This is a genomic window from Vibrio satsumensis (genome assembly GCF_050337435.1).
In the GTDB taxonomy this organism is placed as follows: domain Bacteria; phylum Pseudomonadota; class Gammaproteobacteria; order Enterobacterales; family Vibrionaceae; genus Vibrio; species Vibrio satsumensis.
The window spans coordinates 1-57671 of sequence record NZ_JAKJSX010000006.1; the positions used below are offsets into that span (position 1 = coordinate 1).

Sequence of the window (57671 nt, forward strand, 5' to 3'; positions counted from 1 at the left end):
CATCGACAGTATCAAAAAAAGGTAGCGGAGAGTGGGTTAACACAAAGCATGTCGAGAAAAGGTAACTGCTTGGATAATGCGGTTGCTGAAAACTTTTTTGCTTTACTCAAAACAGAGATGTATCACAACCAAAGCTTTGAAGATGCAGATGCTCTGATAGAGCAAATTAAAGAATACATCGAGTACTACAATACCAAACGTATAAAAGTGAAACTAAAAGGCCTGACTCCGATAGAATATCGAACTCAGGCCTTGAAAGCCGCTTAACAGAAATGTCCAACTTTACGGGGTCACTTCATTGAGCACGGGCTTTTTTGTCGTTCAGCGCTGATTAATGGAATTCAAACGAACAACCAGTATCACCTCATATTCGTCTGTCTAGCTTTGAAAATTACACTTCAAACTGAGAAACAAGGTTATCAAGCGCTTCACACTGTTCTGCCAACGCCATACATGCGTTCTCAGCACTGCTCGCCATCTCTACCATTTGCACGGTGCTTTCTGCGATACGTTGGACGTTTTGATTCACTTCTTCCGACACTTGAGATTGCTGGGAAGCCGCTGTGGCAATCTGCGTGTTCATCTCATTCATCTTGCCAATTGAGTTACGAATCTCCCTCAAGGAAGACGCCGCCGTTCCGGCTTGAATAATGGTTTTCTCACCACTCACTTTGCTTTCAGTCATCACGCCAACCGCGTGTTTCGCACCCACTTCTAAGCGTTCAATCATTGATTGGATTTCACCGGTGCTGTCTTGAGTTTTGCTCGCAAGCGCACGAACTTCATCGGCCACAACCGCAAAACCACGACCTTGTTCACCCGCACGTGCCGCTTCAATCGCCGCATTCAATGCCAACAAATTGGTTTGCTCTGCAATGCCTTTGATAACTCCCAAAATAGAAGCGATGTTCTTCACATCGGTATCCAACTCTTGAACCACACCACCCGCATTTTCAATATCTTGCGCTAAACGCTCAATTGAAGTGACAGTTAAACCTAATGTAGTATCCGCAGATTCCACTTCATGGTTTGCTACATTGCTTGCTGTGGCCGCATCCAGTGCGTTACCGCTGACCACTTCACTGGTCGCTTGCATTTCATGTACTGCCGCAGCCACTACTTCACTTTCTTGTTGTTGATTAGCAGAGAAAAGAGCAACACTTTGAGTCAATGATTTGATGTTTTCCATCTCTGAACGAACCGCATTTGACGCTAAGATAACTTGCTCAACTGTCACGTGAATCTTACCGACAAATTGATTAAACGCAGAGCTCAAACGTGCAATTTCGTCATTGCCCTCAACATGCATACGCTGTGATAAATCGCCGTCGCCAGAAGCAATCTCGCTCATCGCTTTTTCGACATTTTGAATTGGACGAATAATAAAACGATTCGACAGCCACATCGCAAACAACGCCGCTAAGATAGCAACCGCCATACCCACTTCAATGATCAACTTACTTGATTCAATCGAATCGTCGGCTTGTTGGCGAAGCTCTTTCTGCTTCAGTTCAATCAGAGTTCGGATATCACGCAGTTGCTTACGAATAGTTGCAAACTCAGCATCTAATGCAGGTGAGTAATCAATATTGTATTGGTCTGCGTTTGCTGGATCAGCGAACATTGGCTCGTGCAGTGCCACCCACTTGCTCATCGCATTAACAAGCTTTGATAACTCATCACGTGAAGATGGATCCAACACGCCCGCTTTATATAAGGTTTCAACACTTTGAAAACGAGGAACCGCTTTGTAAGCGTTGTCTTTAAATTCAAACTTTTGGTACTCGATCGCCGCTTGGTCTTTAGCAAGCAACAGACCTTGTGCCGAAGCGATAATCTGGTAGATATCTCGGTAGCCATCTTCTAGGTTATCTAGGACTGGCTGAACCACATTATTGAGCTCGTTATTAATCGCAGCTTGAGCATTTGATCTGATAACGTTGAGCACAGTAACAGTAGAAAAAACAATCACAATCACAAACAGCGGGATCGCGATTTTACTCTTAATCGAAAGATTATTGATATTCATTGGGATTAATAACCACACTTCAAATAGGGATGCGCGCGCAATATACAGCACACATATGAAGTCTCGCTAAAGATTTGTGAGCCTCATCTCATAGCAAACGATATCGTCAAATTTCGTGGTGATTATTCGACTATAGCTCAACTCCCAAACGTTAAGGCATGCTCTGATTTAGACTTATTTTCCGCTGATACACGCAAATACTGGAGAAGTGTGAGAAATAACACCATAATGTAGGGCTCTAAAATAAGTAGGTAAGAACATGAAAATTTGTGGTGTTGAAATCAAAGGTAACGATGCAGTCATCTGTCTTCTTTCTCTATCAGATGGTGTATTTAACATTCCTGATTGCCGAGTTTCTAAAGTTTCAATTAGCGACGCAAACGACACACAGAATATGAAAGACTTTCAATTCTCTTTTGCAAAGTTAATGGAAGATTACCAAGTAGATAAAGTTGTAATTCGTCAGCGCCAAACTAAAGGCAAATTTGCTGGCGGTGGTTTCGGCTTCAAACTTGAAGCGGCAATTCAGCTGATCGACGGCCTAGATGTAACCGTTGTATCACCGGCTGACATCAAAGAGAGCCTTAAACGTAACCCTCTAATGATGAAGTTCAAAGAAACTGGCCTTAAACAATACCAAGAAGCGCCGTTTACTACGGCATACGCTTGCTTGATGAAGCGCTAATAAAAAGTCGCTAGCCAATATTTGATACAGAAAGAGCCTGAATATTCAGGCTCTTTTTTGTTTCTAGTAATCAGCTTTAAGTAGAATTAGTTTGCTATACAGACTACCTCTCTAACGCTGTTCGTCTGCGGACCTTAATTAACTCCGGCTTCCTCACCACCAAATACACAGCTGTTGCTGACAACGCGAAGCCCATTGCCCCGTAGAAGTCGAACGATTCCCCAAAGATGAGCCAGGCTTGAATTGCTGTCGTCGGTGGCACCAAGTAAAACACCGATGCCACACTTGAAGATGCACCGTGCTCTACCATGTAAAGCAGCAAAAGGATGGCAACACAAGACAGAACAACCACCAGCCAGGTTAGAGTCAACGTGAATTCTACAGTCCAGTTCACTTGCATGGTTTCGTAGCGCATTGCGAACGGTAGAAACAGAGCAGCAGAAGCCAAATATTGGACCATCGCACCGCCGACCATATCCGTCCCCTGACAGAAGCGCTTCTGATACAGAGTGCCGCAGGTAATACCCACTAAAGAAACCAAACACAATAACGTTGCCAAGCCTTTTTGGTCGTCTGACTGCCATTCAATATTGCCCATCAACACCAAACTGATACCCGTAAAACCAAGCGCTAATCCCAACCACTGTGCAAAATTAAAACGCTGCGAAGTACAGCTGATCATAATCAATGCGGTAAGAATCGGTTGCAAACCAACAAGTAGAGAACTCAGCCCGGCGGGCATACCCATATCAATCGCCAGATAGGTGCCACCAAGGTAGAAACCATGAATCAAGATGCCAACCACACAAGCGTGGAAGAATGCGCGACCACGAGGGATACGACGCTTAAGGATTGCAATCAAAACCAAGAACAGCGCCACGTTGGCTACCATCCTCAGTGAAAGTAATGTTGCGGGTTCGGCGTATTCCACACCAAGACGCGCGCCGACAAAGCCTGACGACCACAATATTACAAACACAAACGGAATCATTTTAATCAGCATTACAAACCTCTGGTCAACTCTTCATCAATGCTGCTACCTTAGTTGGGTACAGATAACTAATAAAGACACAGATATAACACTTTAAATGGTTACAGATTAAAAGTGAGCACGAGGGAGAATAACGTGGAAGCAGAAGTCAGCGGCAATAAATACCTTGCTACCGAACAACATATTAAGGCTCAGATCGATAGAGGACTCTTTCATCCAGACGATCGCCTTCCCTCAATTCGTCAGTTAAGCGAACAGCTTGGCGTGAGTAAAAATACCGTGATTCGTGCCTACCAAGAACTGGAAGCGACAGGCTGGGTTTACTCAGTACCTAAATCTGGCTATCGCGTGAAAGCACCCAACACCACAAGCTGGGATTCGCCAAACCAACCTCAAAAAGTTGACCTGTTGTCGGTCACCAAGTCTGTACTCTCTCGTCCAAAAGGTCGTCTGAAGTTGCTGGCAGGCTCAGCACACCCGAACATCAACAACCCTGCGATTCGTAGCTTGTACGCCGAAATCGGTCGGCATAGCCGTTTGCAAACTCAGCTTCCCGGTTATTACCAACTGCCTCCTGGAGACGAGCAGTTAGTAAAGCAGTTGTTAAAGATCACCCATGATCTTGGTGTGCCTGCGGGATCGAAAGAGATTGCGATTACTCATGGTGCTCAACAGGCGATCAGCCTGGCTCTGCGTGCGCTCACCAAGCCCGGCGACATAGTGGCCGTCGAGTCACCATGTTACTTCGGTAATCTACTTTTACTTGAATCGCTTGGCTTGCAAGTCCTTGAAATTCCAAGCAGTGTTAGCCACGGTATTGATATTCCATCACTACAGAGCGCGTTAGACAAATGGGAAGTGAAAACCTTACTGCTAACGCCAAACTTTACCAACCCGACAGGCTCTAGAATGCCTCTTGCTAATCGAAAATCCTTGTTGGAGATAACCGGATCTTTGCCTATTATCGAAGATGATGTTTTCGGCAGCTTAGCGTTTGACGCACCAATTGCCAGCCTCAAAGAGCTTGATGATCAAGATAGAGTTATCTACGTCAACTCATTGTCTAAAACCTTAGACTCACGCTTGCGAATCGGTTGGTTGCTGTCCGGGCGCTACCAACCTTTGGTCGAAAAGTACCTTTTATGCGACAACATGGGCAGCTCAAACCTGATGCAATCGGCAGTGGGGCAGTTCCTCACCACAGGCAAATACCGCAGTCACCTTTCGAAAATGAAACGGCTTTACCAAACCAATCAAAAGCAATTCCAAAGCCTTTTAATTCAAGCATTAGATAGCCACCCTCACCTTGTCGGGCGCTACCACTTATCAAGACCTGAAGGCTCTTTTTTAAACTGGATAACACTGCCTGAGTCAGTCGATAGCTACGCGGTCTATCAAGACTGTTTAAAGCATAAGTTGGGGATTTTACCCGGCACAGTGTTTGGGACGAATGACCAATATAAACATTGCCTTCGCTTCACTGTCGCCAATATTGAAGAGAGCAAAGAGTGGAAAGAAGGGGTAGTGACACTAGCGAAGATAATCGCTAAGCATACACACTAGAGAGTGTCAGGCCTGCCCTAGATACCGTGATAATCATTAATAAGGTTTGACCTTATTAACATTTTCAACAGCAAAGATTCGCTACACTCGCAGCCTTTCTATGCCTAGCGGAGTCCGACGTGGCAACTATCAAAGATGTAGCAGCACTTGCCGGAGTTTCAACAGCAACCGTTTCACGAGTAATGAACCGTACCTGCTATGTCGAACCAATCACGTTAGAACGTGTAGAACGAGCAATCAAAGAACTCAATTACCATCGTGATGCACGAGCAACCGCTCTGGCGAATCGAAGTAGCAACACCTTAGGTTTATTAACCGGCAATTTAGCTGACCCTTTCTTTGCACTAGTTGCAAAAAGTGTTGAAGAAGTTGCCCGCACCAACGGCTATCAACTGGTTGTAGTTAGCGGCGGCCACAATGCTCAGCGCGAGAAAGAAGGTCTCGACTTTCTTATCAGCCAAGGCTGCGAGGCGATGGTGGTTCACTCAAAAATGCTCGATGACGCGACGCTATTACGCTACACCGCTCAGTTACCCGCGATGGTACTACTCAACCGCACCATCGCCCAAGTATCGAACCGCTCAGTATGGGTAGACAATAGACTAGGTACTCAAGTATCAGTGCAACACCTGATCAAGCTTGGGCACAGAAAAATAGCTTATGTGTCCAGCGACCTGCCCATTCAAGACAGAACCGATCGATTGGAAGGCTACCGAGAGGCCATGAAAGCGGCCAATATCGAAATACAACCCAACTGGATCATCAGCCAAAACTTTAGTGAGTCAGGCGGTGAAGCGGCTGGCGACATCTTGGCGAGTCAATGTCCTGAGGTTACCGCAGCTGTCACCTTTAATGATGTGATGGCCGCAGGCTTAATGACCAGCCTGCAAGACCAAGGTATCTCTGTACCCAACGATATTTCGGTGATCGGCTTTGATGACGTCTTACTCGCTCGCTACCTTTATCCTCGATTAACCACAATGCACAATCCTATTGATGAAATGTCGACCTACGCAGCCAACCTCGCAATTAAGTTAAAGTCAGCGGGGTACGTACCGCCAACACAACATAAATTCGAAACAACCTTGGTTGAAAGGCAGACCGTTAAGCCAATCAAGCGCTAAAATTAGACAAAACGTGACCGAAATCTCATGTACGAACCTCATGTAACCGCTTACATGAAAACAGTATTGAAGTCTCACTTTCAATGCTAGAGCCCACTTATTATCCACTCCGAACAAACCCTACATTCACCTGAGGACAACAAATATGAATAACTCAAAGCCTCTACCATCGTTCGGATTAGCACTAGCACCTATAGCCGTTATGTTTGCGTTGCTTGCTATTGGATACGGTTTTTTAGGACTTCGCATTGAAGTGCTACTACTGATTTCTGCAACTTTCACTGCATGCATTGCTTGGAAAATGGGCTATAACTGGGATGACATCATCAACGCCATTGTTGAGAAACTTGCTAAAGCCATGCCCGTCATTTTGATTTTAGTTTCCGTAGGCGGCCTCATTGCCAGTTGGATGATCAGCGGCACCATCCCATACATGGTTTACTGGGGGCTTAAAGTCATCAGTCCTGAATACATCCTGATCGCCGCATTCTTCGTAACTTCTATCGTCTCGGTATGTACTGGTACTTCATGGGGTTCTGCAGGTACGGTTGGTGTTGCATTGATGGGGGTTGCGGCAGGTTTAGACGTGTCACTTGCTGCCGCAGCGGGTGCTGTTGTATCTGGTGCTTACTTTGGCGACAAGATCTCGCCTCTTTCTGATTCCACAAACTTTGCACCTGTCGTTTCAGGCACCACACTGTACGAACACATTCAGCACATGCTTTACACAACACTACCGGGGTTTGTGATTGCTTCTGTTGTCTTCTTCTTTGCAGGACAAAGCGCTGATGTGGCAAACATTGGTCAGCCAGAGAAAGTAACGCAAATCCTTGCGGGGCTAGATAGCCTTTATAACTTCAGTATCTTCCTTATCATCCCACCAGTTATGATCCTATGGGGTGCATTAACTAAGAAACCCGTTCTACCACTAATGTTAGGAGCTTCAGCACTAGCGATTGTACTGGGAATGGTTCTACAAGGATTCTCTCTACAACAAGGCTTCCAAGCTTATGTCGACGGCTTCAATGTTTCATTGTTTGAAGCAAAAGGAACAGTGACTGATGGGCTAATCCCAGACGTATCAAAACTGCTTAACCGTGGTGGCCTGTTCTCAATGATGAGCACCATTCTACTGGTGTTCTGTGCCTTCTCTTTCGCTGGTATTTTAAGCCTGACGGGCGCGTTAAATGTGGTACTGGGTCGTTTCCTGCATCTTATCCACTCAACAGGACAGCTTATCGCATCAACAGTGATCGCGACTATTACCGTAGTTTTCACGACATCAGATGGCAAACTAGCTCTTCTTATTCCAGGTGAATTGTTCCAAAACGCTTACCGTAAAATGGGGCTAGATACTAAAAACCTATCAAGAACCATCGAAGACGCGGGCACGATTATTGAGCCACTGGTTCCTTGGACTGCTGCGGGTATTTACATGGCAAGCACACTAGGTGTAGCGACGCTAGATTACCTACCTTGGGCAATCCAATGTTACACCGGTGTCGTTTTCGCTCTGATTTATGGCTTCACTGGGTTTGGTATCGCCCCTGCAAAACCAGAACAGTCAGAAGACTCCGCAGAAACTTCTCTAGCTCACAGCATTAAGTAAGGCTCACATCATATGAATTCTTTCGACAATACGATTAACCGCCGAAATACAGGGTCGGTAAAGTGGGACTTTATGGAACAGAAGCTAGGATTGGAAGGGTCTGACTTATTGCCAATGTGGGTCTCTGACTACGATTTCCAAGCTCCTCAGCAAGTACTCGACCGTTTAGCTCAAGATATCGCTCATGGTATTTTTGGGTACTCAGAACGTCAGGATGACTATTACCAAGCTGTGATTGATTGGTTTAGAAACCAACATGACACTGAAATAAAAAAAGAGTGGATAACCACGATACATGGTGTGTTACCGGGTATCGCAATGGCGCTGCAAATGCTCACTCAAGAGAATGACCAGATCGTTATTCAAAGCCCAGGCTATGGTTCATTTCGTAAGATCATCGAACTGAATGACCGCAGGGTTTTGAACAACCCACTGATTGAATCTGATGGTCACTACCAGCTTGATTTTGCTCACTTGGAAGACTGCTTTGCTAGTGGTGCAAAGGCGTTGATCTTCTGTAATCCTCATAACCCTACAGGCAGAGCATGGAACGAGCAAGAAATAATGCAAGTTGCAGAGCTGTGTAAAAAACACGATGTGTGGCTGATCAGTGATGAAATTTGGAGCGACCTAGCGCTAGCATCCAACATATTCCATTCAACATTGAAACTACCAAGTTCGCTAACCGACAAACTTATTGTGGCGACTGCGGCCAGTAAAACTTTTGGCTTGTCATCATTAAGAATCTCTAACTTCATCATTCCAAATGCAGAATTGAAAGAGCAGTTTGTTCGCCGTTTAGATGCTCATGGCATGGATTGCTTCAACAACCTATCAATGTCCGCTGCGACCACGGCATATCAAGAGTGTGATACTTGGCTAGCGGACTTAAAGCAATATTTGCAAGGCAACATCGAAACGCTGCATGGATTCTTGAAAGCAGAACTACCTAATGTTCGCTTTGTAAAACCTCAAGCGACTTACCTCGCATGGCTTGACTGCCGAGCAATGGAAATAAGTGACACTGAGCTTGAGAAAAAACTCATTGCAGCCGGAATTGTACCGAGTATGGGTTGTGCCTTTGGAGAGGAAGGTTCTGGGTTTATCCGTTTGAACCTAGGGTGTCCTGCTGAAGTATTAAATGATGCATTGGTACGACTTAAGGCAGCATTAAACGCCAATTAATAGGCAATCAAATTACTTAATCCGATCAATACAACAAAGCCCAATAGGAAACACCTATTGGGCTTTCTCTACTTCTCAATTTTTATTTCAAGCAACTACCAATATTCAGCATGAGCCAAGCCTTTAACGCAATTCGATTTTTCACTTGTTACTTTAACTTCACCGCCAATCAACGACTGAGCCAACCAACCGTGAGGGAAACTCAATTTAAATGGCGCAGGGATCTGCTCAACGGTAATTTGCCCAAAGCCAACTTTGGAATAGTAACTAGGGTCACCGTATGTCACAGCAAGTTCAACGCCCTGATCCTTAAGAACCTGTAAACCAAAGTTAATCAGCTTTTGGCCAATACCACGTTTTTGAACCTGAGTACTCACCGCTACTGGTGAAAGCAAATATGCCTTCGTTTCATCGTCAAATGAAAGTGGTGTAAAGATAATCGCGCCTATAATCGTGCTATCCGTATCTGACTCACTAGAATCATCTGCAGCAACAAAGCAAAGTAGCTCTGTCGAATCCGTGATCGTTAAAAGATCGTTAGCAAGCTTACCCACTGTTTTACCTTCGTTCTCGCCTTCTGAATCCGTAAAGGTTTGAGTAAAAAGTTGAGTGATCGTTTCGATCTCGCTTGAATCATATTGTTTCAATTTCATGGTGTTCTTCACTTAATGTACTTTCTTCAACACAAAAAAATGATAATCAAAATCACGCAGCCCAGAGCCTTGAGAACCTTCTGAAAGGTCACTCTTAGGTTTACTGTTATTGAAGAATTGTTTAATTTCATTGTCGCAATCTGCGAGCGCTTTAGAATTCGGCATCGTCGCTTTCAAAGCCTCGACTTGCTTTTGTAAAGGCAGGTAATAGGCGAGCCAACCGGTGTCGCTCATCGCGAAGTCATCCAATACTTGATAACCCTCTGCTTTTGCTTGTTTAATTCGCTCAGGTACCGTCGTCATGTCTGGGTATTCTTTCTGCCAGAATGCTTTGACAGGTTCGCTCGGGTTCTCGGTGTTCCACACCAAATCATTCACGACCAATATGCCGTCATCAGTAAGTAACTTTCGCCACTGTTTAAGTGCTTTCTGGACACCCATGATGTAGGCACTGCCTTCTGACCAGATCAGGTCGAACGACTTCGCTTCAAACGGTAAATCCATCATGCTTGCGCACACGGTTTGAACATTACTTTCTAAGCCAGATGCCTGTGCTTGCTGAGTCAGAATATCTAAACTAGGTTGATCGTTGTCTACCGCTGTTATCTGCACATCCGCTTGATGTTCTTTAATGGCTCTCGCTAACACAGTTGTTGCAATGCCTTTGCCACAACCAATCTCAAGTACCTGTTCCGGTGAACTAGGCACTTTGACAAATGCCTCTAAGGTATCTTCAGCCGTTCCAGGTCCTAAGCGCTCTAAACCCTCGAAGATGGCGCCAAAATCCGCCATATATTGTTCATGTTCATTCATGTCTTTCGATAACCACTTCAATCGCAGCGCCTGTTTCTCATCAAAACCCTGCTTAATTAACCAATCGAGGTGTGCATCTGGCGCAATCTTGTCCATCGACTCATGCCACTCTTCTAAGCCGCTCTCACCCAGCATTGCTGCTAATAAATCTCGTGAACGTTGTTTTTGCACAAGCTCTTCGTCCAGTTGCTTAAGACGATTTTCCAACAAGCCACGTTCTATCTTTGCATCTAAACAGGCTTGGCACTCTTTAAGCGTTAACCCGCCCGCTTGCAGCTGCTGTAACAAGCGAACACGCTGCAGATCCTTTTCAGAAAAAAGGCGATAACCATTACTCTGGCGTTGAGCTTCAATCAAACCTAGCTTGCCGTAATACAACAATGTGGAGCGACTCAGGCCAACAAGTTCAGCTAATTCAGATATGCGATACATGCACTTCTCCCTCATTTCTATCTATAAGGTAAACTATGAAGCTATAGTCAGGTCAATACGAAATTATACTTCATGCCCCTCTTTTCCTAGTTTCCCGCCCTTAAGCTCAAATTGGAAAGGTCTCTAAGTGCCTATTTCAACCATAGAAGGCTAGTTACCAACATTACCCAACCAGACTTAGAAAAAGTAAGATATGAACTTGATGAAATAAAAACAAAACACTCAAAAAACATACTTTTTACTAGCTAAGTGGATCTACTTCTAAATCGTTCAATAATTAACAAATGTTAACCAAGCGCTAAATAAAATCACCAGACGAATACATACAGGTAGCACCAATAACAAGTAAAAATCTCTTCGTAACTTTTTTAGAAAAAATCAAAATTTATTAGAAATTAACCCCTAATTTTACTGAGTAATTTGTTAGGCTTGGCAACAAATATTTACAATCCAAATAAAAACTAATTGGATAGCTAGAGGTTGTTTTTCTTGAATATGAAATTATTCGGCAGTTCCCTAATCCTTTCGGGAACGGCATTAGGGGCTGGTATGTTAGCCATCCCAATGGTATTGGCCCAATTTGGGTTCATGATCAGCTCGGTGCTGATGCTACTTATCTTTATTGGCACCACCTACTCTGCACTTCTGCTGGCAGAAGCGTGTACAAAAACCAAAGACAACAGTGGAATGAGCAGTGTTGCTTACCTAACTCTGGGCAGCAAAGGGAAACATTTTATCAATGCACTCTTCTACCTGCTGTTGGTATGCATGCTCATCGCTTATATTTTGGGTGTTGGTGACATCATTCACAAACTACTACTCGATGTTGGCGTAGACGTATCTGCATCTGTTGCCTATACCATTTTCAGCCTATTAATGGGTGTAATTGTAGTATCGGGTAAATCCTACATCGACAAACTGAATCGCGGACTATTCATCATGATGGTAGTCATGCTGTTTATTGTGATTGCTTCTCTATTTAGCAACATTCGTTTGGATTACCTAACTCAAACTAGCAACTACACAGCCAACGATGTCGTTCAATACAGTGCGGTTATCTTTACCAGTTTTGCCTCTATGGTGGTAATCCCGTCACTGGTTATCTACAACCGAGAAGCCACTCAAAAGCAGATCCGCAATATGATTTTGCTAGGCTCTGTGATCCCGCTAGTGTGCTACCTAACTTGGTTATTCGCGATTATCGGTAACCTTGGCACAGATGCGATCAGCCAGTTCCACAATATATCTGAGTTGATCTCTGCGTTTAGCGGGCAATCTGCTTGGCTAAAAGTAGTGATTGCACTGTTCTCAGCTCTAGCGTTAGTGACCTCTTTCCTTGGTGTATCTATGGCGCTTTACGACCAAAACAAAGATGCCGTCACCAACAATAAAGCGTTGGCTTATGCTCTAACCTTCATCTTACCTTTGGTATTAGCCGAGCTGTTCGCTAGCCAGTTTGTAAGCATGTTGGACTACGCAGGTATGGTGCTGGTGTTCCTAGCTATCTGGGGCCCACTCGCAATGGTGGTTAAAGTTCGTAGACCTGACTTCCCTCATCTACAAACTGAAGGCAGCTATACCGCAGCCGGTGGCGACACGGCATTGATGGCAACATTCGGCTTTGGGGCGTTGATTTTTATCTCTTGGTTTATGGGGTAGAGCTTATGGGTTAGCCCAAACATTGCTGATAAAAAAGCCCGTGAATCCTAAGATTCACGGGCTTTTTAGTTTTTACTAAGGCGGCTCTAATCGAACCGCCGTTGGCTGTTTTTAAAAGGTTAACTCTTAAACGTATTCGAGAGCTCTTTCAGCGATGTTGCCAATTCAGCTTGTTCTTTCGCTGTCGCAGCAATTTGGGTTGCACCGGTCGTAGATTCTGTCGACTTCTGTTCGACAGCCACAACGTTCTGAGCAATATCTTGAGTCACTACCGCTTGCTCTTCGGTTGCAGTCGCAATCTGCTCTGTCATACTGAATATCTCGCTCACAGCGCCTGAAATATCTTGCAGGGTCTGCTCTACGCCTCGAGAATCCTCCACCGCTCTTGAAGACATCTTCTTGCTATTATCAATTACATTAAACGCAGTTTGTACATCTGATTGTAGAGAGCTAATGAAGCCTTCAATCTCCAAGGTAGATTCTTGGGTACGTTGTGCCAAAGTACGTACTTCATCTGCAACCACGGCAAAACCACGGCCTTGTTCACCAGCACGTGCTGCTTCAATCGCTGCGTTTAGTGCGAGTAAGTTGGTTTGGTCAGCAACCGACTTAATCACATCAATCACGCTGTTAATGTTATTGCTACTTTCGTGTAGATGAGTGATTTTTTCAGCGAGGCCGTTAATCTCAGAAGCCAAGATCTCAATCGATTGGTAAGAGTGCTGAACCGTGCTCAAACCTGCTTGTGATTGTTCATTAGCCAATTTAGCTGAGCTTGCTGTTTGCTGAGTTTTAGCCGCGACCTCGTTCACCGTTGCCGATAGCTCCTCTGTTGCTGTCGCAATCAAACCAATTTGGTCTTGCTGCTCAACCAAGGTGTTGGAGTTGTATTGGCAAGTTTGCGCCGTCTCTTCAGCTGCAGAAGCAAGTGTCAAGCTAGACTGAGACAAGTTATCTATTACCTGAGAGAATTTCTCTAACGTTTCGTTGAGAGACGAAGAGATATGCCCTAGCTCACTCTCTCCTAAATACTTAGCTCTCACCGTTAGGTCATTATCATCACGAACAACAGAAAGTACTGAGGTTAGATTTTTTACTCGGAGCGTTAGGTCTGTAATCACTTTAAAGCTAACAAAGGTCGCAAAGAAAGTAATTGCAACAAATACCGCAATACTTGCAAACATCGCAGATTGAGCTTCACTCGCCTTGTTTTCAGTCAACGCGATAAGTGATTCAGCCAGTTGATTCTCCGTTTTCTTTAACTGAACAATACGAGCAGTTGATTGCGCGAACCAATACACAGGGTCTACATCAAAACCTCTCATTTTTGATTCAGCCACATCACGAAGCTTCTCGACTTCCGCGACCGAACGGTCATTTAATTGTTGTTGAAAGAAGCGAACGTTGTCTGGGTTACCCAGAACTTCAAAGTTCGAGAAATACGTGTTTTGCTGTGTCACCAAAGAGATGAACTTAACCAGCATACCTGGGCCAAACTCATTTTTAGAAAAAGTGTTATTTAGGACAGCACGCTCGATACCAGCTCGCTCTTTGCCTTGCAAGAAGTTGTAATAAGCGATGGTTTCCGTAGTGATGGTAGCATCGGAGCTTAACTCAGCAATTAAAGCTGATACGCTGAGCAGTTTTGCATTCAGTTTAGTGTAGTAACCTAAAGCCTCTGAAAGTGGGATCGACTGAGAATCAACACGATTACGAATAGACGTAATTTGATTTAGGCTTTGGCTGATTTCAGTGTTCAGACGGGAGATCTGGGGTAAGTCGATTCCTGCAGACTGCCAGTACTCAGCTCTCTGATTGCGTCTGTTATCCGCACTTGTTCTTTGCGCTCGCAGCTCACTAACAAACTTCGTACCTTGTGAGCCGATAAAACCTGCCGTCATACCGCGTTCTTTTTGTAGCTCATGTACAAGTTCGCTGTACACAACCGACAAACGAGTCAGTTGGTTTAATGACGACATTTCGCTGGTCGTTTCTACGCTTTTAGAAATCGTAGAAGCACTCAGCCATAGAAACCCTAAGATCGGTAAAATAAGCAAAGCGATGATTTTTTGCTTAAAAGACATATCGGTTAATTTCATTGTTATTTCCTAGCAGCTAACGAATCTTTATCTGTAATGTAATTAGACACACTTCTAAAACGGTGTACTTTTACTAAGATCATATAATCTTTAGTTTTATCAATTACCGTGCCATGTTATCGGCAATCGATAACGCTAGCATTTAACCTTACAAAATTCATTGGTTTATTTATAAATCTGTTAGCTATGCAACCTTATCGAACACAAAAACCGTGCAACAACATATTCCCGACGCAAGTGACTGAAAAATGACGCTTTTTATTAATACTAAAGGGGTAGGGAAACACTCAGGTTCGGCTGATTACTCACTACATATTAAGCAGCAACTATGTATAATGCCGCCCCGAAAAGTTAACAATTCAATCAACTAAAAAGCATAACCTGAGGTATTTATGGACTGTCCAGCTTGCGAAGAACACATTGGATGGGAGTGGGTAGAAGAGGAAGCCATCGAGCCCAATGAAGAGTTCGACTGCCCTGAATGTGAAGCAACTTTGATGTACACCATCGACGAAGGCACCTATTACGGTGCGCAACATAAAACCGTCGAAGTTGTCGACGACTAGCCTTCATCAGACATTGAGAAATATTTCACCGTAGAAGCAGTCAAAGCTCGTCATAAATTGCATTCAATCAAGCGCCTTATGCACCAGTAAGGTGCAAGACCGGCAATTAAGTCGAGCAAAACATACCTTTACTGGAACGAACGTTCAGCATAAAATATTGAACATATGTTCAGACTAATGAAGTAGATGTTATGGCCAAGACCGCGAAGTTCGATAGACAGGATGTAGTAGATAAAGCAACGAACCTGTATTGGGAAAAAGGCTTTCATGCGACTTCTATGCGTAATCTGCAAGACGTGATAGATATGCGTCCGGGTAGCATCTACGCGACTTTTGGCAGCAAAGAAGGTTTGTTTAAAGAGACGCTGGCTCGCTATACCGAACTTGGTATCCTCAATCTGAACAGTTTCCGCAGCGAAACAGACTCGCCTATCAAAGCGCTGGAAAACTTCGTAAAACGTGCCGTTGTCGAATCAAAACAGAGTGCGCCAAACGGCATGTGTATGCTGGCAAAAACGGTCGCAGAACTGACCGGTGAGCACGCCGAGTTATTAGAAGAAGCGAAGAAATCACTGAAGATCATGGAAGGTGAATTCGCCAAGCTGATTACCGAAGCACAAGATCTTGGTGAGATCAGCAAAGAGCGTGAACCGACTCAACTTGCTCGACATGTTCAAGTTCAGATCGCAGGCCTGCGTACCTACGCGAAAACCTGTGACGACATCGATTTACTTAACTCAATGGTTGAAGACGTATTTAAGTATCATCCTTTCTAAAAGCTGAGCTTGTTTTAGAAGCCATACAAAAAGACTCCACTGTTAGCCAAATGCTAGAGCGGAGTCTTTTTAGTTTTGATCTACTTAACTTTATAGATGATTAACTTTAGTGTTTAAGGGTTATACCTTTCTCATGATCAGCGCCTGTGCATTAAGCATCGCCTCTTTGGTGCTGACATCTAAGGTTTTCACATTCGCAAAGCGCTCGACTTCCTTAATCGCCACGTCATGAGCAAAGATCACCAACCTCGCCCTTTCAATGTCTTTTTGTGTGATGCGGTTACCTATCCCATTGGCACCTTGTGTTTCGACTTTGATCCGAACCCCAAGATGATGCGCCGCCTTTTCCAAAGACTTAGCCGCTAGGAAAGTGTGGGCAACACCAGACGGACAAGAAGTGATCGCGAGTACATCCGCTTGCCCTTCTTCTGTCACCGAACCACCCGCAAACTGGTTAGAGCGAGCCTCACCTTCGACCACATTCTTTTTCAACAGTATCACGATTAAAGCCGTTGTTAGTGCTCCCGCGAGTGTGCCAATGATATAGCCAATCTTGCCATCCACCACAGGCAGCACAATCCAGCCGCCCCATGGCGCATGGTTGACCACATGGAACATAAAGCCGACCACGTTACCGACAATACCACCAGCCACGACAGCAGGCAGAACACGTGCAGGATCGGCGGCGGCAAATGGAATAGCACCTTCGCTAATACCGATCATTCCCATGATGCCCGCCGCTTTGCCCGCTTCGCGTTCGTCTCTTTTAAACTTCTTCGGCGATATAAAAGTCGCCAGAGCCATGCCCAGTGGTGGCGTACAAATCGCAATGCCAACGCCACCCATCAACCAAGGCTGGGTATTTACCTGCGTTTGAGCAAACAGCGTTGCGACCTTGTTGATTGGGCCACCCATATCAAAGGCCGTCATAGCGCCTAAAATACTGCCGAGCACCATTTTTCCAGAACCTGCCATACCCGTTAGCATTTGGTTCATCTCAAGCATTACTTGAGCTATCGGAGAGCCAATCACCCACATCACCGCGCCACAAGTGACGAAAGTGCCGACGAGTGGATAGATGAAGATAGAGCTCAACGAGATCATACTGTCTGGCAGTTTGATCTTCTTGAGTAGATTAACCACAAAACCGGCAAAGAAACCGACCACAATCGCGCCGAGGAAGCCGGTATTGTATTGATTCACCGCCACCCAAGAACCAATCATGCCTGGAGCTAAACCGGGTTTATCAGCCATTGAGTACGCGATGTAGCCGCCTAGAACGGCAGTAAACAGAGTTAAGCCTGCGATACCCATCTGTGCGATGTCTGCCAGCACGCCGCTTTCAGGCACAGCACCATGGCCCGAAATCATCACCGACAAAGACAACAAAACACCACCCGCGACCACAAAGGGAATCATGTGTGAGGTGCCGTATAACAAGTGCTCTTTAAGGCGATTCAGCGACTGCGCCCAAGGGCTAAGTGGCTCGACGTAAACTTCATGATGGCTTGAGGCATAACTATCGAACGATTCAGAATTGGCTTCGAGAAACAGCTCTTGAGCCTCTTCAACCGACTCGACTGCCTTTAATTTTGTAACAAAGTCATCTTCAATCAATTTGGTCGAGATCTGAGCCAGTACCTCGATATGGTGGTCGTCATTGTTGTCTGGTGAAGCGAGCATAAAAAACACATCCGACAGTTCACCGCCATCGGCACCATAATCAATGCCCGTTCGGCTGATACCTACCGCGACGGCAGGTTTAGCAACGGCGGTACTTTTCGCGTGTGGAATAGCGATACCATCGTCAAAGCCCGTGTTACCTATGGCTTCACGCTTCCAAATGTCATCAAGGAATTCACTTTTATTAGAGAGCTTACCGGCACGATCAAGTAACTCGACTAGCTCTTCAAATACCGCCTGTTTAGAGTCTGCTTGTAGTTCCAAGCAGATAATCTCGGGCTCGATAATGTCAGTGATATCCATATGTTGATCTGCCTCACCTGATTTCAGACTGAAGTAATTAGGTTCTTCCGACCTAAGTTAAAATTCGATGTTAATAAGATGAAAAGATTAACGGTGTGAGGGCACTCAATATATAGGACGAAAGGTGCATTAACTGGATTATTGTAACCAAGGACTCATAGTGTGACGTCCACCTTGGAATAAAAAACGCCAATCCATAAAATCCACAGAACCCATAACAATATCGCCCCTCCCCTATGCGAGCTTTCCATACTGGATTTCCCATGCAAGATAGCTTTTGCAAGGTAACTTATGAAAGGTAATAAGGGACGAGATTAAGCCGAGAATAATAATGAGAATTGTAGCGGTAACTGCGTGCCCTACAGGCATTGCACACACCTATATGGCAGCTGATGCATTAAATAAAACTGCCCCTAAATTCAACGTTTCAATTAAAGTTGAAACACAAGGCGCTATGGGTATTGAAAACTTGCTCTCTGCACAGGACATTACCCTCGCAGACAAAGTGTTGATCGTCTCTGATATCGACATTGAACAACCAAGCCGATTCGACCCAGCTAAAACCTTATTCATTCCTATGGAAGAGGTGCTGTTAAGCGTCGACAAGGTTTTTATTAAGCATTGTCGAGCTTAAACCTTTCATGAATGAATATCAGATTACCTTCTTCGTTGACGATCCTGCCGCGAACTCACACGTCGCGCAGCCACTTAGCCGCTTGGCTAAGAAATTCAAAAGTACCATCCGTATTATCAACATCACTCAAAACCGAACCGCCGATCTCTCCAAGTCTGTCGCGATGTTACAAGTGGGTTTACTCCGAGGGGATTTGTGTCAGATTACCGCTGTGGGTATTGATGCAGAGCTGGCCTGTTTCGTTCTTAAAGACGTGGTTGCCGAGCATTACGCTATGGTTGGTTCGCAAGTGAATCATGAGTTCTCCAAAGATCTAATCCAGCGCATGCCGCAGATATGTCCACCTTGTGAGATCAATTGGCATCATGCTAAAGCTCAAACCCAACTGACTAAATTTGAATGCCTAAAAGGGCTCGCTCATCTGGTGTATCCACAAGATCCGGATGAACTGATTCTGGCGTTTATTAAACGAGAAGAACGCTCCTCTACCTGCGTGTCACCGGGGATCGCTCTGCCACATGTGATGTTTGAATCGACTCAAGATCTCTCGATTGCGGTCATCGTCAGTGACGACCCGATTGATTGGGCATCACGTATCGGCGAAGTACACGTTGCGATCGCTTTAGTGCTACCAACCAAACCACAACGAGAGCATATTGTGGCAGCTACCAACCTAACCAGAAATCTGCTTCACGATCAGGTCAACGAGCGTTTACAGAAGACCCGCAGCAGCGTCGATCTGCAAGCCCTGTTGATGTACATCTCATCTCGCCTTATTTGATTCATCAAATAGCTTGGGACTAGATAGATCCACGGTATTCGGTTGGGGTTTTTCCGGTTCGGTTTTTAAATACTCGGCAGAAGTAGTTCACGTCTTTGAAGCCGCAACGAACCGACACTTCATTGAGCTTGAAGTTGTACTTCTTGAGCATGAATTTAGCGCGGTCAACTCGCACACGGGTGATGTATTCTGCTAGCGTCATGTGGCCTTGTTGGCGGAACATTCGCGACAAGTGGTTCGATGAAATGCTAAAGCGCGAGGCGATGCTGTCTCGGGTGATTTGGCGGTGGAAGTTCTCTTGAATGTAGATACAAATCCCCTGATACACGTCCTGAACTCGGCTGTGAGATTTTTCGACAGGCGCTTCCAACATCGCCTTGCTGTATTGCAGCAGAGCTTGCAGCAATAACTCATCCATTGGCTGCTTATTACTCTCTCTCGCTAACGAGCTGAGCGCTTCTAGAATGTTATCAATCGCAAAGCCAGAGCGAGTCTGAATACTGTGCTTTTGGATATCGTAAAAACTCTCCTCGCCTTTGCGCTTACTCACCAAACTTAAACCCAACTGACGACGACCAAATAGCATGCTCAACACCGAACAGTCAGTGTCCCAATTGGGTTTATTCCAACAGTTGGGTGGGATGAAAATCGCGTCTCCGGCTTTGGCTATAACGTTGGTGATCTTACGGTCATGACTCTCCATTTCATTTATATACTCTCCGTCTAGCACCAACTCTAAGCGCGGAAAGTTCACCTGATAACTGCATGCTGAAGGTGTATGAAAATCTCCAGCAAACCAGATGTTATGAAACGGTTCTCGCTCATTTAACACAGACGAGATTAAGTCATGAAATATCATTCTTCGAACTCTTATAGGCAGCAATAAGGCTACGTGGATAGATATACTCCTTAGTGAAACATAGTGCTATTGAGCAAAATCACAATTTGAGATCTAGGTTACAAAAATCCAGTCGTGGAAATAAATCTCCAGTCACAAATCTGATATAGCACGTAATTTCTCTGAGAACCCAACACGCTGCAGCCCTTATAAATAAAAGCCTAAGCCCCTCAAAATCGCTGTCAACAGTGACCGAAAAACGCACCACTAACCGATCAAAATCACACTCCATTTAGAACGCATCAATCATCCAGTAAATGCATTTTTTCTTCACTACAGAAGGTAAGCAGTAGATTCCAGAATACCCCTAACAAAATAAAAAAGAGTAGGGGTTCATTATGATCACAACATTGATCAATCAAGATTTGATTAAGCTTTCGCTTAGCGCTGATTCAAAAGAAGAAGTATTCAAAGAGCTGATAGACGTGCTTTATGCACAAGGTCGAATTTCAGACAAAGCACAGTTCCTTGCCGACATTAAAGCTCGTGAAGAGCAAGGTAATACCGGGTTTGAAGAAGGCATTGCTCTACCACACGCGAAAAGCAGCGCGGTTATCAAACCCGCGGTTGTTATCGGCGTCCACAAGCAGGGCATAGAGTACGGTGCCGATGACGGCCAGCCATCAAAACTGTTCTTTATGATTGCGTCTCCCGATGGCGGCGACAACCATCACATCGAAGTACTGGCAGAGCTTTCTTCAAAACTGATTGAAGAAGGTTTTATCGAAAACTTCATGAATGCTGACTCTGAACAAACGGCGTTGGAACTGCTGCTTACCAAACCTGAACCATCAGCAACCGAAACCAACGTTGAGAAGCAAGGCTTCATCATTGGCGTGACTGGCTGTCCTGCTGGCGTTGCACACACTTATTTAGCAGCCGAAGCACTAGAGAAAGGCGCTGCGGCTCTTGGCTACGACATCAAGGTAGAGACCAACGGTTCTATCGGGGTTAAAAACAGCCCAACTCAAGAAGAAATCGAACGTGCGGACGCTATCGTTGTTGCTTGTGACAAACAAGTCGACATGGCTCGCTTTGCTGGAAAGCGCGTTATCAAAACCAACGTAAAAGCGCCAATCAAAGATGCGCAGGGCTTGATTAAACAAGCACTCAACGCACCTAGCTACCAAGCCGAGCAAACGCCGACCAATCAATCTGTTGTAGAAAAAGCATCACAAGCGCGTTCTGACCTTTATCGTTACTTGATGAATGGCGTATCACACATGATTCCATTCGTGGTGACTGGCGGCCTTTTGATTGCCCTAGCATTGGCGATCGGTGGCGAGCCAAGTGAATCCGGTATGGCAATTCCTGCTGGCAGCATGTGGAACCAAATTCTAGAAGTCGGTGTGGTTGCGTTCACCCTAATGATCCCAATCTTGGCTGGCTACATTGCTTACGCGATTGCAGACCGCCCTGCCTTAACTCCAGGTTTAATTGGCGGTTGGATTGCCAACAACGGTTCATTCTACGGCGCTGACGCAGGTACAGGCTTCATTGGCGCAATCATCGCAGGTCTATTAGTGGGTTACTTCGTTAAGTGGATTACCTCGTTTAACTACCACAAATTCGTTCAACCGCTTGTGCCTATCATGATAGCTCCGATCACTGGTTCTCTATTCATCGCGGGTCTGTTCATCTTTGTTATCGGCGCGCCAATCGCTGGGCTGATGGATGCTCTTACTGCGCTGCTAACCAGCATGAGCACAGGCAACGTGGTTCTGCTTGGTATTGTCCTTGGTGGTATGGCCGGCTTTGATATGGGCGGTCCATTCAACAAGGTGGCGTTCCTATTCTCGGTCGGCATGATTGCCAGCGGTCAAACTCAGTTCATGGGTGCAATGGCGTGTGCTATTCCTGTGGCTCCACTAGGCATGGCTATCGCAACCAGACTTGGCCGTAAGTTCGACCTGTTCGAATCTTCTGAAATCGAAGCGGGTAAAGCAGCAGGTGCGATGGGCTTGGTGGGTATCTCTGAAGGTGCGATTCCTTTCGCGGCTCAAGACCCAATGTCGGTTATCCCAGCCAACGTACTTGGTTCAATGACTGCAGCGGTTATGGCGTTCTCATTCGGCATCACCAACAGCGTTGCTCACGGTGGTCCAGTGGTCGCTCTACTCGGGGCAATGAACTACCCAATGCTCGCACTTCTGTGCATGGCATCAGGGGCGGGCGTGACTGCAGTTACTTGTATCGCGCTTAAAAATCTACGCAAAGCCAAACTAACGACAGCTGCGGCTTAAGCCATTTCAACTCCAATGGCTTGAGCCCCTCTACTCTCCTTTTTGGGAACGAAAGAGCTCAAGCCATGTTTCCCTTCATGGTGATTTCGATGTCTGATTTTTCTTTGACGAACGACTCGTTCGTACAACGCTTTTTCTACCCTATGACCAACGTAATTCAAAACTACGCATGGGGTAGCCCGTCTTCATTCAGCCAACTGTTTGGTATTGATAACCAGTCTGGTGAACCGCAAGCAGAGATCTGGATGGGCGCTCACCCTAATGGTTGTTCGATGGTGACCGACAATGGTCAGCAAACCACGTTGTCGAACTTGATTTCTAAGAATCTAAACCTGTTTCTAAGCGAGAAAGTCGCGAGTCGTTTTGGCGAGCTACCATACCTTTTTAAGGTGTTAGCGGCTGAAAAAGCACTGTCTGTACAAGTACACCCAAACAAACAACAAGCTGAATCTGGATATGCACTTGAAGAGCAGCAAGGCATTCCAATGACCGCGGGCAACCGTAATTACAAAGATGCCAATCACAAACCCGAGCTGGTGTATGCCCTAACCGACTACACGGCGATGAATGGTTTTAGGTCGATAAGCGAGATCCTTGAGCACTTCCATTACCTCGATATTCCAGAGCTGCACTCGATGGTTAACGATCTCGCGGGCGACCAGACTCCCAATGGATTAGCCTGCTTCTTTGCAAGCCTGTTGTCTCTAGAAGGGGAGCAAAAAGGCATGGCGTTAACCATGCTGCTCATGAAGGCCAAGCTTTCGGATAAACGTGTATTCCAATTGATTTCAGAACTGGAAGCTCAATACCCTGGTGATGTCGGCTTGTTCGCTCCGCTGCTATTGAACGTGATAACCCTAAAGCCAGGGCAAGCCATGTATCTGGATGCCGAAACGCCTCACGCTTACATCAAAGGCACAGGCTTAGAAATCATGGCGAACTCAGACAATGTGTTGCGTGCAGGGCTGACGCCTAAATACATGGACGTAAATGAACTGGTTTCTTGTACTCGATTTAATGAAAAGCCCGCGGATAGATTACTGCTAAGCCCGATAGAGCAAGGTGATGTGATGGAATACGAAATTCCGGTCGAGGATTTTAAATTCTCTATCGTGCAAAACTCACAGCAACGACAGATCACTACCGAAGGTGCCGAGATCCTACTACCTCTCGACGAATCTATGGTGCTTACTCACCAGTGCGGCGAAACCTGCGTGATAGAGAAAGGCCAATCGGTATTCATTCCTGCTTATGCTGAGAGTTACAAACTGGACTGCGTTGGACGTGTAGCACGCGCTTACAGCTAGCTCTCTCAGCTAACAATATTCACTAATCATGCCCTGCTGTTGCGGGGCATTTTTGTTTCTGAAGAGGCCAGTCTACGTGTCAAAAACATAAAAAATACGTCATCAAATATGACTCAACTCACACTGGATGAATGATGCAAATCACACTTAATTTTGCTGGATACAAATGTACAGTGAAGGGCTTTTATTTGCTATTTCGCGAATCGGGTTAATCCATTAATTTTAATTCAAGAACTTCAATACTGAATGAGTTAATAAATGATCACACAGCTAACTAACGTCAACTTAATTAATAACAACCTTCAAGCGAATAATAAGAAAGAACTGTTTGAAGAATTGGCAGGCATGTTATTTGAGAACAACCGAATCAGTAACAAAGAAGCCTTCTTGGCAGACATCGAAATTCGTGAATCTCAAAGCATCACTTCAATGGACGGCCTCGCTTACCCACACTCGAAAAGCAAGGCCGTAACAGAGCCGGCAATCGCTGTAGGTGTAAAGCGCGAAGGCATTGAGTATGGCGATGAAGACGGCATTAATCCAACCGTGTTTTTTATGATTGCCTCACCAGATAACGGTGCTGACCATCATATTTATGTACTACAAGAACTATTTGGAAAATTCAGTGATGAATTTATTCAAGATATCCATAACGCAAAAGATGAACATCAAATCCTTAATATTTTAATTAATTCATAAGGCGTAGACAATTATGAGCACCCTAGCAAATCAAGCTACGAATACCAGTAGCAATTCTAATAATAAGAATAGTAGTAGCGACTATAAAAAAATCCTCAGTACCATGAAAGGTCACCTGCTTTTCGGTACATCACACATGCTGCCTTTCATCGTAGCCGGTGGTGTTCTATTGGCTTTAGCGGTAATGGCATCGGGTAAAGGTGCGGTTCCAGCAGACGGCTTGCTGGCAGACATATCTAATATCGGTATCAAAGGCCTTGTTCTTTTCCCAATCATTCTTGGCGGCTTTATTGGTTACTCAATTGCAGACAAACCAGCACTAGCACCTGCGATGATCTCTTCTGGCATCATGGCTGACATGGGCGGCGGTTTCCTTGGTTGTATCGTGGCAGGCTTTATCGCCGGTGGTGTGGTCTTCCAACTTAAGAAGATCCCACTTTCTGCGAACATGACGGCACTAGGTGCGTACTTCATCTACCCACTTCTAGGCACGTTAATCTCTGCAGGTATCGTACTGTGGGGCATCGGTGAACCAATCAAACTGTTCATGTCTTCAATGAACGAGTTCCTAGCTTCAATGGCTGGCGCATCTAAGATGGTTCTGGGCACAATCCTTGGTGGTATGACTGCGTTTGATATGGGCGGCCCTATCAACAAAGTAGCAACCCTATTCGCTCAAACCCAAGTAGACACACAACCTTGGCTAATGGGCGGCGTTGGCATCGCGATTTGTACTCCACCTCTAGGTATGGCTCTGGCGACTTTCCTATTCAAAAACAAGTTCTCTAAACAAGAGCAAGAAGCAGGTAAAGCAGCAGCAATCATGGGCTCTATCGGTATCTCTGAAGGTGCTATCCCATTCGCAGCGAATGACCCAATGCGCGTACTTCCTTCAATCGTAGCCGGTGGTATCGTTGGTTGTGTGTTTGGCTTCATGACAGACGTTCTACTGCACGCACCGTGGGGCGGCCTAATCACTGCGCCAGTTTCAAGCAACATCCCAATGTACGTAGTCGGTATTGCACTTGGCTCACTAACCACAGCGGTTATCGTTGGCTTCTGGAAACCAGTCGCAGTTGAAACCGAAGAAGAGACGGCTGAAGCTGCACCAGTACAAGCTCAAACCGCTCCAGTAGCAGGTGAAGGCGAGTACGACATCGTAGCAGTAACATGTTGCCCTTCAGGTGTTGCACACACCTTCATGGCAGCCAAAGCACTAGAAAAAGCAGGTGCGGCAGCAGGCCTTAAGATTAAGGTAGAAACACAAGGTCAAAACGGCATTCAAAACCGCATCACTGACTTAGATGTCGCCAACGCGAAACTGGTTATCTTGGCTCACGATATTCAAGTGAAAGACGCTCACCGCTTTGCAAACGCGAACGTGATTGAGTGTTCTACTAAGGAAGCGATGAAGAAAGCCGCAGACATGGTGACTATCTAAAACAGAAGTTATCGAATACGGAAAGCTATCTAAAAGAATCAATAAATTAGTGAATACTCACTATTGATAAAGTAACTACCCCCTACTAAGAAAAATCCCTATTCGTTTTGTCAACGAATGGGGATTTTTATTTTTACTAGCTCAAACCTTCCGTCATTTTACGGCCTAATATCAAGGCTAAACGTGTTTAAATAGCGCTCTAGCCTAACTGAATAAAAGTCTGATAATTCTTCGTCGTCTTCATCGTGGCAATCAGTACAAGTGTCCTTAGGATCAAATTCTTCGTGGGGAAGATGACACTCGACGCACTCCATCTCTTCGCTCTCTTTGTGCTTTAGATTATGCTGGAGCCCTTCGAGGTGGCCAAAATCATCATGACACTCCACGCAGCTGTTATATTCAAACTCAAGATCGTCAGAAGGCTCTTCGTCTAGATGGCACTGCCCCGCACATGTTTCATCCTTTAGGTGAATATTCGCAAGATTATGCTCATCTGGATTAGGTAAATCCTCAGCGACCACCAGTGCGCATACTCCAGCAAGTAACACACCAATTAAATATTTAGTCGTACTCATAAAACTGGCTCCTTCTTACTGATGCGACTTAAACTCTTTCTCACGCAGAATAGCTTCATGGCAGGTTGCACATAACCCAATGCGAAACTTCTTACTGATACCGATAATCGGGTCTGAATCGCGATGTAAATTATGACAATTGGAACATGTCAATTTGGTGGCATGTACATCGTGAGTCCACTCACTGACCCTCAAGCTTTCAGGAGAATGACAGGCGATACACTTTTGGTTCTGCTCGAAAATTGGCAAGTCGATATGATCATCGAATGGAATAACACTCACCACATCAGAATCTTTGGGGTGAGAACCTTTTCTGCCATGACAAGCTGTGCAGTTGTTGTAAAACTCGGTACTGGCATGTGCTCCTACAGAAGCGATGGCATCAATATTTTTAAGCAGACGCTTTTTTTGATGGCACCGTATACAACGCTTATTTTCCTTTACTAAAATCTGCATTTCCGCTTCATTGGTAATTTGGCTAGAAAACGGTTTTACATTATGGGAAGCGGAATCCTGAACTGTTGACTCAGAACAGAGCGATAGCGGCATAAAGAATATACTCAACGTGGTCAACAAAAATAAATAAGAAACATATTGAGTAACTGTTTTGACCATAATAGTACTCTTCTGTGAAGAAATGATTTGAGCCGATTATTTCGACACAAATCATTTCAGTTAGTTACGAGTGTTATACTTATTTAAACTCAAGGTTTAACACACCACGATGGTATATGTGATTAATTTGAGAGTTATCAAAAACCGCAACACCAAATGGATATGATTGGCTCAAATCGTTAAATTGCACATCTTGCGTTTCTGCATTTTCACCCGTAGTTACAAGCTTACGCTTCATTTCCAGGGTCCAAACACCCGCTTTCCAAATTGCACCGACTTCGATATCACCACGGGAACCGGTAAATGGCTTACCTGTTAGCCCTGGAATTCGGTCTAACTTATTGTAGTCAGTTGTAAACGGCTTCTTCTCTGAGTCTAAAATAAGTAATGTTTCATTGGTTAAGTTATCTGATACATATGCTGGCTGGCCGTCTTTTACGTTATTAACGTAGCCCCCCCCCGTTTTGCTGTCTCCTTTACGTCCCCAACCTTTGTTTTGTTTTGGATCGGTATTACTATCAACATATTGGTCATCGAGCTGATTATGTACCGCAGTTCTCACACCTTTCCAGTGCCACATATCAATAAACTCGCCTTCCTGCTTGGTGTATTTACGTGCTGGGTTCTTATCATCACGCCCTGCGTTTTTACCCTTTTTAGCTCTGTGACATGCAGCATTACACCCTTTCTCAGAAAAGCCTTCAGCATTGATGTCCCAATAGACCGCAAATTTATCTTCGTAGTAAGTATTGTCATGCCCAGTATCATCTTTATTTTTCAACTGCTTCCATGACCCATCCTCTTGTTTAACCCAAGGAAAGCGGTCAATACTTTTGGTCGGGTCGGCATAAGTAAACAAGAAGTAAATGTATTCACTGTCATACATCGACTTCATTTCCACACTGGTTTTTTTAATGCCTTCATAGCCATTATTTGGTTTATACGGTAATTTATTCACCTTCTGTGTCAGTGGTTTAGCTTGCTCCCAAACGGCATCAACATTGCCATCGATAACTATATTTGAGGTAAGCTTACTGCTCTCTAGTATCTTATCTTTTGCGTGAACAGCACTGACTGGAATGATCGTAAGTACAGCCACGGTTGATAGTGTAATTATTGAGTACTTCATTGTTACTCTCCTAACTTCCATTGATCTGTTTATACAATTAAGCGTAGGAATGAATGAGTTTATTTCAATTGATCGATATCAACTTAAACACAAATAGAAAAATAGGCATATAGAGCTCGATAAATAGGGATTTATTTATTATCAAGAAAAACAAACATCATAAATATCAATAACCTTATCTCAGGTATCAATGATAAAATTACAAATAATAGGGATTAGTATCAACTTCAAGCGCAATTGTTCATTTATCGACAATTTAAATCGCCCATAATTAGATTCATTACAAATATGGCAATAATAAAGGGACGTTAATCATATATTTATGTTCAACGTCCCTTTTCTTCTATTTTTAACCTTTATGCGCTATTTACTAGCTCTATCATATTTTGGACCTGCTATATCTGAACTCGCATTTGGCCTATCTATTCTTTGATGTAGAGATCCTTAGAATAGATGCGCCCTTCCACGTTGTTCTTCGCAAAGCCGCCAACACTTGGTCGCACTAGGCGAGCCTGCATGTAGTAGTAGATTGGCGCGATAGGCATATCTTCAGCCAGTAACTGCTCTGCTTGATCATAGAAACCTTGGCGATCTTGTTCGCTGGTTGCCACCAATGCGCTGTCCATTGCTGAGTCGTATTTGTCGTTGTTGTAACGAGCAAAGTTACCCGAAGAACCAGAGCGCAATAGGCTCAAGAAGGTTGATGCTTCGTTGTAATCACCACACCAAGAGGCGCGCATTACATCGAAATCACCTTGGCGACGTGACACCAAGTAAGACTTCCACTCTTGGTTTTCTAGTTCGACTTGTGCGCCTAAGTTGCCTTTCAGCATGGATGCAATCGCCACTGCAATCGACTTGTTCGATTCACTGGTGTTGTAAAGCAATTTGAAATCCAACGGGTTAGACGCATCGTAGCCCGCTTCTTTCAGTAGCTCTTTAGCTTTTTGGTCACGCTCCTTCTGAGTCCAAGTGCTGTACTCAGGTTGTGTCGCATCAAAACCAGCCGTGTACTCATGAGCAAAGGTATAAGCAGGCAGGTTACCCACCTGAGTAACACCATTGGTGATAACATCACGCATCATGGAATAAGAGACAGCCTTACGGACTCGTGCGTCATCAAATGGTGGTCGTGTTGTATTGAATGCGTAGTAGTAAGTACACAGCAAAGGCACCGCGGTAAACGCATCTTGGTATTTGGTTTTAAGCTGCTGCGCCATATGTGTCGGCACGTCCGAAGTAATATCGACCTCGCCCACCGCATAACGGTTGATCGAGGCATTCTGGTTCTCGAACGGAATGTAAGTCACTTCGGTTAGATTGGTATCTGAACTGTTCCAATAGTTAGAGTTCTTCTTCAGTTCAATACGCTCGTTAACCACCCACTCGTCCAGCACAAACGCACCATTACCGACAAACTGCTTAGGGTCGCTCCACGGCTTGTCGCTGTTTTCTAGCGTTGCCTTGTGAACTGGCATCATGGAGGTGTGGCCTGTCATCGCCACAAAGTAAGGCACTTTACTATCAAGTTCGAACTTAACCGTGTGTTTGTCGACGGCCGAAATACCTAACTCCTCAACGGGCTTCTTGCCTTCGGCTACGTCTGCAATGTTGCTGATTTGAGTAAGTTTAAGATACCAAACATTCGGCGAAGCGAGTTTCGGGTCGACCGCGCGTCGTATCGCATACACGAAATCATCGGCCGTCACCGGATCGCCATTCGACCATTGCGCATCTTTACGCAGGTGGAATACAAACGTCTGGTTGTCTTCGGTTTCCCAAGACTGTGCAACACCTGGAGTGATGTTGCCATCGCGATCTTGAATCACTAAACCTTCAAATAGGTCGCGTAGAATGTGCATCTCAGGCAGGCCTTCTGCTTTCGCCGGATCGAGTGTCGCAGCTTCTGCATCATTGGCACGTACCAAGTGTTGCTCTTTCGCCAGAGAAGTTCCGGCAGGCAATGTGTCAGCAACGGCAGTCACTGAGATAAAAGGGGTCAATAAAGATGAAATGATTAAAGCCGTTGAATGTTTCTTAAAATCCATGTTTTTTTGCTCTCCTAGCCTATCTTTGAAGCAAAGTAATAAAATTAACAATGCGACGGTTGACGAGTTTTGACGCTATGGTTTATTTAATAGAAGTCATCTAAATAGTAGTGACTATTTGATAGTACTTGATCAATCAGGAGATTAAGGTGAGTTTAATTCCAAGAACGGAAAGAGCTGCGTTTTCGATAAAGCCGCTGTCATATGGAAAGTCAGTATTGGGCGCACCTTTGCTCTATTTCCCCGCGCAAATAGAAAGCGAATCTCGCGGGCTGATTTTAGCGGGTACACACGGCGATGAAACAGCTTCTATCGCGGGTTTGTCTTGCGCCCTAAGAAGTTTGCCTGCCGCCAACTTACGACACGATGTGATTCTGTCGATGAACCCAGACGGCAATCAACTCGGCACTCGCGCCAACGCCAACCAAGTTGATTTAAACCGCGCTTTTCCGACTCAAAACTGGACAGAAAACGGCACCGTCTATCGCTGGAGTTCTCACACACCGGTCAGAGACGTAAAAGTAAAAACGGGGCAAGCCAACCAGCTTGAACCTGAAGTGCAGTCACTCATCAACCTTATCGAGCAGCGTAAGCCCAAATTCGTCATATCTTTCCACGAACCACTCGCCATGGTCGACGACCCAACCCAATCGGAACTTGCCACTTGGCTAGGCAAGCAGTTCAACCTGCCGCTCGTCGAAGACGTAGACTACGAAACCCCAGGCTCATTCGGCACTTGGTGCCAAGAAAGAAACCTACCGTGTATTACCGTGGAACTGCCACCCGTTTCTGCGGATTTAACCATCGAACAGTATTTGGATGCGTTTGTGGCTGTGTTGGGAGGCGAAGCAGGTTAGCGCAACTTATTTTTGGATAGAAGCGTTTTAGGCTTTATATTCTAGTAAGTTAAACTGCGCGAGTGTAGGGGTAATTGTGGTCGAACATGTTTATGAACTTGAATGTATGTGGGATCAGCGACTTGAAGATGAGCTCTATGCCAATAATATTTCGTGGGATTACATCCAATACATACGTAATTTGGTTTGGAATTGGAAAGAGACGGGGGATCCTGATTATTTAGACCATCTAATAGTATTTTGCTTTGAACATAATATACCCGTGACTCAAGAAATCTTGCAGTACTTAGCGAGCTCTTCGAAAAAACGTCTCAACCGAGAATATAAATATCGAACCAAAAAGGGAGCTATACGAGATGAGTCTCTAAAAAACCAAGCATTACTTTGGGTTATGAAGTTGGTAGAGTTTTGTGGCCTAACTCAACAACAAGCATGTGAAAAAGCGGTTGCCATGCTCCATCGAGATTACCCATCTTGCAGTTTGCGGAAAGCGTCAAGCATGGATAAAAAATACTTAGAATGGAAAAAGGAAAACTCTTCTCTTATCGAAGAATTGAAATCCACTAGAAGAAAAAAGTATGGGCACGAAGAATGGACTAGCAAAGAAATTGCTGAGTTTATTGCTGCTTTCGACATAGAGTTGGATCCTCAACTAAAAGGAAACAGACGAGATTAGAATATTTTTGACACATTGATTCCCTTATATCCAACGCTGATTAGTTTGATACTGTTTTCATCAAGTAGATACACATAAGAGGATTTAAATGACAGAGCTAATTTCTAATTTGTCAAAAACACCATGCACTAAGTTGTTGTTAATAATAGTCATACTAGTTTTAGTCTTGCTCATTAAAGTTATGTAATACGAATTCATTACATAATGTTGGCCTGAATTACTCAGGCCATGTACCCTGATGGCAAAACAATTGTTTGTTGGAAAGGCCAAAGATTAAAATAATAGACTCTCCTAATGACTCACCGACGTTGAAAACAGGTTGATAATCACTACGCCAGATAAAATCAAACCGATCCCAATCACCGCGTAGATATCGAGCTTTTGCCCGTAGACCAGCCAAGACAACGCTGCGACTAGCACTATCCCTGCCCCACACCAAATCGCATACGCCACACCCAAAGACATGGTTTGAACTGTTAGAGACAATAGATAGAAAGCAAAACCGTAGCCGATTAGTACCGCGCCCGTGGCTGGTAAAGAAGTAAACTGCTGTGTTTTGGGTAATAGAGAAGTTGCGACAACTTCAAGCACAATGGCGAGTGATAGCATCACTGGAGGAGGGAGAGATAAAAGCATGTTTGGGTCCACAACGGTAAAATACGGCGCTCAGAATATTGTAGTTTTATTTCCGATTCATGCGATTTTCAGTAAGTAATTATTATGATGCACTTTAAAAATTCTTAGCTGTAATTCTCGATTGAAACCTACGCTCAGACAAACAAAAGAGCCCACTAACTCATGGCTAGCAGACCCTTCATCAATCTAATCATCTAATCGGTAAAACGCCTAATTTGCTGACGTTGAGTCTCTTAGAATATCGCGCTTCACTTCACCTTTCAGGTCGGTCAAGGTTTGTTGGTCGATATCAATCAAGAAGTGGTCACTCGCTTGGCCAGTCGCAAACTTTTCAAGAATCACAAACAAGCTACCAAAACGAGAACGGAACACCTCACCAACGGTATATTGGCCAAGGTCACCTAGCTCAGAATCCACCGTGCCATCAAACTCTGCAAGCTCTCGGCTTAGCAGTTCGTATTGACGAAGCTGTGTTTCACCGATATCACGAAACGCCAGTTCATCGGCATTACGTAGTCGGTAAAAATCCGTCGCTAGTAGCTCACCGCTCCACTCTGCAAAGTCAGCTAAGCTTAACCCCTCAGTAGATGCCAAAACCTCGGCTTCTTCTTTGGCTGCCTGCCAATCTTTCTGGAACTGTTCCTCATCAACGACACCATTCGCAGTACAGCCTTCAACTGGATAACCCAGCTTGTCTGCTAATTGACAAACCGTGAATTGCGTTTCTAGTTGAGACATGATCATCATCTCTTCACCGTTCATGTTCATGATCATTGCGCGCATTTCTAGCGGCCAATCGCTCGGAAGAAAACGTAGACGCGTCAGTTCACGAATATGCCAATCAGTGAGTTCGTAGTAGCTCTCTGAATCCAGAATATCTTTGTTCCAGATCTTAGCTTCTGCATCAGGGTCTCCATTCGCAGCTTGAGTAAGGTATGCATGCTCTTCTTCGTAGTGACTAAACAGTTCGTTGTAACGTTCAACTTGATCGATAACCACAGTCTCGACCTCAATTTGGTTATCAGGGCGAATGTTCAGCAGCTTGTAAGCTGGGATGTAACCCGCTAACGATGGCGCTTGGATATTAAATAGCGTGTGCTGAACACCATCGATATTGAAGCTTTTCTTACCTGTATCGTTAAAGTGCATGTGACCACCAACGTGGATGTTTAAGCCCGTTGCAGCCAATGCTCGACTGGTATTGTCATCCGGTTCACGCGCCAGTTGATGGCTTCCTTCACCAAACAGATCTTCAATCTCTTCAGAAGCGCCGTTGTAGAAGTCAGTCATTGGGAAGTGCGAGAAAGAGACAAGCGTCTTGTTCTGCTCTTTCGCTGCTTTTACCACATCAGAGATCCAATCGATCACGTGTTCTTTGTGAGTCAGCATCATGTTATAGCCTGCGCTGCTTGAACCATCAAACGTGTCGCCATCGACAGAGTTATCAGACGAGTTTTCTTTAGGGCGATAGACATTCGCGTCAATGGCCAATAACCACAACCCTTTAACTGGCTCTACTAAGTAGCTAGTATCAGGCACTTCAGAACAACTTGTGTAGCCATTCTCTTTATAACTACCACCTGTGCCTTCATAACAGATCTCGTACATACGTTGGTCAAAAGCCGCTTCTTCTTTGGCTAAATCATAGCTGTAGTTAGCACGAGCTTGGTCGCTGCTGTAAGGCGTTTCAAAGTAGAGATAATCTTGCTGAGGATAGAAACCGTGAGTGCCTAAGATACCCATGATCTCTTCATAGCCCCATTCGCGAACTTCTTCAGTACAAATGGTTGCTAGGTTATCGCCGGCACCGGGAATGGTTGTCCACTCATCTTCATAGCCAACACACTCTTCCTTACCCCGACTATAAATACGCTGGTTCTTACCCCCTTCCCCCAAAAAGTCGGACTTACCCGCAGGGATAGTAAATGGCCTCACTGGATCGTGGTTGCCAGGCGCTGCAAAAAACTCAAGGCCGTACGTGTCACGATAGTGGTCAAAAATGCTCACTAATCCACGCATATGTACTGGCTGACCGTCGTCACTGAAGTCCCCCGGCAGTGCTACGTACTTCACACCGCGCTCAACCACATCGTCCAGAGCCGCTATCATTGCAAAATAGTTTTCGTTAAATAGACGAGTAGAGTTCATCTGAGACTCCATCGTTCTGATCGTTGCATTCTTACCACTGATTGCATTAGGTAACCCTTCGAACGAGCCGTCCTGAAAATCACCGTAAACATCATGAAAATGGATATCAGGCATGAACGCCACTTGCACTGCGCTATCCATATTGCCGCTGTCATCACTTGGCGAACTTGAATTGCAACCGACCAAAGCTGTTGCTATCAAGCCTGACAGTACGGTCAATGTACTCTTTTTCATTTTCTCTTCCCAAAAAGTTAGAACTCAAAATTTGGCGAGGAGATTAGGTGAGAAAAATGACACTATTGTTTCTGATATCTTACAAAACGTCGCATACAGAGTGCTTATGCGACATTGCTTCAATCCTTAAAATTCAATTGGTTAGTAACGATCATGAGTATTGATGACTCTATCGTACGAATCAGTTATTAATATATAAGCCACCATAAAACAACTACTCAAACATCAATGGTAACTATGCATTCCGACGGTTTGGACAAGTAGCCCTCCATCAAAAACCGACTCGAACCGAATAAAGTAATCACTGGGAAAACAGATCAGCTTTCTATACCTATTATTACAAATAAGTAATAATCATTTTCTATTTAAGGGGATTATCAAAACACGCACTCACACCTATACTAGCCACAACAAAACGAGAGAGCGGAAACAATTAAGCTCAACTACTCTTAACGAGTTAACGTTAATTGAACAGTTATCCGCTGTACTGACATATATAGGAAATATCCAATGACAATCGAAATTAAACCTGGTCAAACTCATATTAAATCAAAAGCAATGGTTGCATGGGCAGCTGGTGAACCGCTAAAAATGGAAGAAGTTGATGTACAACTTCCTAAAGCTGGTGAGGTTCTAGTTCGTATCGTTGCTACTGGCGTTTGTCACACTGATGCATTCACTCTTTCAGGTGACGATCCAGAAGGTATCTTCCCTTCAATTCTTGGTCACGAAGGTGGCGGTATCGTTGAAATGATCGGCGAAGGCGTAACAAGCGTTGAAGTTGGCGACCACGTTATCCCACTTTACACAGCTGAATGTGGCGAATGTAAATTCTGTAAGTCTGGTAAAACTAACCTGTGCCAAGCCGTTCGTGAAACGCAAGGTAAAGGTCTAATGCCAGACGGTACTAGTCGCTTCTCTGTAAATGGCGAAACTATTTTCCATTACATGGGTTGTTCTACATTCTCTGAGTACACAGTACTTCCAGAAATCTCACTAGCGAAAGTAGCTAAAGAAGCACCACTTGAAGAAGTTTGTCTTCTAGGTTGTGGCGTTACAACAGGTATGGGCGCAGTACTGAACACAGCTAAAGTAGAAAAAGGCGACAACGTTGCTGTATTCGGCCTAGGCGGTATCGGTCTTTCTGCAATCATTGGTGCTCGCATGGCTGGTGCTGACCGCATCATCGGTGTTGATATCAACGAGAGCAAATTCGAGCTAGCGAAACAACTTGGCGCGACTGACTGCATCAACCCAATGAACTACGACAAACCAATCCAAGACGTTATCGTTGAGATGACAGACGGTGGCGTTGAATACTCTTTCGAGTGTATCGGTAACGTTAACGTTATGCGTCAAGCACTTGAGTGCTGCCACAAAGGTTGGGGCGAATCTGTAATCATCGGTGTTGCAGGCGCAGGTCAAGAGATCTCTACTCGTCCGTTCCAACTAGTAACAGGTCGTGTATGGCGTGGTTCTGCTTTCGGTGGTGTTAAAGGCCGCTCTGAGCTTCCAGAAATCGTAAACCGTTACATGGCTGGTGAGTTTGGTCTACAAGAGTTCATTACTCACACTATGGGTCTGCAAGATGTAAACGAAGCATTCGACCTAATGCACAAAGGTGAATCTATCCGTACTGTTCTACACATGGATAAATAATACCAATCGTAGTAAATAACTGGTCATTCTAGCTTGTTAAAACACTCGATAACGGCGTTAGAAATTTTGATTGTAGAATAACTACTTATCGAAAATTTCTGCCTTGTTCTCAAGCATTTTTCCTGCGCTATTTATGACCATCTACTTACTGTGATTGATATAACTCCCCTTGGTCTCGATACCTCGGTGTCGAGACCAAAGTTCTGACTTAAACATCAGAGCGAAACTGTCTTCACCACCTCCTGCCCGGTGGGTGGTGAAACCTTTAGCTATAACTTTGGCTTTAGTATTAAACAACCCAAACACATTAATTCCGAAACCATCAACCTAACGGAGCACAATAAATGACAATCGAAAACATTAGCCAAGCAAAGGTTGCTGGTGGTTGGCACAAACAATACACCCACTTTTCAGCAACGCTTGACTGCAACATGCGTTTTGCGATTTTCTTGCCACCAAATGCAAGCAAAGAAAACCCAGTTCCTGTTTTGTATTGGTTATCAGGCTTAACCTGTACCGATGAAAACTTCATGCAAAAAGCCGGCGCTTTCAAAGCCGCGGCAGAGCAAGGCATCGCTATTGTTGCGCCTGATACTAGCCCACGTGGCGAAGGCGTTGCCGACAATGAAAGCTACGATCTAGGCCAAGGTGCAGGATTCTACGTGAATGCGACTCAAGCACCGTGGGACAGCCATTACCACATGTACGATTATGTAGTAACAGAGCTCCCAGCACTGATTGAATCGTTCTTCCCTGTAACATCAGTAAAATCAATTTCTGGTCACAGCATGGGCGGACATGGTGCACTAACAATTGGCATCAAGAACGAAGATAGCTACCGTTCTATCTCTGCATTCAGCCCAATAACAAACCCAATGCAATGCCCTTGGGGGCAGAAAGCATTCAACCAATATCTAGGATTAGATATTGAAGAATGGAAACACTACGATGCTTCTGAGCTTTTAAAGACCAAAGGCACTAAGCTGCCAATGTTAGTAGACCAAGGCGAAGCTGATAACTTCCTAATTGAGCAGCTAAAGCCTGAACAATTAGTTGAAGCCGCTAAGGTAACGAATGCCGATTTAGAGCTACGTATGCAGCCAGGTTACGACCACAGCTACTACTTTATCTCTAGCTTTATTGATGAGCATATTGAGTTCCACGCTGCTTACCTAAACAAGTAGTCACACCGAATTAGCCCACACCTTGCAAAAGCGTGAGGTGTGGGCTTTTTTGTGCCTGCTGTTTGGGCAAATACGCTGTTACTAAAGAGCAGCAACAACGATTACCACTTTCAAACACTCTTGCTATACCAACACAAACCATACAACGATAAAGGTACGAATATGAGCTGGTTTTTCTTGATGATGGGCGTAATGGCTGAAGCACTTTCTCACGTTGCACTTAAGGCAACCGATGGTTTTAGTTTGTCTAAACCTGTTCCTGCTTTGCTGGTTATTTCAGGACACTTAGCGGCATTTCTATTTTTGAGCCAAGCCATGAAAGGGATGCCAGTTGGTGTGGTGCACTCTTTATGGGCAGGTTTAGCTATCGTGACAGTGAGCCTGATTTCTACCTTCGTTTACAGCCAACATCTGGACACTAAAGTTTGGATTGGCATGGGGCTTGTTGCCGCAGGCGTCATGTTGATCAACCTATCACAAGGGCACGCTCATTAATTAAACAATTAATGAACGTAAGGGGCTCACCAGCTCAGATTTACAAGCAATAAGTTATGAACAGTGAGTCAATTCGTTCAAACTTCCTAACAGACAAGTGATGCCTTCACTTATTCATACTCTTACAATCCGCAAATCAAACCTGTTACCATAGCGCCTTCAACATTACCTATTTTGAAGGTTGCTATGAAAGCAATTAAAACTCTTTTCTTCCTGATGGTTTTATTGAGTGGTCTGTTTACCGCTTGGCTGTTTATCCCGATTCCAGCGACCATGGACAAACAAACACTCGATGTTCCATTAACAGAACCGTTCAAGCTGGTGGCGTATCGCAGTAATCCGAATGATGCGAGCAAGCCGCTGACTTATCACTACTATGTGATTTCCGATGTGGTTGGCGTGGACGACATGGACCCGTTTCTAATTACGACAGACCAGTTTGTGAAGCTTGGCGAATTCGACGAGAACACATTCAACCTTACGGTTAACGGCAAGATTGAGAGCTACACCAACGATTTGTGGATCAAGAAAGCCGATGGCAAACTGCAGCACTGGTATGTGAGTATTAATGCCAACTACGTTCGTTAAAGTCGGTACACAATAGAATCTATGATTAGACAGCGCTTGGCTTCCAAGCGCTGTTTTTGTTTCTAACAACACTCTCCACTTATCCCTACCCAGTCGACATAAACTGCATTGCCTACTTTTGATTCACTGCTACCCTGCTCTCAAGGTGTTATAAGCTCTTTAGATACGATAAGCTCATCCAATGCTCACGCCCAATAAATCAAAAATAATAAAGGACCACCCGTGGAATTTACGCTCGACAAATTTAACGGCATCATCATTGACCCAGCGACAGCACCTCAAGATGCTGATGCATTTTGTGCCGAACTTAATGAAATCACCGAATTTTCAAAACAAAACAACAAAGGCATTATTTGGATTAGTTTGCCTATTTCGCTATCGCATCTTATCCCAGTAGCCACTGAGCTAGGCTTTGTGTTTCACAACTGCCTAGAAGATGAAATCACGCTGATCCATAAATCCGAAATCGTTGAGTTTGTGCCTTTCATTCCGACTCACACCTTGGGCGCAGGTGCATTGATCACCAACGAACACAAACAAGTGCTGATGATAAAAGAGCATGGCATGACAGGCTACAAATTACCTGGCGGCCACATTGAACTTGGCGAGGGTATTGAAGAGTCTGTGGTTCGAGAAACCTTGGAAGAGACGGGTATCAAAGCGGAGTTTGTATCGGTGGTTGGCATGGCAACGCGCCACCCATATCAATTTGGCAAATCAAACCTCTACTTCGTTTGTCACCTGATTGCTCAAAATCAAGAGATTGCGATTCAAGACACGGATGAAATTGCAGAAGCCAAATGGGTAGATGTAGAAGAGTTCATCAACAACGCTGAGAACTACCCGTTCAACCGTCAAATGGTTGCGTCTTTGATTGGTAAACAAGGCTTGGAGCTGACTCAACTCGAAAGCAATTCAGGCCCAACCCACAAGCCAGAGATCTTCTTTTCGCAAAACTAGAACGATTCAAGCATAAAAACGCCCAACTCAAATGAGTTGGGCGTTTTGGTTTCTAGCTTTTGTTTTCTTAATTAAGCCAACTGCGTTGTTAGTTATTCTTTGTACCCATGATTCATTCTCATACTTTTTGTATTAGAAGAAACCTAGCGGATTGGTATCGTAGCTGATCAGCAGGTTCTTGGTGTTTTGGTAATGGTCGAGCATCATCTTATGTGTCTCACGGCCAATGCCTGATTTCTTGTAGCCACCAAACGCCGCGTGTGCTGGATAAGCATGGTAACAGTTAACCCAAATACGACCCGCTTCGATATTGCGCCCCATTCGATACGCTAAGTTTGCATCACGTGTCCATACCCCTGCACCCAAGCCATACTCGGTATCATTGGCAATTTCTAACGCTTCCGCTTCATCTTTAAAGGTCGTCACCGCGATAACAGGGCCGAAGATCTCTTCTTGGAAGACACGCATCTTGTTGTTGCCTTCGAGCATGGTTGGTTGAATGTAGTAACCATTACCTAAATCATCTGGTTGCTGCGCGATTTCACCACCTGTCAGCACTTTCGCGCCTTCTTGGCGGCCAATCTCAAGATAGCTCAGAATCTTATCGAACTGCTCTTTAGAAGCTTGTGCGCCAACCTGAGTATCGGTATCTAGCGGGTTACCTTGTTTGATGGTTTGAGCACGCTCGACTACTTTCGCAATGAACTTGTCGTATACCGATTCATGGATGAGCACACGAGAAGGACAGGTACACACTTCACCTTGGTTAAAGAACGCCAGCAACATACCTTCGACACACTTATCTAGGTATTCGTCTTCGTGGTTAAAGATATCTGGAAAGTAGATGTTTGGAGACTTACCGCCAAGCTCAACCGTTGATGGGATCAAACTTTCTGCGGCACATTTCAGGATATGGTGGCCGACCTCTGTTGAACCAGTAAACGCCAGCTTCGCCAAACGATCGCTGGTTGCTAATGCTTGGCCCGCTTCGCTACCAAAACCATTGACGATGTTGACCACACCAGCAGGCAGAAGGTCAGCGATCTTCTCCATCATCACCAAGATCGAGGTTGGCGTTTGCTCAGCTGGCTTCATCACCACACAACACCCCGCAGCCAGTGCGGGTGCCAGTTTCCAAGCCGCCATTAAAATCGGGAAGTTCCAAGGGATAATCTGACCTACCACACCAATTGGTTCTGGGAAGTGGTAGCTTGCCGTGTTTGAATCGAGCTCAGCTGCACTGCCTTCTTGCGCTCGAATACAACCCGCAAAGTAGCGGAAGTGATCGACAACCAAAGGAATATCTGCCGCTAAAGTTTCACGCACAGGTTTGCCGTTTTCCCACGTTTCAGCAACCGCGATTTCTTCTAGGTTCGCTTCAATACGATCGGCAATCTTAAGCAGGATATTCGAGCGTTCAGTCACACTCGTTGCTGCCCAACTCGCACGAGCTGCATGCGCTGCATCGAGTGCCAAGCTAATGTCTGCCTCGGTTGAACGCGCGACTTGGCAATACACCTGACCATTAACTGGGGAAGTGTTATCAAAATACTCGCCGCTGACAGGCTTCACCCACTCACCACCGATAAAATTATCGTATTGAGCTTTAAAGTTCACCACTGCGTTATCACTACCCGGCTGTGCGTAAATCATAGTTAGATCCTTCTTAGATTTTTAGTCGTTGTTCATTCGTTATTGAGCTTATGTTGTCGAGCTAGCATGGCGGCTTCCCTTGAGAAGAGAACCCGAGAAGAGAACTCAAAAAAAGAGCCGCCATGTTTATACTTTCTGTTTAAAACACTGATACTTCGTGTTTTCTTCACAACAGTAACAACGCAAATCACACGCCAGAACTTCAAAACTTGTTGTTAATAAATTGTAAAACTATGATTACCAAACGTTTACAACCCAAAGTGAGTTGGCATTGAACGGACGTATGGAAAGCACTCCAGTGTTCAACTGTTCCAAATTGGTACACCCTCACTGTTACGACATGGAACAGTCATGCACCTTCAACACACACAAGCCTCAGATTGGCTTTCGTCCTCTTGGCACCGCAGCACAGAAGCGGGGCTAAAACAGAGACGGCTTCCTGAAGATATACGCCTGCCACAATCGATCCTTAAGCAACGACGTCATCAATCTTCTGACCTGATTCAAATCGTCGAGCGCAACGCACTGCCTCTGTTTAATCAGATGTTTGCACGCACCGACAGTCGCTTGATTTTGACCGATATTGAAGGGGTGATTCTGGCGAGTTGGGGCCAAGAAAGGTTTAAGGAGAAACTGACTTCGATTGCACTTAGCTCTGGAGCGTGCTGGCAGGAACAACTGAAAGGCACCAACGCGATTGGCACAGCCATTGTGGAAGCCAAACCAGTGACTGTCATTGGCGAACAGCACTTCATCCACCAGCATCGGTTTATAAGTTGTTCAGCAAGCCCTGTGTTTGATCATCAAGGCCAGATGGTTGGCGTATTGGACATCACCAGTGAACAGCAACAACACGACAGTTCGGTGCAGCTACTCGTTCAAAACATGGTTCAGCTTGTTGAAAACCAGCTATTGAGTCATATCCCACAAGGCACGACTCGTATTGATCTCGCGTGTGAGAAATCGTTATTGCACAGTGGTTGGCAAGGGATCGTAATAGCGAATGAGGCTGGTGAGGTGGTGGCGCATAATCAAGTCGCCTCTCAATTGCTGGATCAAACCTCGATCGTTGGTGCATGCATTGATACCCTCTTCAATCGAACTTCATTAGACACCTCATTTGTGTTTGAAAAACAGCACCTCAAACGCACGACAACCAAACGCACACGTTCTATTTCAGCATCGTGTGATTTGCACCATGGCGAAGAACAGATAGAACACGCTTGGCAGCAAGCTAATAAGGTCATCGATAAAGGGATCAGCTTGCTGATCTTAGGTGAAACTGGCGTTGGAAAAGGTGAGTTTGTTAAAGCCTTACACAAACAGAGCCAGCGTAAATCCTCACCCTTAGTTGCCGTCAATTGTGGAGCACTACCGAAAGATCTTATCGAATCTGAATTGTTTGGTTACGCGCCGGGCGCATTTACGGGAGCAAGCCACAAGGGCTTCCAAGGCAAGATCCGCCAAGCAGATAAAGGGATTCTATTTCTAGATGAGATCGCCGACATGCCTTTGGAGGCTCAGTGTCGACTGCTGCATGTTCTGCAAGACAAATCCGTAGTACCTGTAGGTTCAAACCAGAGTTACCAAGTTGATTGTCAGATCATCGCAGCCACACATAAAAACCTCGAGCAGTTAGTTGCGACAGGAGAATTTAGGCAAGATCTGTATTACAGACTAAATGGCTTAGCCTTCACCTTACCAAGCCTGCAATACCGACAAGACAAGCACGCTTTAATCAAAAATATTCACCGAAAATACGCAGAAGATGGACAGGCAATCTGCCCTCACTTGATGAGATTACTATGCGCTTATTCTTGGCCGGGTAATATCCGAGAACTAGATAACTTACTGAAGGTCACCGCCCTACTCGCGAGCGACGAACCACAAGTGACTCTGGAACATGTACCAAGCCACCTTGCTCAGCACCTCACCTCTTTAGCTCAAGATAGTCATCACCAGATTACTGCTTCTCGTATCATCGAAGGTAAGCCAAATACTGATTTAAGAAGTACCGTTGAAGAAACCTTGCTGCAAACCTATCAAGCCAACCAAGGTAATATCAGCAAGACATCGCGAATATTGGGCATCAGCCGTAATACTATTTATCGAAAACTAAAGAGTTTGGGGATTCTTCAATGAAGAAAATGAACCAAGCTTTGGCTGCCCTGAATTTATAAAACAAACATAAACACTCGCATAAATAGGGGAAATGAATGACTTTGAGTAAAATTAAGTGTGACCATTGTCATATAATGAATAATCCACATTCAGTAACGAGCGAAAACAACACTGTTCTCACCTAACAAAAGACCACTTTATCAACAAGGTTTAAAGATCAATAAATACAATTGGTTACTTAACCTTAAGCAAGCATTTATTTATCTTTCAGAACCCATACATCAAATATAAAGATAAGCCCAATGCAATCCTGTTTATAAATTTAATCCGTCTATTCTTTTTGTATTCATTGTTTTGAATTTTCCATTCACTTATCTTGTTTAAAATCTCTGCAAAACTACCACTATTTGGTTACAGGGATCTTATGTTTAACAGTATACGTACACGAATTGCGGTGAGTGCAGGCGGGGCAATGGCTTTCACTCTGTTAATCGCAATGGGGATGACGACCAACGCATTTACCGATGTGAATGAGCAAGTCACTAAAAAAGTCAAAACGCAGCTGACAGACGCCACGACATCGGATTTACAAAACACAGCGCTTCAACAAGGTTTAAACATCGCTAACCAGCTTGACCCTGTATTGGCCAACCTAAAACAAGCACGCTCAATCATTGAGTTGAGTTCAGAAACCAACGCAAGCGCAGACCTTGTTGTTAAACAGTTTACTGCCGCCTTGGAAGCACAAAACAAAGCTGTATTTGCGGGCTACATGGTGTGGGAAAACAAAACATGGCCACAGCAAACCGATCTGAATGGCGAGATTAGCTTGAACAGCGAATTAGGTTTCAACAGTCAGGGCTACCTTGCCCCGTTCTTCTCTCCCAATGACCAAAACAGCTTTGATGCAGTCGCGATGGAAAGCTTCAGCAATACCGAGTTAAACAGCAACGGGGAGCGAAAAGACGACTGGCACTTAATGCCTTACCAAACCGGTAAGACATTTGTGATGGAACCGTATTTCTACCCGGTTCGAGGTAAGCAAGAGCTCATCACCACCATCAGCCAACCAATCAAACAAGACGGGAAAATCATTGGCTCAATTGGCTTTGATTTGTCTTTGTTTGAACTTCAAAGCCAGAGTGAATTGTTTGCTCGTGACCTGTTTGATGGCAAAGGCAAGATCCTCATCACTTCTTGGAAAGGCATTACACTGGCCAACAGTCGCTCTGCAGATATGGTAGGTAAAAAAGTCTCATCTGAATTGGAAGCAGAATGGTCGAGCATTCAGTCTATCGCTAAGCGAACAGGCGCTGGCCTTGTCACTTTCGGCGGCGATGAATACGCAATTACTTCAATTAATACCAGTGATGCGCCTTGGGTCGTCATGGTTTCAGTACCCAGTAGTCACCTTACAAAAAGCGTCGACGACTACACGAATTGGAGTGATGAACAGAATTCAAAAGCACTTGAAAAAGGTGTGTGGGCGGGGATCATCGCAGCTCTTCTAGGCATTGCCTCCATGGCATTTATCGCCAACTCTTTAGGCAAGGTTCTGAACAACTTAGTGGAACGTTTCAAAGATGCAGCACAAGGCGAGGGTGACTTAACTTATCGCATTGAAGTGAAAGGTAAGGATGAAACTGCTCAGCTAGCACATTGGTTCAATACCTTCCTATCTCGCATACAAGAAATGCTCCTAACCGTTATGGTAACGGCAGACCAAGTAGATAAAAATGCCGCTGAAGGCCAAGCTCGCGCTGAGGTTTCTCGTGATCAGTTGAATTCTCAAGTTAACGAAGTGAACTCACTTGCAACAGCCATTAATGAAATGAGTGCGACTGCACAAGAAGTGGCAAGTTCAGCCGTTCAAGCGGCCGCAGCTGCGAGCCAAGTGCAAAGCAACAGCCTTAATGGTATGGCACGTATGGACAATGCCGCGAGCGCAGTAGATAGCTTGGCCATTCAGGTCAATGATGCGCAGCAACAAACGCAAAACTTAGTTGATTCAAGCACCGCCATTCAAGGTATTTTGAGTGAAATTGGCGGTATTGCAGAACAAACCAACCTACTTGCGCTTAACGCCGCGATTGAAGCAGCTCGTGCGGGGGAAGCCGGACGTGGCTTTGCTGTGGTTGCTGATGAAGTACGTAACCTCGCGAATCGCACTCAAGGTTCGACCGAAGAGATTCGCTCTATGTTGGCTCGCTTAGAGCAAGAGACTCAATCTATCGTGGTATTGATGGAGCAAAGCCAAAAGCAAGCAAACGACACCAAAGGCGAAACTGAAGCCGCTCATCTGGCGTTGTCTGAAATCAACCAAGCGATTGAAGTGATCAACGACATGAACAACCAGATTGCTTCCGCTGCTGAGGAACAAAGCTCGGTATCAGAAGAGATTAACCGTAATGTGGTGATCATCAATGACACCGCCGTTGAGGTGATGGGCACCATGACATCGTCGGTCCAAATTAGTAACGATCTGACAGTAAAAGCTGGAGATTTGCACGGAGAACTGAGTAAGTTTAAGCTTTCTTAATTCGCTCTCTCTTCCATAAAAACAAGGCCGATAAACTCAATGTTCTCGGCCTTTCTATTTCTTGAACACTCTCAGCAATACCTCTCACCAAGCAACAAATCTAATTGGAATCTAACTCAATCAGCTGATTGAGCACCTCTTTGTCCAACACAGGATGATGCTTACTCGCGAGCAACAGTACGATGTCCACCGCAGGTAACGGCGGCATATCGTCGAGAATCTTCAAATCAGGTGTGACACTGAGCTTACCCATAGCTCCAATCGCCAACCCTGCTTTGACGATAGCGCGCTGAGCTGAAGCCGTGTTACTACAGGCTAGTAATTGATAGGGTATCCCCTGCTTAGTTAAACCATTTACCGCCGCAGCGTGGTATTTACAGTCAGTCTGAAATAGAGCTAATGGAACTGGCTTAGAGTCATCCAAGACATAATCAGAACTGCTTATCCACACTCCGACATCATGGGTCAGCCAATAACCCTCTTCACTGTCAGGTGCTCTGGTGACAATCGCGGCATCTAATCGGCCATCATCCAACCACTCTCTGAGCGTAATGCTTGGTAAGCTGAATACTTGAATAGAACAGGTAGGTTCTGCTTTCTGCAACAGACGAATGACTTTCGGCAGAATGATGTCGTTATAGTCTTCAGGGCAACCTAACCTCAAGGGCTGTTTATCCTCATAACGCTTAACTTGTTTTAATGCCGTATTGTGGAGTGCGACTAGCTGCTCCGCATGAGAACGCAGTGCTAAGCCCGCCTCCGTTAAAACTAAGTTACGCCCCTCTTTTTGAAACAGGGTGACGTTGAGTTCCTCTTCCAACTTACGCATCTGCGCGCTAAATGCCGATTGGGTGCGATTGATCTGTTTCGCAGCACGCGTGAAGCTACTGGTTTCCACAAACGCGAGAAAGCCTCGCAAAGCATCAATATCCATATTGAAATAACCACCCATCGTTTTTATTAATGTATTGCATCAAAATTATCCGTTAGTGCTCAGTAATACAATCCCTTAACCTCAAAAGCATCCCCACCACACGCAAGGAAGCATTTATGCAGCTTTATATCGCTAATCAGAACTACTCCACTTGGTCACTGCGCGCATGGCTAATATTCGATCACTACAACCTCAACGCAGACGTCATTAAACTTAAGCTGTTCACCCCAGATTTTTATGACACGTTAGCGAAAGTTACACCCACTGCAAAAGTGCCGACTCTGGTTGATGGTGACGTTGCAGTGTGGGATTCACTGGCTATTCTCGAATACGTAAACGATGCCTATTTAGACGGTGTTGCGTGGCCTTCTTCCGTCGCTGAACGCGCCCATGCCCGAGCAATTTCCGCAGAGATGCACTCTGGGTTCTTCAATCTAAGAAATGAAGTGCCAATGAACTGCCGAGCAAAAAGAACGCTAACGCTGAGTGAAGGCGCACTGAAAGACATCGCTCGTATCGATGCGATATGGTCAGCGCAAATGGAACAGTATCCAGAAGGCTGGTTGTTTGGTGAGTGGTCGATTGCTGATGCGATGTTTGCACCTGTAGCGCTGCGAGTCGAAACCTATGGCATCAAGCTTTCGGACAAAGCCCAACAGTATCAACAACGTGTGTTGAATAGCCCGTCTATAAGAAAATGGTTGGCGGAGGCGAGTTTAGAAAAGGATATCGTTGAAGAAGACGAGGCGGGAGAACCTGTTTAGTCTGGAGCGAATGAGTCTCGAATGGCTTCGAGACTCATTGATTAGTTAGAAAAGATTTTGTCCTTTCCAACTATTCTGCAGAAAGGTCATCAGGCTGCTTATTCGGTTCAAACTCCAAAATATCACCTGGTTGACACTCTAAAACCTCACACAGTTTATCGAGTGTCGATAGCCTTACCGCTTTGGCCTTGCCATTCTTTAACACCGACAAGTTGGCTTCTGTAATCCCGACTTCTTTCGCCAATGTCTTCAATCGCATTTTTCGTTTGGCCATCATAATGTCTAAATTAATGCAGATAGTCATGACAAGTCCTTTAAATCGTGTGGCTGTGTTCGTCGGCCAAAATATAACCCTCTTTCATCACCCATGAGATGATCAAGATAATCATACCCAATATCAGGGTTAAAAAATCCATGCCGACAAAACTAATTGCAAATATTCGTTCGCCAGGAGGATTATTGAACGACAACACTACAGACATCGCTGCACCGTAGATCACCGACCCAAATACCCAGTAAAACAAGCAGTAACCAAGCTTCTGATAAGACATTGCATTTTCTAGTGAGAAGATTTCTCCGCGTTCATAATTACGGAATAAACGTATCAGAACTATTAACGCATACAAAACAATGCTCCACACGGCCAAACTTGTGAACATCGCAATGACTCTTGTGGTCAAAGTTAATGGTAATGTCGTAAGAGATTCAATTTCGTAAGAAAACTGAACAATACCCATATTAGTAAGGAAGTCATAGGGAGTTTGAACGGCTAGCCAAAAGTAACACACCATGATTGGTACAAGTGCAAAAAGACATTGCAGTAGCATGCGAACACGTCGGCTTTGTTTTTGAATGTTAGACATAGTTATTGTTCCTGTTGAGTTGACAGGAGGATACTAAGATCAAAACAAACGATGATCAATAAAAAATTATCGATAAACGATAATTTTTTAAAGTGTGCTCTTCAATAACTCACTGAACTTCGACGCTATCCACTGATGCGAAGCTGATGTAAATGTACGCTGATGTTGCAGTAAATATAGGTCGACGTGATATTGCTTACTGGCTACAAAATCGTAAATATCCACAAACTGGCTATCGAAACCCGGTAGTGCATTCAACGCATTCATACCAAAGATCACCGCATCTGAACGAGACGCGATCTCCATCAACACATGAGTTTGGGTGCTTCGAAGTTTTGGGCGTTTGTCACTTTCCAACTGTAATAGAACTTGTTGAAGAGGCGTGTTGAATGCTTGCTTATGGTCTTCTTCTACGTTCATAGCGACTATAGGGTATCGCATGATTTCATCTAACGTAGTGTCTTTTCCAACCAACGGGTGGTCTTTACGAACAAACAGTTTGGGATAGATTGTTCCAATTTTTGTCGCTTGGTATTTTTGATCTAGCGAGCTTGAATAATGAATAGCAAAGTCTAACTTCCCTTTGTCGAGTAAGTCGTAAGGGTTACTTTTCGCGGCCATTTCTATCAAGTTGACGTCAGGAGCTTCTTCAAATAACCCTAAGGCTAGATTGGGAAGAATGGTACTTCCTAGAAAGGTAGGCAAAGAGATCGAAAACGTATCATTACATTCTCGAGGATCAAATTGACTACGTTGAAACAACGCAGCCAACTGCGGAAGAATGTGTTGCAGCTCTTGACCTAACTCTAGCGACTTTGATGTCGGTGTCAGGCCAGTAGAGGTTCGGATAAAAAGGGGATCATCGAAGGTTTCTCTCAACCGTTTTAAGCTGCGACTCATAGCCGACTGCGAGACAAATAACACCTTTGCAGCATTGGTTACATTGCGTTCTCTAAGTAATGTGTCAAAGGCCACCAGCAAATTCAGGTCGACTCGATTCAATTGATATGAAATATCTTTTTGCATAATCCCTCTGCGATATTGAACAACGACATTGTTTAGACGAACTAACCATAACACGAAAAGATACACCCACTTAAAGTCGTATCCAATCTTGATTAGCCGGCTACTTTACTTTGATAGAATTACTCGTTTACTTTAATAAAGTCACCTGGCTTCCATGAATTATCAAACCATTTTTCTGTCGGTGAATACATACGGAAGATGATATTAAAACCTTTCCCTTCCGTCGTTTGCACCCAGTTGTTTTCCATTCCTTTTGGCGCATCAGGTGCAAAATGTATGGTGATTGAACCATCACTGTTTTTCTTAATGTCTTCACTCAAACCATCGATACCCGCAGATTTTTGGTCGGTTTCTAACATGGAACGCGTCTGGTTATCGTAGATCATAAATGACCAGAACTTCTCTACAGGCGTATTCGGCGGCAGTGTTACTGTGTAGTGCTGGCTACCATCTAACACTTCCTGATTGGCATCACGTGTTGCCAATAAGTAATCCGAACCTTTGCCTACGGTTTTCGTCACCATATCAGGGGTAATTCCCGTTGCCATGAAGTGGAATGTTGCTCGCATATCAGAGTCAATAACCCCATTTGCGTCTTTAAATTCATGCCCTGAGACTAACGGAGTAAACCATTGTCTATCTTCGTAGCGAAACATCTCTTCCTTAGGATGAAAATAGGTAGAGCGCGCTTCAGCGGTTGCTATTTTGGCCGCTTCCGACAGGATTTGCTGCATGCGCTTATTGGGAGCAAATTCCTGCCCTTTTTCGATTCCGATATCTTTGGCTAACGACAACCATTCAGCATCAAAAATCGCCGTAGGTTCGTATTGAATGAGTGCATTCACCTCATCGTAAAATGTCGCATCCATTGCATGAATAGTGTTGTAGTCGACACCTGAAATATTCATGAACTCTGTGTTGTCTTTCTCTCCATACGGGTAAAGCTTAGTGGTCTCTTTCAGCGTCGCAATACTCGCTTGCATTTCATCTGGCGAGCTAACAAGACGCAATAACAACCAGTGCTGATAACCTTCACTGACGATTTCAATGTATCCCTCTGGCACTTCACCTTCCCACGAGGAATGGCGGATAAAGTACTTGCCTGACTTTGCGATATTGTCTGGATGGGTAACACCAATTCGGTCTACATATTTAAACGCAGCGTTGTCGAGTAAGCCAAGTACTGGGGTTGGAATTTCCAGAACAACCGGGCCATTTTTCACATCAATTTCAGAAGTGATATACGGTGTGGTTGTATTCGCGGTTAACCACAGGCTATTGGCGTCTAAGTTGTCTTCAGAAATCGCAATGGTTTGGTTCGGCTTCATGCCAATACTTTCGTGCCCCAGTAGCAATCCTTGTATCGAAGCAACAGGAATACCGGACAGAAACACACGAACCGCATTGGAGACTTGAACAAAGTCTTGCACCTTAGTGTGCGTTTCTTCAGTAGGTGCACCATCGGTATAGTTCAGCTCTCCTAGATAGGCTGACTCAACCTTATTTGGGGTGATGATACTCTCTGGTACTTGGGCACTATATTTAGGCTCAGCGAATGCAAAAGATGAACAACCTAAAGTAATCAGTAACGTAGCAATAATGGATTTTTTCATAATAATTCTCTCTTATCTAATGTGATTCAGATAGCCTAGACAGCCCCAGTTTGTGTTCTCCACCAGGGCAAAGCACGAGGCTATTTATTTCCAGAGACGGTTGAGTCTCTATTGCTGGCTAGTACTGATTTTCTCCATGTCTTCTAGCATCCAGTTCTTAAAGAATGTTTTCGAGGTTGGTCGGTAAAGTCGGAACAACAAGAAGTAATCTTCTCCCCCCGTAGGCACCCAGTTATTCTCTTGCCCTTTTGGTGCTTCTGGGCCGAAGTACAGGTCGTAAGAACCGTCTGGATTCTTTTTCATCGTGTCTGCGTTTCGAGAAGATAGTCCTACTCGGTCGACACCTTTAACAAAGTTCTTGGTTTCCATGTTGTAAACAATGGCAGACCAGAAATCTTCAACTGGCGTATCGGCTGGCACGTTGAGCTTGTACGTCGCTTTACCATCTAACATTTCACCTTTTGAATCACGCAGCCCCGTTAGGTAGAAGGTTGAACCACCCAGCTGTTTCGGTAAATAAGTCACATAAAAGTACGACGCTGCACGCTTATCGACTAACACCTCATTTTCATCCACAAATGGGAAGCCAAGCTGAGCCTGAGGGCCAAAGTTCCAGAAAGACCATTGTGAAAGTGGTTTGCCATTTTCATCTTTCCATAGCGCGCTAACCGTTTGATCAGGCTCTACGAATTTCGACTGCATGTGCGCATACGCCATCAGTACTCCCTCACGAATCGCTTTTTTCTGCTCTTCTGACGGGTCGAATTTTTTGCCTTTCTCGATACCAAGATCTTTGAGTAACGAAACCATCGCCTTATCTTGTGCTCTAACTGGATTCTCTTGAATGACATCATTAATATCTTGGAAGAACGTCTCGTTGTAATACGGAAGGCTGTCATACGCGACATCCGTTGCATCTAAGTAGTCTGTCTTTGGTGGATTTTTGGCATCCGCAAGATTGTAGATTTTGATTTTCTTTGCGTAGTTGCCCGCATCTAAATCTGTTGCTCCATTGGTTAACGATGGTCTGAACGAAAAGCCATACAAATACGTGTCGGTTTCAAACACCAAATAACCTTGGCTTTCTAACTCTTGCTTAGTACCAAGCTCATTGTCGTAACCTGGTGGTAAGAATAGATACTTTCCTCCCTTACCTTCATCAGCACCTTTGTACCCCACATCTGTAATCGGCACCTCCCATTGGTTCACAATCGAGCCAAAGTAATTCACCTTGTCAGTCGCCGCCGGAACTTCAATAACAACAGGGCCATTTTTAGAGGTTGTGGTTGCCCAAGCATAAGCCGTGGTGTCATTAGCCGTGAGGAAGCCTTTTTCTGAGCCAAAAGGTTCGTTAACGTAAACCACGTCATTGAAATCACCATTCAAGTCACGACGAGTCGCTTTCAAAAAATCAATCTGGGTGACTGCTGGCATGTAATGAATAGCGGTTTGCGTGGCACGTTGTACCATCATTTTGTATTCGAGGTTTTCGATCTGCGATGCGCGGTTAAGGATGTCATCAGTATCATCAAATGATTGAGAGTAGACCGGCAATGTACTGATAGTGAGTAGCGAAGCGAGTAGAAGTTTTTTCATGTTGAGCATATCTCTTCGTAAAATTGAAACATTCAATTGTTTAAAAAACATCCTTTGTTTGAACCAAGTATACGAATGAGACCAAAATTCATCCAATGACTTACAATCATTATTAATTATTCATTTTCAGGATAATACTCAATGGTAATTTGCTGACCCAGTAAGGCTCAGAACTTTGAAAAACTTACTCAGCATCGTTGATAATGTGGTTGATTGTGATCACCTAACCACAATGTGCAGAGCTGATTGTTTATATTCAAGCAAACTCAAATTATTAAGATAAACATCATGTTACGAGCCTCTATCGCATTACTCAGTGTCACGAGCTTCGCTGTATCTGCCAATACTGCCCTTCCTACTGGAGAAGACTGGATTAATCATGCTAGCGAAGGATTAGCACCTTACTGGTTGATGCCGAGTGCTCAAGGAGAGCCGATAGGCAACTTCCCGACTTTTCGCTGTGATGATGGGACATTACTTGATGTGACCAATGTTTGTCCTGAGTTAGACCGAGGCTGGATCACGCCGCACTTTGGAAAAGAGTTCACACGAATGAAGTCACGCCAAACCTATGCCTATGGCGTGCTCTACCACCTAACCGGAGACAAACAGGCATTAGCGCTTGCCAAGAAAGGAGCGTACTACCTCGTTGAACACTTAAAAGATGAGCAAAATGGTGGCTTCAAAAGCTTCACCAAAGACGGTAAAGCGGGACTTGAGTGGCAACAACGAACTTCTCAAGATCAAGCTTATGCATTAGTTGGATTGGCGATGTACTACTACCTGACCCAAGACAAAAAAGTTGAGCAAGCGCTCATTGCCCAACAAGCTTTTATCTTCGACAAATATCGACTTAGCGATAACAGCGGCCTTGCTTGGGTTCTTGCTGATGGTGAAGATGGCAGTGCCAAGCAACGTGAGCTGGTCGCGCAACTTGATCAAATTAACGGCTATATGTTGTTGATTGCGCCACTCCTGTCAGAGCCGACAAAATCAAAATGGCTTGATGATTTGGATTGGCTGACGCAAGCCATGATTGACCACTATCACTCTCAAGATGAACAACGCTTCTACGGTGCCATTCACAGCAAAGCAGCCATGATGCCAAACGCCAATCACAATGATTTTGGGCACACGATCAAAGCGTATTGGATGACTTACCTTACCGGACAAACACTGGATAACTCCGAATGGAAAGAGTTCGGTATGAAAGGGATGAAGCACACTTTAGCCCAAGCGCAGTACCAGAAAGACTTCACCGATGTATCCCAATACTTTGGCGGCAAACTTCAGAAGGCATGGCAAGGACGAGAGATTACTGGCTGGCAAAGCAGACCAAACACAAATTGGGCTTCCTCATGGGAGTGGGCTGAGCTCGACCAAGCTGCAATGACGGTATCGCTAGTCGATGGTTCAATGAAAGAAGTCCTGCAATACACGCTGCCGACGTTTCATGATGTGTGGGTCGACCACAAGTACGGCGGCGTAGGGCTTGAACCCAAACGCACCAAGGCTTTCCATTGGGGAAACGGCTACCATCAGTTTGAGCACGCTTTGATTGGCTACCTTTACGCGCGACAGGTGGAAGGCAAACCTGCAGTACTTCACTACGCAAGGCCAACCAATAGCGAGATGCCAATTGAACCGTATTACTATCAAGGGGATTTGGTTAAGTTGAAGAATAAAAGTGATGGAACGCAGAAAGTCAGCTTCAATAACATTCGACCTTAGCGTTGGTTGTTCACATTAAATTAGCGGACTAACGGCAAAGCCTGAGAAGCAACTTTTCAGGCTTTTAAATGGCTATTTTCTTTTACCCTGTTCTACCAACTTTTCATTCCATGCCGTGTTACCGTCGCGTTTAGTCACGTCATACTCAGAACAGAACTGAGATATGGTCATGTTGTTGTCGCCAGTAGCAAGTTTGAGAGCCAACTGAACTTGTTGAAGCTTGCTTTGCAGACGCAAAATTTGACCAGCATTTGGGCTTTTCTCTTTGGCATATTTTAAAGCAGCATGTTTACGTTCTGCCGCACCAGCCCTACGATCCGCTTCCGATAACAGATACTTTAACTGCGCAACACTCTTGCCCTTCTTAAAAGCAGGATCAAGCAGCTCAACGCACTCATCAAACGATGGATTGATAACGTATGGGTCTACTTTATGTGCCTGTTGGCGCATCCACTCTAGTGCGAGTTTTTCATCTGACATAATCAAATCTTTTCCAAAGAAATAGCTCTATATGGTATCGCTCAATAGCGAATGGCTGCAATAGCAAATTAACTTATCTCAAACCTTTGAATACATCGCTAAAGAAAGTATTGGTGCCACGCATCAAGAAGCACCCTCTCTTCAAATATTGCCGTTAGAAACTAAATAAGAGCTAATCACACCATTAAAACTCGCCAAACCAAACGCAAGAAAAAAGAAATTAAAAACATTTAAATCAATAGCTTATTGATATTAACCCGTGTAATTCACCCGTCAAATTACACGACTTCTTTGCACTCTTTCATAGTTTTGTACATTACTCATTCTAGCCAATAAAACTCACCTACTTTGTTTATATGCATGGGCAAACATATAAGTCAGAGCAATGAAAAGACGTACATTTTTGAAAAGCGTAGCCGGGGCTGCCTTTGTGCCAAGCCAACTTTTGGCTTCGCAAGACAACATCCCTTCCTCATTTCCAGTCTCAATTATGCAGGCTGGACGCAGCGCAACCTCAGGAGATTTGCACCTTATTGGTGGAGAGTTGCCAGCTGATATCCATGGCCATGTGTTTTTTTCTGAAGGAATACCATTAGAGCCAGACCACCTGAGTCCGAACGGCCGCGGCGCTTTAACCCGTCTCGACTTTTCGCCAAGCAAAGTTTCTTTCTTACGTAAGATGATTGATACCCCATCAGCCATCATGCAACAGCATATCTCCTATGGCTATGACAGCTTTAAACTGCTTGGTGGTATGGCTTATTACAGCCCGACGATGGGATTCGTCAACTATTGTAATACCGCGCCCAACTACCTGGGTGACAACCGATTCGCGCTCAGCTACGAAGGTGGGGTTCCCTACGAATTTGATGCGCTCAGCTTAGACCTGATCACACCGATTGGTCACTATGATGAGTGGCAGAGCAGCCTCCCACCTTGGATGAGTCCTTTTATTCCAGACAAATGGCTGTTTCCACAAGTACGTACTACAGGCCATCCATATTTTGATCTAGAGTCGGATGAATGTTTCACCATTAACTACGGTGGAAATATTTCCAACACGGGTACTAAAAATGGATTTATACGGCTTCTGAAATGGGACAAGCACAGCCCTTTACAAGGCTGGAACATTATTGGCCGTAACGGTAAGCCCGCCTTTATCGCCGCAACCGCTCACTCGCTGGGTGTAACGCGCCACCACATCCTCGTATTTGAAACTGCAGCGCAAGTCGAGCCGCTACGTATGCTCGGTATATCGTCGGTTTATGCTCAGCAACATCGAACTCCAACTTGGATAATTCGCAAGAAAGATCTCATTCCCGGGCGCGATTATGTGGTTGCCGACTACCTAGAACTGGATTTCGATACCTCAGACATCATGTGTAATTACGATGACCATGAACACGAAATCACCCTATATGGCCAATACCTAGGAGCGATGGACAAATCGGAGCCCCAATACACACGCGATAAGCGATTATTTGGTGGAAGAACTCCGAGTCAATTGGCAGGTTACCCGGCAGCACCTATCGATGTCGGCGGCTTAGTACGCGCAAGGATCCAAGTTCAGTCGCAATCCGTTCGACAGATAAATGAAGACTTCAGGCTGATACGAGACGACCAACTTTTTTGGGATATGAATGATCCCGCGTACCGTGGACACTTCCAGTTCCCAGAGCAATTTGAACACATTTATTGGGCTGCCGTTGGCTATCGCAAAGACCATGTCATTAAGCGTGTCGCAGACGCGTATGAGCACTACCCAAATAGAAGGTTCACCAACGATTCATTACCTGAAACCGACCAACCCTCGGCTCTCGTGCACATGGACTGCCTTTCGATGAATCTCGCCGATGCGTATCAATTTCCCTCAGATTGTGTGATGCGAACGCCTCAGTTTATGGCTCGCCCTAACAGCACCTCTCAAGACGACGGCTACATATTCACAGCAGTGGTTCGTAGTCACCCTACTTACGGCATTGGAAATGGCAAAGAGATCTGGATCTTTGACGCACAAAACTTAGCACAAGGCCCATTAGCGATCTTAGGGCACCCACAACTCAACTTTGCGACTACGAATCATGCACTCTGGGTGGCAGAGATAGGCCCGAGACCTGCCGATGCCTATAAAGCCAACGTAGGAGACTTCTTCAGTTCACGTTTATCAAGTCATCGCAGCGCTGTTCAAGAAGTCATTAAACAACACATTCTGCCTCGATTTGGCTAATCGATTCGATGAAGAAAACCACCTTTAAAAATCAACTTCGACTAAACCACAAGGAAGTCTTAATGAAAATAAAAACCATGGTACTTGGTAACGCTTTGCTTGCTGCTGTAATGGGGACAGCTTTCTCTCTTCATTCCAATGAACCGG

At 44.8% G+C, this 57671-nt stretch carries 49 protein-coding genes (1 of these 49 running past the window's edge); 28 read left to right on the plus strand and 21 right to left on the minus strand.

Annotation, left to right across the window (positions count from 1 at the left end):
• Positions 1-267, plus strand: a 267-nt coding sequence (locus L4C44_RS07550; protein WP_372271563.1) for an IS3 family transposase, incomplete at its 5' end; no start/stop codon positions are given.
• 124 nt (positions 268-391) lie between these two features.
• Here the strand turns inward: L4C44_RS07550 and L4C44_RS07555 are convergent.
• The gene (locus tag L4C44_RS07555; RefSeq protein ID WP_428804752.1) at positions 392-2029 is read right to left on the minus strand and encodes a methyl-accepting chemotaxis protein; all 1638 of its coding nucleotides are present in this window, start codon (positions 2027-2029) and stop codon (positions 392-394) included.
• Positions 2030-2288: 259 nt separating this feature from the next.
• On the opposite strand from L4C44_RS07555, the gene L4C44_RS07560 reads away from it, so the two are divergent.
• Entirely contained in the window at positions 2289-2714 is a 426-nt protein-coding gene (locus L4C44_RS07560) for a DUF3010 family protein (RefSeq protein ID WP_017069797.1), read from the plus strand.
• A gap of 103 nt (positions 2715-2817) precedes the next feature.
• Here L4C44_RS07560 and L4C44_RS07565 read toward each other — a convergent pair whose 3' ends face one another.
• Positions 2818-3717 (minus strand): DMT family transporter, encoded by a 900-nt coding sequence (locus tag L4C44_RS07565; RefSeq protein ID WP_428804753.1) that lies wholly within the window; start codon positions 3715-3717, stop codon positions 2818-2820.
• A 123-nt stretch (positions 3718-3840) separates the two neighbouring features.
• Here L4C44_RS07565 and L4C44_RS07570 point away from each other — a divergent pair, with 123 nt between their 5' ends.
• The 4 genes from L4C44_RS07570 (at position 3841) to L4C44_RS07585 (ending at position 9186) form a co-directional block, all read left to right on the plus strand.
• Positions 3841-5268 carry an aminotransferase-like domain-containing protein gene (locus L4C44_RS07570; RefSeq protein ID WP_428804754.1) on the plus strand — a complete coding sequence of 476 codons (1428 nt, stop codon included), beginning with the start codon at positions 3841-3843 and terminating at the stop codon, positions 5266-5268.
• A gap of 119 nt (positions 5269-5387) precedes the next feature.
• The gene (locus L4C44_RS07575) at positions 5388-6392 is read left to right on the plus strand and encodes a LacI family DNA-binding transcriptional regulator (protein ID WP_019821382.1); all 1005 of its coding nucleotides are present in this window, start codon (positions 5388-5390) and stop codon (positions 6390-6392) included.
• A gap of 145 nt (positions 6393-6537) precedes the next feature.
• Positions 6538-8001, plus strand: coding sequence for a Na+/H+ antiporter NhaC (gene nhaC / locus L4C44_RS07580; protein WP_428804755.1), 1464 nt, complete (start codon positions 6538-6540; stop codon positions 7999-8001).
• Positions 8002-8013: 12 nt separating this feature from the next.
• Positions 8014-9186 carry a MalY/PatB family protein gene (locus L4C44_RS07585; protein ID WP_428804756.1) on the plus strand — a complete coding sequence of 391 codons (1173 nt, stop codon included), beginning with the start codon at positions 8014-8016 and terminating at the stop codon, positions 9184-9186.
• 95 nt (positions 9187-9281) lie between these two features.
• On the opposite strand, the gene L4C44_RS07590 is transcribed toward L4C44_RS07585, so the two are convergent.
• Both L4C44_RS07590 and L4C44_RS07595 read right to left on the minus strand, forming a co-directional pair.
• The gene (locus L4C44_RS07590; RefSeq protein ID WP_428804757.1) at positions 9282-9851 is read right to left on the minus strand and encodes a GNAT family N-acetyltransferase; all 570 of its coding nucleotides are present in this window, start codon (positions 9849-9851) and stop codon (positions 9282-9284) included.
• Positions 9852-11084, minus strand: coding sequence for a MerR family transcriptional regulator (locus L4C44_RS07595; RefSeq protein WP_428804758.1), 1233 nt, complete (start codon positions 11082-11084; stop codon positions 9852-9854).
• Positions 11085-11579: 495 nt separating this feature from the next.
• On the opposite strand from L4C44_RS07595, the gene L4C44_RS07600 reads away from it, so the two are divergent.
• On the plus strand, positions 11580-12743 hold the full coding sequence (locus L4C44_RS07600; RefSeq protein WP_146490371.1) for an amino acid permease: 1164 nt from the start codon (positions 11580-11582) through the stop codon (positions 12741-12743).
• A gap of 119 nt (positions 12744-12862) precedes the next feature.
• On the opposite strand, the gene L4C44_RS07605 is transcribed toward L4C44_RS07600, so the two are convergent.
• On the minus strand, positions 12863-14842 hold the full coding sequence (locus L4C44_RS07605; protein ID WP_428804759.1) for a methyl-accepting chemotaxis protein: 1980 nt from the start codon (positions 14840-14842) through the stop codon (positions 12863-12865).
• 392 nt (positions 14843-15234) lie between these two features.
• On the opposite strand from L4C44_RS07605, the gene L4C44_RS07610 reads away from it, so the two are divergent.
• The gene (locus L4C44_RS07610; RefSeq protein ID WP_186728027.1) at positions 15235-15408 is read left to right on the plus strand and encodes a hypothetical protein; all 174 of its coding nucleotides are present in this window, start codon (positions 15235-15237) and stop codon (positions 15406-15408) included.
• Positions 15409-15599: 191 nt separating this feature from the next.
• Entirely contained in the window at positions 15600-16184 is a 585-nt protein-coding gene (locus L4C44_RS07615; RefSeq protein ID WP_428804760.1) for a TetR/AcrR family transcriptional regulator, read from the plus strand.
• Positions 16185-16304: 120 nt separating this feature from the next.
• On the opposite strand, the gene L4C44_RS07620 is transcribed toward L4C44_RS07615, so the two are convergent.
• Positions 16305-18170: a fructose-specific PTS transporter subunit EIIC gene (locus L4C44_RS07620; protein WP_428804761.1), complete on the minus strand. Its 1866-nt coding sequence runs from the start codon at positions 18168-18170 to the stop codon at positions 16305-16307.
• A gap of 331 nt (positions 18171-18501) precedes the next feature.
• Between L4C44_RS07620 and L4C44_RS07625 the strand changes: the two genes are divergently transcribed.
• On the plus strand, positions 18502-18804 hold the full coding sequence (locus L4C44_RS07625; protein ID WP_192891341.1) for a PTS fructose transporter subunit IIB: 303 nt from the start codon (positions 18502-18504) through the stop codon (positions 18802-18804).
• A 7-nt stretch (positions 18805-18811) separates the two neighbouring features.
• Complete coding sequence (locus L4C44_RS07630; RefSeq protein WP_428804762.1) at positions 18812-19585, plus strand: PTS sugar transporter subunit IIA; 774 nt, start codon at positions 18812-18814, stop codon at positions 19583-19585.
• A 19-nt stretch (positions 19586-19604) separates the two neighbouring features.
• On the opposite strand, the gene L4C44_RS07635 is transcribed toward L4C44_RS07630, so the two are convergent.
• On the minus strand, positions 19605-20444 hold the full coding sequence (locus tag L4C44_RS07635; RefSeq protein WP_215402871.1) for a helix-turn-helix transcriptional regulator: 840 nt from the start codon (positions 20442-20444) through the stop codon (positions 19605-19607).
• A gap of 377 nt (positions 20445-20821) precedes the next feature.
• On the opposite strand from L4C44_RS07635, the gene L4C44_RS07640 reads away from it, so the two are divergent.
• The 4 genes from L4C44_RS07640 (at position 20822) to L4C44_RS07655 (ending at position 26173) form a co-directional block, all read left to right on the plus strand.
• Complete coding sequence (locus tag L4C44_RS07640; RefSeq protein ID WP_428804763.1) at positions 20822-22726, plus strand: PTS fructose transporter subunit IIABC; 1905 nt, start codon at positions 20822-20824, stop codon at positions 22724-22726.
• Positions 22727-22815: 89 nt separating this feature from the next.
• Entirely contained in the window at positions 22816-24033 is a 1218-nt protein-coding gene (gene manA / locus L4C44_RS07645) for a mannose-6-phosphate isomerase, class I (RefSeq protein ID WP_428804764.1), read from the plus strand.
• A gap of 258 nt (positions 24034-24291) precedes the next feature.
• On the plus strand, positions 24292-24732 hold the full coding sequence (locus L4C44_RS07650) for a PTS sugar transporter subunit IIA (RefSeq protein ID WP_428804765.1): 441 nt from the start codon (positions 24292-24294) through the stop codon (positions 24730-24732).
• 13 nt (positions 24733-24745) lie between these two features.
• Positions 24746-26173, plus strand: coding sequence for a PTS fructose transporter subunit IIBC (locus L4C44_RS07655; protein ID WP_428804766.1), 1428 nt, complete (start codon positions 24746-24748; stop codon positions 26171-26173).
• A 158-nt stretch (positions 26174-26331) separates the two neighbouring features.
• Here L4C44_RS07655 and L4C44_RS07660 read toward each other — a convergent pair whose 3' ends face one another.
• The 4 genes from L4C44_RS07660 to L4C44_RS07675 form a co-directional block, all read right to left on the minus strand.
• Positions 26332-26748, minus strand: coding sequence for a cytochrome c3 family protein (locus L4C44_RS07660; RefSeq protein ID WP_146490313.1), 417 nt, complete (start codon positions 26746-26748; stop codon positions 26332-26334).
• Positions 26749-26763: 15 nt separating this feature from the next.
• Positions 26764-27363, minus strand: a complete 600-nt coding sequence (locus L4C44_RS07665; RefSeq protein ID WP_171349984.1) for a cytochrome C — start codon at positions 27361-27363, stop codon at positions 26764-26766.
• 79 nt (positions 27364-27442) lie between these two features.
• On the minus strand, positions 27443-28492 hold the full coding sequence (locus L4C44_RS07670; RefSeq protein ID WP_132941928.1) for an ethylbenzene dehydrogenase-related protein: 1050 nt from the start codon (positions 28490-28492) through the stop codon (positions 27443-27445).
• A gap of 422 nt (positions 28493-28914) precedes the next feature.
• Entirely contained in the window at positions 28915-30540 is a 1626-nt protein-coding gene (locus L4C44_RS07675) for an ABC transporter substrate-binding protein (protein ID WP_428804767.1), read from the minus strand.
• A 149-nt stretch (positions 30541-30689) separates the two neighbouring features.
• Here L4C44_RS07675 and mpaA point away from each other — a divergent pair, with 149 nt between their 5' ends.
• Positions 30690-31397: a murein tripeptide amidase MpaA gene (mpaA, locus tag L4C44_RS07680; RefSeq protein WP_327784526.1), complete on the plus strand. Its 708-nt coding sequence runs from the start codon at positions 30690-30692 to the stop codon at positions 31395-31397.
• A gap of 76 nt (positions 31398-31473) precedes the next feature.
• Positions 31474-32073 (plus strand): hypothetical protein, encoded by a 600-nt coding sequence (locus L4C44_RS07685; RefSeq protein WP_327784527.1) that lies wholly within the window; start codon positions 31474-31476, stop codon positions 32071-32073.
• Positions 32074-32364: 291 nt separating this feature from the next.
• On the opposite strand, the gene L4C44_RS07690 is transcribed toward L4C44_RS07685, so the two are convergent.
• A complete protein-coding gene (locus L4C44_RS07690) occupies positions 32365-32709 on the minus strand; it encodes a DMT family transporter (RefSeq protein WP_428804768.1) in 345 nt (114 codons plus the stop codon).
• Between the two features lie 210 nt (positions 32710-32919).
• Positions 32920-35091 carry a metallophosphoesterase gene (locus L4C44_RS07695; RefSeq protein ID WP_428804769.1) on the minus strand — a complete coding sequence of 724 codons (2172 nt, stop codon included), beginning with the start codon at positions 35089-35091 and terminating at the stop codon, positions 32920-32922.
• A gap of 510 nt (positions 35092-35601) precedes the next feature.
• On the opposite strand from L4C44_RS07695, the gene L4C44_RS07700 reads away from it, so the two are divergent.
• The 5 genes from L4C44_RS07700 (at position 35602) to L4C44_RS07720 (ending at position 39977) form a co-directional block, all read left to right on the plus strand.
• On the plus strand, positions 35602-36750 hold the full coding sequence (locus tag L4C44_RS07700) for an S-(hydroxymethyl)glutathione dehydrogenase/class III alcohol dehydrogenase (protein WP_086714399.1): 1149 nt from the start codon (positions 35602-35604) through the stop codon (positions 36748-36750).
• Between the two features lie 344 nt (positions 36751-37094).
• On the plus strand, positions 37095-37934 hold the full coding sequence (gene fghA, locus L4C44_RS07705; protein WP_004732901.1) for an S-formylglutathione hydrolase: 840 nt from the start codon (positions 37095-37097) through the stop codon (positions 37932-37934).
• A 162-nt stretch (positions 37935-38096) separates the two neighbouring features.
• Complete coding sequence (locus L4C44_RS07710; protein ID WP_215402852.1) at positions 38097-38429, plus strand: DMT family transporter; 333 nt, start codon at positions 38097-38099, stop codon at positions 38427-38429.
• Positions 38430-38615: 186 nt separating this feature from the next.
• Positions 38616-39017: a hypothetical protein gene (locus L4C44_RS07715; RefSeq protein ID WP_146490304.1), complete on the plus strand. Its 402-nt coding sequence runs from the start codon at positions 38616-38618 to the stop codon at positions 39015-39017.
• Between the two features lie 222 nt (positions 39018-39239).
• A complete protein-coding gene (locus tag L4C44_RS07720) occupies positions 39240-39977 on the plus strand; it encodes an NUDIX domain-containing protein (RefSeq protein WP_146490303.1) in 738 nt (245 codons plus the stop codon).
• Positions 39978-40109: 132 nt separating this feature from the next.
• Here L4C44_RS07720 and exaC read toward each other — a convergent pair whose 3' ends face one another.
• Positions 40110-41630 (minus strand): acetaldehyde dehydrogenase ExaC, encoded by a 1521-nt coding sequence (exaC, locus tag L4C44_RS07725; RefSeq protein ID WP_285954740.1) that lies wholly within the window; start codon positions 41628-41630, stop codon positions 40110-40112.
• 351 nt (positions 41631-41981) lie between these two features.
• On the opposite strand from exaC, the gene L4C44_RS07730 reads away from it, so the two are divergent.
• The gene (locus L4C44_RS07730; protein WP_428804770.1) at positions 41982-43772 is read left to right on the plus strand and encodes a sigma-54-dependent Fis family transcriptional regulator; all 1791 of its coding nucleotides are present in this window, start codon (positions 41982-41984) and stop codon (positions 43770-43772) included.
• 403 nt (positions 43773-44175) lie between these two features.
• A complete protein-coding gene (locus tag L4C44_RS07735) occupies positions 44176-46290 on the plus strand; it encodes a methyl-accepting chemotaxis protein (RefSeq protein ID WP_428804771.1) in 2115 nt (704 codons plus the stop codon).
• Positions 46291-46390: 100 nt separating this feature from the next.
• Here the strand turns inward: L4C44_RS07735 and L4C44_RS07740 are convergent, their stop codons facing one another.
• Complete coding sequence (locus tag L4C44_RS07740) at positions 46391-47242, minus strand: LysR family transcriptional regulator (protein WP_428804772.1); 852 nt, start codon at positions 47240-47242, stop codon at positions 46391-46393.
• A 98-nt stretch (positions 47243-47340) separates the two neighbouring features.
• Here L4C44_RS07740 and L4C44_RS07745 point away from each other — a divergent pair, with 98 nt between their 5' ends.
• Complete coding sequence (locus L4C44_RS07745; protein WP_428804773.1) at positions 47341-47988, plus strand: glutathione S-transferase family protein; 648 nt, start codon at positions 47341-47343, stop codon at positions 47986-47988.
• A gap of 70 nt (positions 47989-48058) precedes the next feature.
• Here the strand turns inward: L4C44_RS07745 and L4C44_RS07750 are convergent, their stop codons facing one another.
• The 5 genes from L4C44_RS07750 to L4C44_RS07770 form a co-directional block, all read right to left on the minus strand.
• Positions 48059-48292 (minus strand): helix-turn-helix domain-containing protein, encoded by a 234-nt coding sequence (locus tag L4C44_RS07750; RefSeq protein WP_060981025.1) that lies wholly within the window; start codon positions 48290-48292, stop codon positions 48059-48061.
• Positions 48293-48302: 10 nt separating this feature from the next.
• A complete protein-coding gene (locus tag L4C44_RS07755; protein WP_428804774.1) occupies positions 48303-48851 on the minus strand; it encodes a DUF2975 domain-containing protein in 549 nt (182 codons plus the stop codon).
• An 87-nt stretch (positions 48852-48938) separates the two neighbouring features.
• Positions 48939-49877, minus strand: a complete 939-nt coding sequence (locus L4C44_RS07760) for a LysR family transcriptional regulator (RefSeq protein ID WP_428804775.1) — start codon at positions 49875-49877, stop codon at positions 48939-48941.
• A gap of 119 nt (positions 49878-49996) precedes the next feature.
• Positions 49997-51490 carry a DUF1254 domain-containing protein gene (locus L4C44_RS07765; RefSeq protein WP_428804776.1) on the minus strand — a complete coding sequence of 498 codons (1494 nt, stop codon included), beginning with the start codon at positions 51488-51490 and terminating at the stop codon, positions 49997-49999.
• A gap of 108 nt (positions 51491-51598) precedes the next feature.
• Entirely contained in the window at positions 51599-53086 is a 1488-nt protein-coding gene (locus L4C44_RS07770) for a DUF1214 domain-containing protein (RefSeq protein ID WP_428804777.1), read from the minus strand.
• Positions 53087-53374: 288 nt separating this feature from the next.
• Between L4C44_RS07770 and L4C44_RS07775 the strand changes: the two genes are divergently transcribed.
• Positions 53375-54817, plus strand: a complete 1443-nt coding sequence (locus tag L4C44_RS07775) for an AGE family epimerase/isomerase (protein ID WP_428804778.1) — start codon at positions 53375-53377, stop codon at positions 54815-54817.
• A 72-nt stretch (positions 54818-54889) separates the two neighbouring features.
• On the opposite strand, the gene L4C44_RS07780 is transcribed toward L4C44_RS07775, so the two are convergent.
• Positions 54890-55297 carry a hypothetical protein gene (locus tag L4C44_RS07780; RefSeq protein ID WP_076651018.1) on the minus strand — a complete coding sequence of 136 codons (408 nt, stop codon included), beginning with the start codon at positions 55295-55297 and terminating at the stop codon, positions 54890-54892.
• Positions 55298-55682: 385 nt separating this feature from the next.
• Between L4C44_RS07780 and L4C44_RS07785 the strand changes: the two genes are divergently transcribed.
• Complete coding sequence (locus L4C44_RS07785) at positions 55683-57524, plus strand: carotenoid oxygenase family protein (protein ID WP_428804779.1); 1842 nt, start codon at positions 55683-55685, stop codon at positions 57522-57524.
• A gap of 62 nt (positions 57525-57586) precedes the next feature.
• A protein-coding gene (locus tag L4C44_RS07790; protein WP_017105017.1) for an FAD-binding protein crosses the window boundary here: on the plus strand, positions 57587-57671 show its 5' portion. It continues 1529 nt past the right edge of the window; the window shows 85 of its 1614 coding nt (coding positions 1-85); it begins with the start codon at positions 57587-57589; its stop codon lies beyond the right edge, outside the window.

Excerpts from the sequence above, each read along its gene's own strand:
- L4C44_RS07555 (WP_428804752.1), bottom strand. The coding sequence starts at position 2,029 with ATGAATATCAATAATCTTTCGATTAAGAGTAAAATCGCGATCCCGCTG.
- L4C44_RS07560 (WP_017069797.1), top strand. The coding sequence starts at position 2,289 with ATGAAAATTTGTGGTGTTGAAATCAAAGGTAACGATGCAGTCATCTGT.
- L4C44_RS07565 (WP_428804753.1), bottom strand. The coding sequence starts at position 3,717 with ATGCTGATTAAAATGATTCCGTTTGTGTTTGTAATATTGTGGTCGTCA.
- nhaC (WP_428804755.1), top strand. The coding sequence starts at position 6,538 with ATGAATAACTCAAAGCCTCTACCATCGTTCGGATTAGCACTAGCACCT.
- L4C44_RS07585 (WP_428804756.1), top strand. The coding sequence starts at position 8,014 with ATGAATTCTTTCGACAATACGATTAACCGCCGAAATACAGGGTCGGTA.
- L4C44_RS07595 (WP_428804758.1), bottom strand. The coding sequence starts at position 11,084 with ATGTATCGCATATCTGAATTAGCTGAACTTGTTGGCCTGAGTCGCTCC.
- L4C44_RS07600 (WP_146490371.1), top strand. The coding sequence starts at position 11,580 with ATGAAATTATTCGGCAGTTCCCTAATCCTTTCGGGAACGGCATTAGGG.
- L4C44_RS07605 (WP_428804759.1), bottom strand. The coding sequence starts at position 14,842 with ATGAAATTAACCGATATGTCTTTTAAGCAAAAAATCATCGCTTTGCTT.
- L4C44_RS07610 (WP_186728027.1), top strand. The coding sequence starts at position 15,235 with ATGGACTGTCCAGCTTGCGAAGAACACATTGGATGGGAGTGGGTAGAA.
- L4C44_RS07615 (WP_428804760.1), top strand. The coding sequence starts at position 15,600 with ATGGCCAAGACCGCGAAGTTCGATAGACAGGATGTAGTAGATAAAGCA.
- L4C44_RS07620 (WP_428804761.1), bottom strand. The coding sequence starts at position 18,170 with ATGGATATCACTGACATTATCGAGCCCGAGATTATCTGCTTGGAACTA.
- L4C44_RS07625 (WP_192891341.1), top strand. The coding sequence starts at position 18,502 with ATGAGAATTGTAGCGGTAACTGCGTGCCCTACAGGCATTGCACACACC.
- L4C44_RS07630 (WP_428804762.1), top strand. The coding sequence starts at position 18,812 with ATGAATGAATATCAGATTACCTTCTTCGTTGACGATCCTGCCGCGAAC.
- L4C44_RS07635 (WP_215402871.1), bottom strand. The coding sequence starts at position 20,444 with ATGATATTTCATGACTTAATCTCGTCTGTGTTAAATGAGCGAGAACCG.
- L4C44_RS07640 (WP_428804763.1), top strand. The coding sequence starts at position 20,822 with ATGATCACAACATTGATCAATCAAGATTTGATTAAGCTTTCGCTTAGC.
- manA (WP_428804764.1), top strand. The coding sequence starts at position 22,816 with ATGTCTGATTTTTCTTTGACGAACGACTCGTTCGTACAACGCTTTTTC.
- L4C44_RS07650 (WP_428804765.1), top strand. The coding sequence starts at position 24,292 with ATGATCACACAGCTAACTAACGTCAACTTAATTAATAACAACCTTCAA.
- L4C44_RS07655 (WP_428804766.1), top strand. The coding sequence starts at position 24,746 with ATGAGCACCCTAGCAAATCAAGCTACGAATACCAGTAGCAATTCTAAT.
- L4C44_RS07660 (WP_146490313.1), bottom strand. The coding sequence starts at position 26,748 with ATGAGTACGACTAAATATTTAATTGGTGTGTTACTTGCTGGAGTATGC.
- L4C44_RS07665 (WP_171349984.1), bottom strand. The coding sequence starts at position 27,363 with ATGGTCAAAACAGTTACTCAATATGTTTCTTATTTATTTTTGTTGACC.
- L4C44_RS07670 (WP_132941928.1), bottom strand. The coding sequence starts at position 28,492 with ATGAAGTACTCAATAATTACACTATCAACCGTGGCTGTACTTACGATC.
- L4C44_RS07675 (WP_428804767.1), bottom strand. The coding sequence starts at position 30,540 with ATGGATTTTAAGAAACATTCAACGGCTTTAATCATTTCATCTTTATTG.
- L4C44_RS07690 (WP_428804768.1), bottom strand. The coding sequence starts at position 32,709 with ATGCTTTTATCTCTCCCTCCTCCAGTGATGCTATCACTCGCCATTGTG.
- L4C44_RS07695 (WP_428804769.1), bottom strand. The coding sequence starts at position 35,091 with ATGAAAAAGAGTACATTGACCGTACTGTCAGGCTTGATAGCAACAGCT.
- L4C44_RS07700 (WP_086714399.1), top strand. The coding sequence starts at position 35,602 with ATGACAATCGAAATTAAACCTGGTCAAACTCATATTAAATCAAAAGCA.
- fghA (WP_004732901.1), top strand. The coding sequence starts at position 37,095 with ATGACAATCGAAAACATTAGCCAAGCAAAGGTTGCTGGTGGTTGGCAC.
- L4C44_RS07710 (WP_215402852.1), top strand. The coding sequence starts at position 38,097 with ATGAGCTGGTTTTTCTTGATGATGGGCGTAATGGCTGAAGCACTTTCT.
- L4C44_RS07715 (WP_146490304.1), top strand. The coding sequence starts at position 38,616 with ATGAAAGCAATTAAAACTCTTTTCTTCCTGATGGTTTTATTGAGTGGT.
- exaC (WP_285954740.1), bottom strand. The coding sequence starts at position 41,630 with ATGATTTACGCACAGCCGGGTAGTGATAACGCAGTGGTGAACTTTAAA.
- L4C44_RS07730 (WP_428804770.1), top strand. The coding sequence starts at position 41,982 with ATGCACCTTCAACACACACAAGCCTCAGATTGGCTTTCGTCCTCTTGG.
- L4C44_RS07735 (WP_428804771.1), top strand. The coding sequence starts at position 44,176 with ATGTTTAACAGTATACGTACACGAATTGCGGTGAGTGCAGGCGGGGCA.
- L4C44_RS07740 (WP_428804772.1), bottom strand. The coding sequence starts at position 47,242 with ATGGGTGGTTATTTCAATATGGATATTGATGCTTTGCGAGGCTTTCTC.
- L4C44_RS07745 (WP_428804773.1), top strand. The coding sequence starts at position 47,341 with ATGCAGCTTTATATCGCTAATCAGAACTACTCCACTTGGTCACTGCGC.
- L4C44_RS07750 (WP_060981025.1), bottom strand. The coding sequence starts at position 48,292 with ATGACTATCTGCATTAATTTAGACATTATGATGGCCAAACGAAAAATG.
- L4C44_RS07755 (WP_428804774.1), bottom strand. The coding sequence starts at position 48,851 with ATGTCTAACATTCAAAAACAAAGCCGACGTGTTCGCATGCTACTGCAA.
- L4C44_RS07760 (WP_428804775.1), bottom strand. The coding sequence starts at position 49,877 with ATGCAAAAAGATATTTCATATCAATTGAATCGAGTCGACCTGAATTTG.
- L4C44_RS07765 (WP_428804776.1), bottom strand. The coding sequence starts at position 51,490 with ATGAAAAAATCCATTATTGCTACGTTACTGATTACTTTAGGTTGTTCA.
- L4C44_RS07770 (WP_428804777.1), bottom strand. The coding sequence starts at position 53,086 with ATGAAAAAACTTCTACTCGCTTCGCTACTCACTATCAGTACATTGCCG.
- L4C44_RS07775 (WP_428804778.1), top strand. The coding sequence starts at position 53,375 with ATGTTACGAGCCTCTATCGCATTACTCAGTGTCACGAGCTTCGCTGTA.
- L4C44_RS07780 (WP_076651018.1), bottom strand. The coding sequence starts at position 55,297 with ATGTCAGATGAAAAACTCGCACTAGAGTGGATGCGCCAACAGGCACAT.
- L4C44_RS07785 (WP_428804779.1), top strand. The coding sequence starts at position 55,683 with ATGAAAAGACGTACATTTTTGAAAAGCGTAGCCGGGGCTGCCTTTGTG.